Origin of the sequence: Brevundimonas sp. DC300-4 (genome assembly GCF_049897365.1) — a bacterium.
Lineage (GTDB): Bacteria > Pseudomonadota > Alphaproteobacteria > Caulobacterales > Caulobacteraceae > Brevundimonas.
In genome coordinates this window covers 54684-110950 of record NZ_JAFCWC010000002.1, presented here as the reverse complement: position 1 = coordinate 110950, position 56267 = coordinate 54684, and the positions used below count along the sequence as shown (strand labels likewise).

Genomic DNA, 56267 nt, shown 5'->3' with positions numbered 1-56267 from the left:
CCGGCACAGCCGCCCCTGCTCCGCCTCCAGGTGCAGATGGTCGTGGTGGACCGCGTTGTAGTCGGGGCTGAGGACCGTGCCGAAGACGCGGCAGCCCTCGTCGCGTATACGGTGCAGGAAGCGCGCCTCGGGCGTGCCGTCGGCCCAGTCGCCCGCCACGGTGATCCGCCGCCCGTCCCTCAGCCGTACGCCCGAAAAATCAAGCGCCGCGGCCCGCGAATGCGCGCTGGCCCGGGAGGTGCTGCCCGCGTCGGTGCGCACGCCCCGGCAGGCATAGACCCCCATGTGGTCGATCTCGACCACGTCCGAGCCGAGCAGTTCGCGCGCCGCCGGTTCCACTGACTGACGCCGCCAGACGCTGACCGCCGCCGCCAGGGCGCAGGTCATGGTGACATCGGACGGGGCCATCCGGGCTGTCGTCCCCATGTCCGGCCCCAGCACCCCCGCCGCCGTCAGGCCGCAGGTTTCGGAGTTCACCCGGTCCGGCGTCGGACTGAACGTCACCCGCGCCGCCTCCAGTTCCGCCTCGCACAGCACCAGGGTCCGCGTCGCCCGCTGAACGCGGCCGAGCGTCTCGCTGTCGATCGGCTGATCGATCACTCCGGCTCCAGGCGCGACATAGACCGACGGCCCGGGGTTCGGCGCCGGAGCGTAGGGCGTGTAGCCCGACGGCGGGATGGTGTCCGGGATCAGACGGCCACAGCCGGACAGGACGACGAGCAGAAGGGCGACCGCGAGGCGTGACGTTCCGAGCATGACCCGACCCTGACAGGATTCGCCGCCCGATTCTGCTGACAGCCTGCTGTCAGCATCCGCATCCGCCGCCCGTGCGTTGACTGGCGACATCTCTCCTCGCGCACTAAGTTCCGTTCATGAACCGTTCTTCGACCCCCAAGGGCTCGGCGCCCGTTATCAAGAAGCCCGTCCACATCCCGAACCAGGGCGTGGCGGAGGCGCCGTCGGCCTTCCTGCGCGACGACAAGACGCCTCTCCCGAAGGCGATGAAAAATATGCCGATGTTCGCGCCGGTCACCGGCCCGCGCCTGACGCCGGAGGAGGCGCCAACCTCGCCCGGCGACTGGGTCCCGCACCGTCCCGACCGCCCGTCCAAGTCGCCCAAGGGCCGCCAGAACAATCGCTTCCGGCTGGAGACCGGCTACACCCCCGCCGGCGACCAGCCCGCCGCCATCGCCGAACTGGTGTCCCAGGCGGCCCAGGGCGACCGCGACCAGGTGCTGCTGGGCGTCACCGGCTCGGGCAAGACCTTCACCATGGCCAAGGTCATCGAGGCGACCCAGCGCCCCGCGCTCATCCTCGCGCCGAACAAGACATTGGCGGCGCAACTCTACTCTGAGTTCAAGTCATTCTTTCCCGATAACGCGGTTGAATACTTTGTAAGCTACTACGATTACTACCAACCTGAAGCATACGTTCCAAGAACTGACACTTATATTGAAAAAGACTCAAGTATAAACGAGCAGATCGATCGGATGCGGCACTCGGCGACGCGGTCGATCCTCGAGCGCGACGACGTCATCGTGGTGGCGAGCGTCAGCTGCATCTACGGCATCGGGTCGGTGGAGACCTATACCGCCATGACCTTCGACCTGAAGGTCGGCGACCAGATCGACGAGTCCAAGCTGCGCGCCGACCTGATCGCGCTGCAGTACAAGCGCAACGACGTCGCCTTCGACCGCGGCATGTTCCGAAAGCGCGGCGACACGGTCGAGATCTTCCCTGTCCACCTCGACGACCGGGCCTGGCGCGTCAGCCTGTTCGGCGACGAGATCGAGTCGATCGCCGAGTTCGACCCCCTGACCGGCAAGAAGACCGCCGAGCTGAAGGAGGTCACCGTCTATGCCGCCAGCCACTACGTCACCCCGCGCCCGACGCTGAACCAGGCGCTCGGCGGCATCAAGGCCGAGCTGAAGGAGACGCTCGACTGGATGATCGAGAACGGCAAGCTGCTGGAGGCCCAGCGCCTCGAACAGCGGGTGCGCTTCGACCTGGAGATGATGGAGGCCACCGGCTCGTGCGCCGGCATCGAGAACTACAGCCGCTGGCTGACCGGCCGCAGCCCCGGCGAGCCGCCGCCCACCTTCTTCGAATACATCCCCGACAACGCCCTGCTGTTCGTGGACGAGAGCCACGTCACCATCGGCCAGATCAACGGCATGTTCCGCGGCGACTACCGCCGCAAATCGACCCTCGCCGAATACGGCTTCCGCCTGCCCTCCTGTATCGACAACCGCCCGCTCAAGTTCGACGAATGGGAGGCCATGCGGCCCCAGACGGTCCACGTCTCGGCCACCCCCGGCCCGTGGGAGATGGAACAGACCGGCGGCGTCTTCGTCGAACAGGTCATCCGCCCGACCGGCCTGATCGACCCCCCGGTCGAGATCCGCCCGGTCTCCGGCCAGACCCGCAACCAGGTCGACGACGTCATCGACGAGGTCAAGGCCGTGGCCCGCGCCGGCTACCGCTCCCTGGTCACCGTCCTGACCAAGAAGATGGCCGAGGACCTGACGGAATACATGCACGAACAGGGCGTGCGCGTCCGCTACATGCACTCCGACGTCGACACGATGGAGCGGATCGAGATCATCCGCGACCTGCGTCTGGGCAGCTTCGACGTCCTGATCGGCATCAACCTGCTGCGCGAGGGGCTCGACATCCCCGAGTGCGGCCTGGTCGCCATCCTCGACGCGGACAAGGAGGGCTTCCTGCGCTCCGAGACCTCCCTGATCCAGACCATCGGCCGCGCGGCCCGCAACGTCGACGGCCGCGTCATCCTCTATGCCGACCGCGTCACCGGCTCGATGGAGCGCGCCATGGCCGAGACCAACCGCCGCCGCGAACGCCAGGAGGCCTACAACCTCGAACACGGCATCACGCCCGAAAGCGTCAAGCGCGACATCAAGGAGATCCTGGCCAGCCCCTATGAGAAGGACCGCGTCCTGGTCCCCACGGGCGTGAAGGAGGAGAGCCGCCCGTTCGTCGGCAACAACTTCCAGGCCACGCTGCGCGACATGGAAGGCAAGATGCGCGAGGCCGCCAGCAACCTCGAGTTCGAAGAGGCCGGCCGTCTCCGAGACGAGATCAAGAAGCTGAAACTGCTGGACCTGGAGTTCGCCAACGAGATCCTGACCGGGGACGGGCAGGACGTGGATGCGTCAGCGCCGAAGCGGTGGCGCAAGGAGGCCCAGGCGGAGGCGCAGGAGCGGTTCAGGAAGGGAAGGTTGTAGGCCCCCTCTCCCGGCGGGAGAGGGCTTGAGGCTCGCAGAGCGTAGCGATGCGCCAGCCGAAAGGGTGAGGGGTTCGCCCTCACCGGTGGGCATCCGCCCCTCACCCTTTCGCGCAAGTCCGTTCGCCTTTGGCTCCCGGGCGCTCAAGCCCTCTCCCGCCGGGAGAGGGGGCCACATTCCGCCCCGCCCTCCACCGTGCTATCCTCCTCCCATGGCGAACGCAGCCCTCACCCTTCCCCCCGTCCTCGACGCCTTCGTCGAGGAACAGGTCGCCTCCGGCGCCTACCGCGACCGGGACGCGGTGATTGCGGACGCCGTCGACCTGCTGCGCGAACGCGCGGCCGACGACATGGACGATGAGACCAGGCTCGCTCGCCTGAACGCCAAACTCAAAAAGGCCATCGACGGCCTCGATCGTGGCGAGGGTATCGAGATCACCGATCTGGATGCCTATTTTGACGGCGTCATGAAGCGCGTTCGCGCGGGGTGAGACGGCTCGACGTCTCGCGTGAGGCCGATCTGGAAGCCGAAGAAATTCTCCGCCACAGCGAAGCCCAGTTCGGACCCGCCGCTGCGGATCGCTACCGCCTCCTGATCCAGAGCGCATATCGCGACATCGCCGAGAATCCGACCCGCCCCGGCGTCAGCACGCTTCGCGGCATCCCCGCCGATCTCCGCCTTTACCCCGTTCGCCACAGCCGCCAGCGCATCGCCCCCGCCGACCGGGTCGGCCAACCCCGCCACGTCGTGGCCTTCCGCTTCGACGATGCCAGGGTCGAGATCGTCCACCTCCTGCACGAAAGCATGGACCTGCCGCGTCGGCTGGGGTGAGACAAAGACTACTTTTGCTTGTATTACTGTGAGAGCTATGGATCCCTATCCGTGTTCACGGAGAGGTCCACACATGCCCATTTTCAAGATTCTCAGCCGCGTCGACGCCTACGTCGACTACACGACCGAGGTCGAGGCCGGCTCGGCAGAAGAGGCCGTCGATCTCGTCTATGAAGGCCATGTCCCGGTGGAATGGACCAGTCAGGGCGTCGTCGAGTTCGACGCCGTGCGTATGTCGGCCGTCAATGAGGACGGCGAAGATATCGACGGCTACACGCGCGGTAAGGGCTGACTAACCAACGTACGCCCATGCTGGCGCATGGCCGAAGACGACGCCCCCTGGCGTACTCTCGGCTTCGCCGAAGAGGCGGCGGTCTTCAAGGGGCCGACCCAGAACGCCCGCGTCCTGAGCGAGGGCTGGGTCGCCGCCAACGCCTTCTGCCCGAGCTGCGGCGCGACGCCCCTGACCGCCTTTGCGGCGAACTCGCCGGTGGCCGACTTCCATTGCGGAGTCTGCGCCGAGGAATACGAACTCAAGGCCACCAAGGGCCGCACTGACACCAGACTGGTCAACGGGGCCTAGGGCGCGATGAAGGCGCGGCTGGCGGCGGCGAACAATCCCAGTTTGATGGTCATGGGCTATGACAAGGCCCGCACCCGCGTCACCGACCTGATCGTCGTGCCCAGCCACTTCTTCACCGAAGCGATCATCGAGCCGCGCAAGCCGTTGTCGATGACGGCGCGTCGCGCGGGCTGGCAGGGGTGCAACATCCTGATCGGTCAGGTGCCGCTGGCCGGGCGCATTCCGTTGATCCGGGCCGGGGAGCACGTGGCGAAACAGGCCGTTCTGGACCAGTGGCGGGCGACGCTGTTCCTGCGGGATGCCGCCCCGACCGCGCGCGGCTGGCTGCTCGACGTGATGAAGTGCGTCGAGGACATCGGACAGCCGGAGTTCACCCTGGCCGAGGTCTATGGGTTCGAGGCGCGGCTGGCGGCGAGCTATCCGGGCAACCACAATGTCCGGCCGAAGATCAGGCAGCAACTTCAGGTGCTGCGGGACAGGGGGTGGCTGGAGTTCGGCGGGCGGGGCACGTACCGGCGGACTACCTGATCTTTCGTCATCCTCCGGCAAGCCGCGCCTTCGCGGCGCAGACCGGGGGACACAGCGGCGCGCGAAAGCGCGAACCTGTCGCGGCTGCGGGCGGTCGACATCGTGGCTGTACAGATCGCCTTCGGCGCCGCTGGGTCCCCCGGTCTCGCTGCGCTCGCCGGAGGATGACGAAAGAGAAGAAGGTCGGAGGGCGATCGTAGCGGCGGACGAAAGGGCCCATACCGATCAACGGATCGTCCGAATTCCCCAGTCGAAACAACACCCGGCTCTATTTAGAGCCCTTATACCCATCACCCCCTGAAACGGCCTCACACTGTTCCCTTTCATCGGGAGACGGACATGACCGAAGAACCGCAGGGTCGGAAATCGCCGCCGGACGAGGTCTGGGCGCGGGTGCGGCAGGAGTATCTGGCCGGGTGGTCGGCGCCCGAGTGCTGTCGCCGGCACGGGGTCGGGCTGACCTCGCTGCGCGAGCGGGCGGCGCGCGAGGGCTTGCGGCGCGCAGATCAGCCCTGGACCCCGCCCAACCGGCTGGATCCATGGGACGAGGGCGTCGAGCTGGATCTGAGGGTCAATGGCGACCTCGACAGGGTCGAGCTCGAGGAGCTGGGCTATATCGCCCACCGGCGGATGATGCGGGCGGTGATGCGCGGCGACGCGGTCGAGGCCCTGCGCTGGCGCCGCGTGCAACTGACCATGGCCGAGGTCGAGGCCGAGCTGGAACGCGAGGACGAACGCTTCGAGGCGATCCGCTGGCGGCTGGAGGATCAGCAGGCGCAGGATGCGCCGGACCCGGACGCTTCGGACGCTCCGAACGCTTCGGACGGTGTTTTGGCGTGCGGACCGCACGTCTCCTCCCTGTAGCGCAGCGATGGGGAGGTGGATCCGTAGCGCAGCGGAGGAGACGGAGGGGCTCTTCGTGCGGCAAGACCCCCTCCGTCAGCTCGCGAAGAGGCTCGCTGCCACCTCCCCACGCCTTCGGCGCAGGGAGGAGAAGATCAGGCCGCCGCCTGCTCCGCCGCGATCTTGCGCAGGGCGTCCTCGAACACGGCGGCGGGCTGGCCGCCGGAGATCAGGTATTTGCCCTCGACCACCACGGCGGGGACGGAGTTGATGCCGCGGCTTCGCCACAGGGCCTGTTCGGCGCGGACCTCGGCGGCGTAGCGGCCGGAGGCGAGCACCTCGGCCGCCCCGGCGCGGTCGAGACCGGCGGCCTCGGCGGCCCGGGTCAGGACGCCGGCGTCGGTCAGGTTATTGCCGTCGGTGAAATGGGTGCGGAACAGGGCCGCCTTGAGCGCCTTCTGCGGCTCCGGCCCCTGTTCGCCGGCCCAGGCCAGCAGGCGGTGGGCGTCGAAGGTGTTCCAGATACGGCTGTCGGCGCCCATCTTCATCTCGAATCCGGGCCAGGCCTCCGCCGTGCGGGCGGTGATCATGGCGCGGTTGGCGGCCGACTGTTCGGGGGTGGAGCCGTATTTGGCGGCGATATGTTCGGTGATGTTCTCGCCCTCAGCCGCCATGCCGGGGTTCAGCTCGAACGGCTGGAAGGCGATCTCGCCGGTGATGCCCTCGGCCTTGAGGGTGTCGAGGGCGGTCTCGAGCCCGCCGAGGCCGACGACGCACCAGGGGCAGACGACGTCGGAGACGAAGTCGATGTGAAGGGGCTTGGTCATGACGGACTCCGCAACGGTTCATGTTGCATATGGGGGCGCCGCGAGGGAGCGCCAGTCTTTCAGGCTCGATCAGGGACCGTCTGGGCGCCCCGGATCGGCGGGCGTAAGACGGGGTCATGGCCCACTATGCGCGTATCCTGGCGACCCTCGTACTGCTGGCCGCCGCCGCCGGCGGGGTGGTGTGGCGGTTGTGGAAGCCGAAGCCGGAGCCCCTCTATGAGGAGCGGGCGATGCTGGGGGACGAGATCCGGGCCCGGCTGCAGGCCCTGCGCGACGAGGACAAGTTCCACGCCGACGGGACCTATGCCGGGCCGAAGGGGCCGAAGAACCGGGCCACCCTGTCGGGGTGGGTCGACGGGGTCATCGACGACATCCTGGCCGAGGACAACGGGCCGCTGGAAGCCTCGGACGTGGCCGGGCGGCTGGGGATCGCCATCGGGGCGGCGTCAAAACGGCCGGCGGCGGACCAGACCCGGCTGCACGGCTATCTGATCGAGATCTGGTACATCCTCGGCTACCGCTCGGCGACGGGCTATTTCCCGGCCCCGGACGACGCACCCGAGGGATGGGCCGAGCCCCTGCCTCCCGGCTGGGCCGCGCCGGACCGGCCACGCTTGCTGACGCGGCGTTAACCGGTCTGGCGCAGGCTGGCCCCAGGGATACCGCCCGAGGAGGACCAGAGTGTCCAGTATGATGACGTCCAGCAGCCGCATCCGCCGTGATCATTTCGAGCCCAGCGACAGCGACCCGCAGGAGCAGCGCAGGCTGCGCGGGCATCTGGAACAGATCGATTACGCCGCCTTCGTCTCCAACCGGGAGGTGATCCCGCAGGTCCTGGGGCTGGGCGCCAACCATACCGAGCCGGCCGCCTTCCAGCGCCTGGCAGTGGCCGCCGCGACGGCGCGGGCGCGCTGGATCGCCGAGGCGCTGAGGCTGTCGGAGGCGGGCCAGGCCATCGGCCCGGCCGAGGCGGCGAAGCTGTCGGGCATGCGCGCCGCCTATGAGGAGCTGTCGGAGGCCTATGAAGGCCTGCGCCGCATGGTCGAACGGGGCTACCTGCCCTACCGCGCGGCGGAGCGCTGAGGCCTTGGTTCAGCGGCCCTGAGTCAAGGGCTGGGGCGCGGTCGAGACGGGTGCATCCGGATCCGCCGGCGCGGGCGCGGCCGGGGTCGGCGGCTCCACGACCAGGGGCGCGGTCTGGATATAGGGCCGGGGCGCGGTCTCGACCGGCACGGGCGGCGCCACCACGACGGGCGCGGCCTGGATCGGGAGGCGCGGCGGGGCCGTCACGGGCGTGGCAGCAGCCGGAGCAGGGGCGGACGTGGCGCGGACCGGCGCCGGCGACTCGATCGGGGGCGCAGGCTCCTCGACCACCGTCGTCCCTGCGGGAGGCGCGGCGTCGGCGACCAGAGGCGTCGGGCCCGGAGCGACGGGCTGCGGGGCAGGCAGGGTGGCCAGCCAGATGAAGCCGCCGATGACCACGAGGGCCGCGACACCCGCGGCGATCGGCCAGCGGTCGCCCTTGGCCACCTTGTGCATGGCCGCGCCCATGGTGGCGTAGATCGCCGGGGTCACGACCACTGAAGGCAGTTCGCGCGGTTTGGCGGCCGGCTTCGCCTCGGTCGAGAGCGGCGGCGGCACGGTGACGGCGGGCTCCGGCGCCTCCGGCTCGATGACGATCTCCTGCGGCGCGGGCCTCGGCTCGGGCGCGGCCTCGACCGGCTCGGGTTCGGGAGCGACGGCTTCGACGACAGGCTCAGGCGCGACCGGCTCTGGCTGCGGAGCGACGGCCTCGACGACAGGCTCGACCGGAACTTCTGGCACGATCTCGGCGGCGAGGGACGCTGCCCGGGCCGGGGGGATCATCGAGCCGGTCAGTATGCCTGCGCCCGACCGTCGGACGGGACGAGCCGCCGGGGCCGGGTCCACCCGCGGCAGGGGACCGACGCGGAACACGGGCCGGGGCGGGCGCGACCACACGATACGGCCGCGCACGAACGGCTCGGGCGGACGGTTTTCGGCAGGGCCTGGAGGGGTCTCGGACGACATGGGAGGCGTCTTAGCGGCGAACGACGGGGGCGTCCAATGTCAGGACTTTAACAGACCTTACCGTCAGCGAACCTCGACGCCCTTCCAGAAAGCCATTCGACCGGCGATCTCGACGGCGGCGGACTTTGGCTCGGGATAGTACCAGACGGCGTCCTTGTTCTCCTTCCCGTCCACGACCAGCGAGGAATAGGAGGCCGTCCCCTTCCACGGGCAGATCGATGTGGTCGTCGAGGCCTTCAACATGGCCGGATCCACGGCGTCACGCGGAAAATAGTGGTTGCCCTCGACCACCACGGTATCGTCCGAGCGGGCGATCATCACCCCGTTCCAGGTCGCAGTCGTCATTTGTCATCTCCATCAGGTTTTGAGCCGATAGCCGGTCTTGAAGATCCATCCAACGACCGCGAGGCAGGCGACGAGGAATCCGCATGTCGCCACGAGGCTCCAGACGATGGGCACGTCGCCGGTCCCGTAGAAGCTCCAGCGGAATCCGGAGATCAGATAGACCACCGGATTGAAGTGGGTGATCGTCCGCCACGGCTCCGGCAGCATGTGGATCGAATAGAAGGACCCGCCCAGGAAGGTCAGGGGCGTCACCACCAGCATCGGGATAAAGTTGAGCTGCTCGAAGCTCTGGGCCCAGATGCCGATGATGAAGCCGAACAGGCTGAAGGTCGTCGAGATCAGGATCAGGATGGCCAGCATCCAGACCGGATGCAGGATCTGCAGCGGCACGAAGAGCGACGCCGTGGCCAGGATGATAAGGCCCAGCACCGCCGACTTGGTCGCCGCCGCCCCGACATAGGCCAGGACGATCTCGAACGGCGACACGGGCGCGCTCAGCAGCTCGTAGATCGTGCCGGTGAACTTGGGGAAGTAGATACCGAACGAGGCGTTGAAGATCGACTGGGTGAACAGGCTCAGCATGATCAGGCCGGGCACGATGAAGGCGCCGTAGGGGACACCGTCGATCTCGGTCATCCGGCTGCCGATGGCCGAGCCGAAGACGACGAAATACAGGGCGGTCGTGATCACCGGGGTGACGATCGACTGCCACAGGGTGCGGAGCGCCCGCGCCATCTCGAATCTGTAGATGGCCCAGACGCCGTATCCGTTGAAGGTCATGCGGCGGCTCCGGTGCTGGCGGCGGCCGGGTCGCGGTGGACCAGGCTGACGAAGATGTCCTCCAGCGAGCTCTGGCGGGTGTTCAGGTCCTTGAAGGCGATGCCGAGGTCCGAGAGTTTGCGCAGCAGGGACGGCACGCCGGTCTGCTCAGCGTTGGAATCGAAGACAAACTCCAGCTCATTGCCCTCGTCGCGCAGGGTCAGGTCCCACTCCGCCAGTTCGGGCGGCAGGACCTCCAGCGGGTCCTGCAGGTTCAGCGTCAGGGTCTTCCTGCCCAGCTTCTTCATCAGCTCGGTCTTGTCCTGCACCAGGATCAGTTCGCCCTTCAGGATGACTCCCACACGGTCGGCCATCTCCTCGGCCTCCTCGATATAGTGGGTGGTCAGGATGATGGTGACGCCGCTCTCGCGCAGGCGACGCACCAGGTTCCACATGTCGCGGCGCAGCTCGACGTCGACGCCGGCGGTCGGTTCGTCCAGGAACAGGATGTCGGGCTCGTGGCTCAGGGCCTTGGCGATCATGACGCGGCGCTTCATGCCGCCGGACAGGGTCATGATCTTGGAGTCCTTCTTGTCCCACAGGCTAAGGTCCTTGAGGACCTGTTCGATATGGGCCGGGTTCGGCGCCCTGCCGAACAGACCCCGGCTCAGGGTCACCGTGGCCAGCACAGTCTCGAAGGCGTCGGTGGTCAGCTCCTGGGGCACCAGGCCGATCTTCATCCGCGCCTGGCGGTAGTCCTTCCTGATGTCGTGACCGTCGGCCGTGACCGTGCCGGTCGAGGGGGTGACGATGCCGCAGATGATCGAGATCATCGTCGTCTTGCCGGCCCCGTTCGGGCCGAGCAGGGCGAAGATCTCGCCCTTGCCGATCTGGAGGTCCGTGGGCTTCAGCGCCTGCAGCCCGGAGGCGTAGGTCTTGCTCAGGCCCTTGATGTCGATGACCGGCGGCATTCGGCGCGTCTCCCCAGCGGCCGAAGCGCCGTGGCCGCAATATGGCGACGTTCGGTCGCGGCTCAAGGCGTAAGGGTGGAGTAAGTCGTCAACTGCTGACTTTTGGAGGCCGCAAGCGGGCATGGCCGATGTCCGCTACGGGTGGGAACCGGACGTGCATGCTTGCTCCCTCGGCCAACCTCTGCAAGCTGTGACGGGTGTTCGACTTGGACTAGGTGACCTATGCGAGTTCTCCTTTTTATATTGGCGCTTCTGGTTCCAGCGTGGACGGCGCAGGCTCAGGAGGTCATGCCTCCAACGGCTGTGTTTGCCGACCCACCTGGCGACCCTACGCACCCTCCACAGCTTGTTCAGGTCCGCTACCGGACTGGCGGGGTCGACGTGCCGGCCAGATTTTTTGTCGCCGCCGGATCGGAAGCGCATCCCACAGTCCTGCTCCTGCACGGATTTCCGGGAACCGAGCTAAACCTCGACCTAGCTCGGGTGATGCAACGGGCGGGATGGAACGTCTTGGCTATCCATTACCGCGGCGTCTGGGGTGCCCCGGGTCAGTTCGCGCTCGGCAACACCATCGAGGACGCACGCGCCGCCCTGACCTGGCTGCGTGATCCAGATCGACAGGCACAGGTCGATACGTCCCGGATCGTCGTCCTCGGCCACAGCATGGGCGGTTTCGACACAGTCATGCTCGGCGATGACGCCGAGGTCGCGGGGTTTGTGACCATTTCGGCATGGGACGCAGGTGCAGAGTCTGCTCGGCTAAGTTCGCCCGAGGCCCGAACAGCGGCGGAGCCGGAGTTCGCCGAGGATGTGAGCTTCACGAACATGACTTTCGCCTCCATGGCCGACGAAATCGTCGCCAACGCCGAGGCTTGGGATTGGTCTCGTAATGCGTCAGAAATGGCGGGACGCCCGGTGCTCGTGATCGACTCCGAGGACGGTCTTGCGCCAAAGGGTGACGCCGTGGTGGCCGCAGTGATGGGTTCGGGTGGACCGGCCCCCACACGGCTGACGTTTAAAACTGACCACAGCTACAACGACCACCGCATCGCGTTGGCTTCCGCCGTCACGGCTTGGCTACAGACCACTTTTCACTAGGGCCGAAAGTCCGTTCAGGGTCGGAAGCGGTCGGTGGCCGACACGAAGAATGCGGATCTTCGCTTAAGCAGCATTTCCGCAAGTGGACTTAGTGAAGGTCCGCTACGGGTGGAAAGGGGACTGGGTCCGGTCCACACTGCTCCGATAACCTGAGGGGACAGCGATGTTGTCGATTGCTTTAGCGCTGCTCGCGCCGTCAGAACCTGCTCAGGTTGGACTACCAACCCCCTGCATAGAGGTCAGCAGGCCTGTCGACCGACCCACAGAATGGCGCAACTTCGCTAACATCCTGACCATCGGCATGGTCCACATCCGTTCGCTAGAGGGTCAAAGCAGTTGCAGTTTCGATCGTTCTCCGAATGTCACGGGCCGATGCACCTTGTCTGACCCGAAGTTGATCGTCGTTAACACCGGCCAAAACGACGTTTGGTATCAGGTGCCCACCGGGCAACCCGTCCATATCGCGATCAGCGACGCGAATTACACCTGCATGGTCGGACGGACCGTCAGAACAGACTAGACCAGCGCCTGCCGGTCGACGGTCGACGGTCGAGCTCTACACGACGAACGTCTGCAATGGGTCGAAAGTGGTCTTTGAGCTTTCGCCGATAAGGCGACGCCCATCTTCCTCATGCCTTTGGCGTCGCCAGCGGCTACAAGGCCGCCGATGTTGCGCCTGTCCGAACTCAAACTGCCCCTCGACCACGCGCCGGAAGCCCTGCCCGCCGCGATCGCCGCTCGCCTGGGCGTGTCGGCGCGTGACCTGATCTCATGGTCGGTGTGGAAGCTGGCGCACGACGCGCGCAGGAAGTCGGCGATCCTGAAAGTTTACATCCTTGATGTCGAGCTCAGGGATGAGGCGGCGGCGCTGGCCCGCTTCGCGAACGACGTGCACGTGCAGCCCACCCCGGACGTCGCCTATCGGCATGTCGCCGTCGCGCCCCAAGACGGGGGACAGGCCGAGCGCCTTAGACCGGTCGTAATCGGGGCCGGGCCGTGCGGCCTGTTCGTCGGGCTGATCCTGGCCGAGATGGGCTTCAGGCCGATCATCCTCGACCGCGGCAAGGTGGTGCGTGAGCGGACCAAGGACACCTGGGCGCTGTGGCGCCAAGGCAAGCTGCACCCGGAGTCCAACGTTCAGTACGGCGAGGGCGGCGCGGGCACCTTCTCCGACGGCAAGCTCTACAGCCAGATCAAGGATCCGCGCTTCCTGGCCCGCAAGGTGCTGACCGAGTTCGTCGCGGCCGGGGCGCCGGAGGAGATCCTGACTGACGCCCACCCCCACATCGGCACCTTCCGACTGGTGACGATGGTCGAGGCCATGCGCGAGAAGATCGAGGCCCTGGGCGGCGAATACCGCTTCGAGCACCGGGTCACCGACATCGATCTCGACAAGGGCGCCATCCGGGGCGTGCGCCTGCACACCGGCGAGACACTGGAGGCCGACCATGTGGTCTTCGCCATCGGCCATTCGTCGCGAGACACCTTCCAGACGCTTTATGAGCGGGGCGTCCATATCGAGGCCAAGCCGTTCTCGATCGGCTTCCGCATCGAGCATCCGCAGTCGTGGATCGACAGGGCGATGTTCGGCCCCTGCGCCGGGCACCCCGATCTGGGCGCGGCGGCCTACACGCTGTCTCACCACTGCAGCAACGGGCGCACCGTCTACAGCTTCTGCATGTGCCCGGGCGGCACGGTGGTGGCGGCGACCAGCGAGCCCGGCCGCGTCGTGACCAACGGCATGAGCCAGTATTCGCGCAACGAGCGGAACGCCAACTCCGGCTTCGTGGTCGGCATCTCGCCGGAGGACTATCCGAGCGATCACCCCCTGGCGGGCCTCGAACTGCAACGCGATCTGGAGAGCCGCGCCTACGTAGCCGGCGGCGGCGACTATTTCGCGCCCGCCCAACTGGTCGGCGACTTCCTGGCGGGCCGCCCCTCGACGGAGTTGGGAGAGGTGGTCCCCAGCTACAAGCCGGGCGTGCGCCCGACCGACCTGGCGCCGCTGATGCCCGACTATGTAATCGCCGCCATGCGCGAGGCCCTGCCCGTCTTCGGCCGCAAGATCGCCCGCTATGACGACGCCCAGGCGGTGCTGACGGGCGTGGAGACCCGGAGCTCGTCCCCGATCCGCATGACCCGCGGCGCCGACTTCCAGAGCCTGAACGTGCGCGGCCTGTTCCCGGCCGGCGAAGGCGCCGGCTATGCGGGCGGCATCCTCTCGGCCGCCGTCGACGGGATCAAGGTGGCCGAGGCCGTCGCCCGGTCGATGGTTGGCGCGGCGGCGGCGTAAGCGGACATTGGTGGATTGGCCAGGCTGAGCCCGGCGTCATTTCCAGATGCCCTTCGCAGGCCGTGTCCCGGCGGCGCTTTCGAAGTTGCGCCCGGGAGCGATCCGCAACCTCCGGCGTTGAACGGCTCCGCGTGTTCGAGACGATATGGCTCCCTCACCCCCCGACCTCGGCATCGGCCGCCTGCGTTCCGGCGTCAGTGGCCTGTTCGACCGTTTGCGCAAACGGCGGACATGGCGCGACCGGTTTCCGCGGCTGCATGACGCGCTGGAGGCGTCGTCGCGCTTCGGTTTCGCGGCCAATGGCTTCGTCTATGTCTCGGTCGGCATCCTGATGCTGGCCACGGCCATCGGCATGAGGGGCCAGGCCGTCGATCCGCACGGCGTCCTCTATGTCCTGGCGCAGCAGCCGTTCGGTCGGCTTTGGCTGATCCTGATCGGCGCCGGCCTTTGGGCCTTCGTCGGCTGGCGCGTGTTACAGGCCGTGTTAGACGTCGATCACGAGGGTTCGAACCTACAGGGCTGGGTCGTGCGGGCTACGCAGGGGTTCAGCGGCCTGGCCTATGCCGTGCTAGCCTCCGGCGTGTTCCAGCTGCTGGATGAGGTGGGACCGTCGATGGGCGCCGAACAGTTGGCGGAGAACCAGGAGAAGGCCTCCATCGTGCTGGACCTGCCGTTTGGGGGCGCGGCCCTGATGATCATCGGCCTGATCATCGCCGGTCTCGGCGTCGGTAATGTCGTCATGGGCGTCATCAACGATTTCGGCGCGACCCTGGTCTGTTCGAAGACGGTATGTCGCTGGGTGCTGCCGCTGGCGCGGATCGGCTATGTCGCGCGGGGTCTGGCCTATCTGCCCCTGGCCCTGTTCGTGACGCTGGCGGGATGGCGGGCCCAGTCGTCGAAGGTCGAAACCTTCGGCACCGCGCTGGAGGCGCTGGAGCGTCAGCCAGGCGGCGACCTGATGCTGGCACTAACAGCGATCGGCCTGATCGCTTTCGGCGCCTATGCCTTCGTCGAGGCCCGCTTCCGGCGCATCCGCGTGCCGAAAGATCTGGCCGCCGGATAGTCTGGCGCGTCCGCCGACGGAACTGGCCTCGTATCTATGCTTTTGCATGTCGCGCGAGGAATGCCGATGTCGATTCGAACCCTGGTCATGGCCGCCGTCGCGGTCGTCGGCGTCAGCGCCTGCGCCACCTCCATACCCGCCGATCAGGTCCGCGCGCCCCAGCCGGCGCGAGCGGTGGATCTGGAGCGGTTCTACTCCGGCCGCTGGCTTGAGATCGCCCGCCTGCCGATGAGCCTGACCGACGGCTGCGTGGCCGGCGCGACCAACTATGTCATCCGGTCGCCGACCCGGATCGGCGTGCGCGACACGTGCCAGCAGGACACGCCGGACGGTCGCGAGAAGGCCATCGGCGCCTCGGGCACGATCCTCGACCCCGGCTTCAACGCCAAGCTCCGCGCCCGCTATCTGGGGGGTCTGATCACCTGGGAGTACTGGGTGCTGGACCACGCCGAAGACTACAGCTGGTTCATCTCGGCCGATCCGAAGTTCGAGAAGCTCTGGATCTATACGCGGGAGGTTCCCAACGCCGCCGAACGTGCTGAACTGGTCGAGCGCGCCCGCGCCCTTGGCTATGATGTCAGCCGCCTCGAATTCCCTGCCTTCTAGGATCCGAACCATGCGCCATACGCCCCTCGTTCTCGCGGTCTGCGCGGCAGCCCTGACGCTCGCGGCCTGCGGAAGCGGGCCGGTCGCGCCCGAGGGCTCGACCTATGGCGCCCAGCCGACCCTGGTGGAGCCGCACAGGAACCTGTTGGCGCCGACGGTGAATATCGCCCCGGCGATCGGGTGGCCGGACGGCGTCGTGCCGACCGCGCCGCAGGGGTTCCGGGTCCAGGCCTTCGCGAGCGGTCTGGACCACCCGCGCTGGCTCTATCGCCTGCCCAACGGCGACATCCTGGTTGCCGAGACCAATGCGCCGCCCAAGCCGGAGGGCAAGTCGGGCGGCCTTCGCGGCTGGGTCATGGGTCTGGTGATGAAGCGGGCGGGCGCGGCCCCGCCAAGCCCCAACCGCATCATCCTGCTGCGCGACGCGGACGGCGACGGGGTGGCGGAGACCAGGTCGACCTTCCTTGAGAACCTGATGTCGCCCTTCGGCATGGCCCTGGTCGGGGACCGGTTGTTCGTGGCCAATGCCGACGCCGTCGTCGCCTTTCCCTATCAGGCGGGCCAGACGCAGATCGCCGCGTCGGCGACCAAGATCGCCGACCTGCCTGCAGGCCGGAACCACCACTGGACCAAGAGTGTGGTCGCCTCGGCGGACGGCACGAAGCTCTATGTCGGAGTCGGGTCCAACTCGAACATCGGCGAGAACGGGATGGACGAGGAGGAAGGCCGCGCGGCCATCCACGAGATCGACATCGCCACGGGCGCCCAGCGGGTCTTCGCCTCGGGCCTGCGCAATCCCGTCGGTCTGGCCTGGCAGCCGGACAGCCAGGCGCTTTGGGTCGCGGTGAATGAGCGGGACGAGCTCGGCAACGACCTGGTGCCCGATTATATGACCTCGGTGCGGGACGGCGGCTTCTACGGCTGGCCCTGGAGCTATTACGGCCAGACGGTCGATGCTCGGGTCCAACCCCAGGATGCGACCAAGGTCGCCGCAGCCCTCGCGCCCGACTATGCGCTGGGCGCCCACACAGCATCGCTCGGTCTGACCTTCTACGAGGGGACCGCCTTCCCGGCCGCTTACAGCCACGGCGCCTTCGTGGGTCAGCACGGATCGTGGAACCGGGAGCCGAAGGCCGGCTACAAGGTGATCTTCGTGCCCTTCGCCAACGGAAGGCCATCGGGCTCGCCGCAAGACTTCCTGACCGGCTTCCTCAACGCCGAGGGCGAGGCGATGGGCCGGCCGGTCGGGGTGCAGGTCGATCGACTGGGCACCCTGCTCGTCGCCGACGACGTGGGCAATGTCATCTGGCGGGTCGTTCCCGCGACCTGAGCGCAGGAACGCGGACAGCAAAAAGCCCCCGGCGCGAACCGGGGGCTTTCTTGTCTTCGCCGTCAATCAGGTCAGCGGGGTGGTCTGGATGGCCGGGACCAACGGCGTCACGGTCGGCGCTGGCGCGGTCGGGGCCGCGCCGGTCGAAGGTGAAGCGCTGTAAGAAACCGGGCCGGTGGGTTCGGTCACGGTTTCCGTTCGCGGCGCCACGGCGGGGGTCGCAGCGGCGCGACTTTCGACTGCGCCGACACGACGCTGAACCGCGGGAGGCGGGCTCGGGGCGGCTTCACGAACGACCGGAACCGAAGCGGCGGCGGGGCTCGTCAGGGCGGCCGGGGCAACCGAGCTTTCCAGCGGGGAAGGCGCGGCCTCGATGGGCCGGGCGATCGGCGCGACGAGTTGGGGCTCGACGAGGGGCTGGGTCTCGGTTCCGCCGCCCATCATCATGGCCGCACCGCCGCCGATCAGGACCAGGGCACCGATCGGCGCGAGGATCATCCAGGTCTGCACACCCTTGTTCGCGCGCTTGGCGCGGGCGTAGCGGGGCACGAAGTTATCGGCCTCGACCGAAGTGTTCCGAATGGCGTCATCCGTATAGGTCACAGTCATCTGCGTTACTCCAAGGTTATGCCGGAAAAACAACCGTCGGCGATCGAGGTTCCGAAACAACTCATGCGCCTTCAAGAAACACCGTCATCGACACAAACCGGTCTCGGTCTACAGCAATCACGGCCAAATCTTGACCTTGGTCGCGTTCAGGAGCAGGTAATCTTGAGTGGAGCCTTGTGGGAGACTCGATCCAAAAGAGCCCCTGCCTCGGGTTTACCCGGCGGCGCCGACGCAACGGCGCCACGCCCGGGCGGAAACGTCGCCGACCGACGTTACGGATTCCCCTGCCGGTTGACCCCGTCCCGCCGGTTGTTCATCACCGGTTTGACTTACGCCTGCATACGGAGCGACAGCGACCATGGGTTTGGCGGCCAACATCCGACGCGATCTCAAGTTCGCGGCCGGTCTGCGTCGGCTGCTCAAGCGCATCAAGCCGATCGCCCTGGATAGCGACGTTCTGGTCTGCGACGACTTCGAGGAAGCGGTCGATAAATTCTCTGACAATATCGCCCTCGAGGACGAGCACCGGTCGCTGACCTATCGCGACCTCGACGGCATGGCGAACCGCTATGCCCACTGGGCGCGCAGCCGGAACCTGCGGCGCACAGACGTCATCGCTCTGGTGATGACCAACAGAGCGGAATACATCGCCGCCTGGATGGGGTTCTCGAAGGCCGGTATCGCCACCGCCCTGATCAACACCAATCTGACCGGCCATGCCCTGGCCCACTGCCTCAACATCGCCGGCGTCGCCGTGGTCGTGGCCGACGAGGAGACCTGGCGGAAGTGCGAAGAGGCCCGGCCCTTCGTCAGCCGCACCATGATGCTGTGGGTCCTGGGCCTGAGGGACGCTGACGAGGTCTCCGAGCGGCGTGGACTGGACAACGCCGTGCGCAGCGGATCGTCAGTGCGCCCGAACCGCAACATCCGCGACGGCCTCACCAACCGCGATACCGCGCTCTACATCTACACCTCCGGGACGACCGGCATGCCGAAGGCGGCGCGCATCCACCATGCCCGGGCACGGACCTACATGCGCGCCTTCGCCGGCTGCACCCAATCGACGCCGACGGACCGGATCTTCAATGTCCTGCCGCTCTATCACTCGACCGGCGGCCTGGTCGGTGTCGGCCCCGCCCTGCTGAACGGCGGACGGCTGATCCTGCGGCGCAAATTCTCGACCTCCAGCTTCTGGCGGGACGTGAACACCTCTGGCGCGACGATGTTCGTCTATATCGGCGAACTGTGCCGCTACCTGGTGAACGGCCCGCCGCAGGAGGGCGAGCGCGGGCACAAGATTCGCCTGGCCTTCGGCAACGGCCTGCGCCCCGACGTCTGGCCGGACTTCCAGTCCCGCTTCGCCATTCCCGAGATTCTGGAGTTCTACGGCTCCACCGAAGGCAATGTCTCGCTGTTCAATTTCGACGGCAAGCAGGGCGCCATCGGGCGGGTCCCGAAATTCCTCAAGAAGCAGATCAACATCCGCCTGGTAGCCTTCGACGTCGATACCGAAGAGCCAGTGCGCCTGGCCAGTGGCCTGGTGCGTGAGGCCTCGGCCGGCGAGATCGGCGAGGCCATCGGCATGATCGGCGACAACATCCGACATGACTTCTCCGGCTATGCCGATAAGGCCGCCTCGGAGAAGAAGATCCTGACCGATGTGTTCCAGCGCGGGGATCGCTGGTTCCGCACCGGCGACCTGATGCGTCAGGATTCGGAGGGCTATTTCTACTTCATCGACCGTATCGGCGACACCTTCCGCTGGAAGGGCGAGAACGTCTCGACTGCCGAGGTCGAACAGCGGCTGGCCGACGCGCCCGGCGTCAAGGAGGTCATCGCCTATGGCGTCCCGGTCCCGGGGGCCGACGGCAAGGCCGGCATGGTCACCCTGGTGGTCGAGGGCCGGTTCTCCGCCAAGGATTTCGCCGCCTGGGCCGACGAACAGCTGCCGCCCTATGCGCGGCCCGTGTTCGTGCGCCTGGCCAAGGCGCTGGAGACGACCGGGACTTTCAAATACCGCAAGGTCGATCTGGTGGCCGAGGGCTTCGATCCGGCGAAGATCGACGGCCAGATCTACGTTCGGGGCGGCAAGTCCGGCTATACCAGGCTGACCGCCGAAGGTTTCGCCACGATCCAGAGCGGCCACAACCGGCTTTAGTCCTCCTCCTGCGCTTCGCTTTGGGGAGGACTAAGCGACCGTTAATCATTAATGGCGAAGGTCGGCGTCTCTGCTCCCGGGGACGTCGGACCGCCAAATGTTTCAGATCATCGGCATCGTCATGCTGTTCGGCATGGTGTTCGGCAGTTACGCCCTGGCCGGGGGCAAATTTGAAGTCATCATCCATGCCGCACCCCACGAGTTGATGGCCATTGGCGGTTCGGCCATCGCCGCCTTCCTGATCTCCAACTCGATCGGCGTCGTGAAGTCGGCCATGGGCGGGTTGGGCAAGGCCTTCGCCGGGCCGAAATGGAAGAAACAGGACTACAAGGACCTGCTCAGCCTCCTGTTCGCCCTGACCAAGACGATGAAGTCCAAGGGCGTCATCGCCCTAGAAAGCCATATCGAGAAGCCCGGCGAGTCCACGATCTTCCAGAAGTATCCGAAGGTCATGAAGGACCATTTCGCGATCGATTTCATCTGCGACACCCTGCGTATGATGACGATGAACCTCGAGGATCCTCACCAGATCGAGGACGCGATGGAAAAACAACTGGAGAAGCATCACCACGAGGCGGCAGGCGCGCCGCACGCGCTTCAGAACATGGCCGACGCCCTGCCCGCTCTGGGCATCGTCGCGGCCGTTCTGGGGGTCATCAAGACCATGGGATCGATCACCGAACCGCCAGAAATCCTCGGCGGGATGATCGGGGGCGCCCTGGTCGGCACCTTCATGGGCGTATTCCTGGCCTATGGCCTGGTCGGACCGCTGGCAGCGCGCCTGCAGGCGATCGTCGACGAGGAGGCGGCATTCTACAAGATCATCCAGTCGGTGCTGGTCGCCCACCTGCACGGCAACGCGGCGCAGATCTCGGTCGAGATCGGACGTGGCGACATCCCGTCGTCGGCCCAGCCGTCGTTCATGGAGATGGAAGAACACCTTGCGGCGAACCCGCCCGAGGCCGCCTGATCATTTCGTTCGAGGCAGCCGGAACACGGCGTTCTCACGCCGGCTCCCGACAGGTCACGATCCCGTCAGCCCGAGGACCGACGTCCAAGCCCCGTTGACCGAAGGTGGTGAACGGGTTGGCCCTCAGACGTAACCTTCCCGGAAGGCGGACGATCACGAAGCCGTGAGATTTCGCTTGCGAATCCGCTCACGATCCCGTTATCTCCCCAACGGAGAGGATTCATGACCTCTCTTGAACCCCCTTCTGAAGGATATACATCATGCGCATCGTCGCCCTGATCGCCGCCTCCGCCGCCGCCCTGACCCTGGCTGCTTGCCAACCCGCCGCCGAAGACAAGGCCGCTGACGCTTCGGCTGACGCCGCTGCCGCCGCCGACACCGCCACGGACGCTGCTGCGACCGCCGACGCTGCCGCCACGGACGCTGCTGCCGCTGCTGGTGAAGCCGCTGCCGCCGCTGCTCCGGCCGCCGACGGCGCTATGGCCCCGGCTGCCGACGCAGCAATGGCTCCGGCCGCTCCGGCCGCTCACTAAGTCCTCACGGACCTGGTATCCGGACGAAGTTCGCTTCGTCTGACGGAAAGGGATCGCCTCCGGGCGGTCCCTTTTTTCGTGCCCGCAATACGCCACGCCGCCTATAGACCCCGCGATGACCGATAAGGATGACCGCGACCCCAGGTTGGTCTGGACCGAGGCCGGAGAGCCCCGGTCGGGCCGGTATGGCGACCTCTATTTCTCGGCCGAAGACGGGCTGGCCGAAACCCGGGCGGTCTTCCTGACCGGATGCAGCCTGCCCGAGGCCTGGGCTGGTCGTCGGGATTTCACCGTCGCCGAGCTGGGCTTCGGCAGCGGGCTGAACATCGCCGCCCTGCTCGACCTGTGGCGGCGACATCGTCCCGAAGACGGGCGACTGCACATCTTCTCCATCGAGGGCCATCCGCTGGACGCCTACCAGGCGAGCCGCGCCCTGTCTGCCTGGCCCGAGATTCACGAGGTGACGGCTGCGCTCGTCGAGCGCTGGCCGGCCACGACCCCGGGCTTCCATCGCATCGACCTGCCGGAGTTTCACGCCGTGCTCGACCTCGCCGTGGGCGAGGCGGAATGGGCGCTGGATCAATGGACGGGCCGCGCCGACGCCTGGTTCCTTGACGGGTTCGCGCCCTCTGTGAACCCGGGCATGTGGTCCGAGACCGTCTTCGATCAGATCGCCGCGAAGTCGGCGCCCGACGCCCGTGTCGCAACCTTCACCGTCGCAGGCCTGGTCCGGCGCGGTCTGGCCGAGCGCGGCTTCGTCGTCGAGAAACGTCCAGGACACGGCCGCAAGCGCGAGCGGCTCGAGGCGCGCCGGCCCGGTGATCCCGCCGTCGCCCCGCCGCCCCGCTGCGTGATCGTCATCGGCGCAGGGATCGCCGGAGCCGCTGTGGCGCGCGCCTTGACGGCTGCGGGTCTCACACCTGTTGTGATCGAGGCCGACGGCCCCGGAGCGGGCGCGTCCGGCTTCCCGGCCGCCCTGGTGAAGCCGCGCTTCGACCTCGGCGACGAGCCGGTGGCCGCCCTGTTCGCCCAGGCGCTGGAGCGGGCCGGCGCCCTTTACAGCCTCTTGCCCGGTGCGGTCATTGCGCACGGCGTGCTGCAACTCGCAGGCACGGAACGCGATGCCCGACGCTTCGAGCGGATCGCAACCCAGCCGATCTGGGCCGACGGCGAGATCACACTGGCGAACGACAGCGAAGCGTCCCGCATCGCCGGCGAGCCAGTCGAGGGCCCAGGCCTGTGCATGGCCTCCGCCTTCGTCGTCGCTCCGCCCACGATCCTGAGGAACTGGCTCGGTCCCGACGCGGTACGTGCCGGAGACGCGGCGCGCGTCGAACCTTTTGCCGGAGGATGGCGGGTGGTTGATGCGACCGGCGGCGTGCTCGCGGAGGCGGAGACGGTTGTGCTGTGCGCAGGCGCGGGCTCCATCGAACTGGCGCCGGATCTGCGCCTGTCGCCAGTGCGGGGCCAGGCCGAATGGGTCGAAGGGGAAGGCGAACCCGCAGCCATGGCCTGGGGCGGCTATGTCGCGCCGACGGGGACCGGCTTCCTGTTCGGGTCCACCCACGACCGGGACGATACCGCCACGGACATCCGTCCGGCCGACACAGAGCGGAATCTCGCCGCGCTCGCGGCCCGCCTGCCGGGTCTCGCCGCAGGCATCGCGCCGGACGCCGTCCGCTCCCGAGTTGCGACCCGGGCGACCACGCGAGACCGCCTGCCGATCGCCGGCGCCGTCCCCGGCCATGCCGGCCTGTTCGTCCTTGGCGGCCTGGGATCGCGAGGCTTCTGCCTAGCGCCTCTGCTGGGAGAACATGTCGCCGCGCTGGTCTCGGGCCAGCCCTCGCCCCTGCCCCGCAATGTCGTCGAGCGGATCACGCCGTCGCGAGCGGCCCTTGCGCCCGGCGCAAGGCCGGAGGACGGTCGATCCGTCTAGTTGGAAAGAGGAGACGCCGCTGTGCGCCGACCGATCGCCCTTGTCTTCATCCTGTCCAGCATCGCCGCATGCGCGCCCACCGAAGGCGCCACGCCCGGCTCCGGCATCGGCACGCCCGACGGCGGCGCGCGCCAGTGCTTCCAGCCCGCCCGGATCACCAACTTCACGCGAGGCGGGACCGAGCAGATCTACGTCAAGGTCCTCGGCGGCGGCGTGTTCGCGATCCAGGCGGGTGGCTGCCCCGATATCGGAAACGCCAACGCCCTGGTCATCACGCCGGCGACGGGGATCGGCAGTCAGGTCTGCGTCGGCGACAGTGCACGGATCGCCTTGCCGAACGTCCGCTTCGGCCCCGACCAGTGCTTCGCGCGCATCGAACGCTCCCTGACCGAGGCCGAGGTCGAGGCCTTGCCGGGGCGGCAGCGCCCCTGAGTCAGGCCTTCTGGGCGTAACCCAGCTTGCGATTCAGCTTCTCGATCAGGTCGATGGCCGTGTCGGCGATGACGGATCCAGGCGGGTAGACGGCGGCCACGCCCATATCCAGCAGGGTCTGGACGTCGGCGGGCGGGATCACACCGCCGACCGTCACCATGATGTCGGAGCGGCCCAGCTTCTTCAGTTCGGCGATCAGCGCGGGCGCCAGCGTCAGGTGCCCGGCCGCCAGCGACGAGGCCCCGACGACGTGGACATTGTTGTTCACCGCATCGCGCGCCGCCTCTTCCGGTGTCTGGAACAGGGGACCGGCGACGGCGTCGAGGCCCAGATCGCCATAGGCGGTGGCGACGACCTTCTGGCCGCGGTCGTGACCGTCCTGGCCCAGTTTGGCGATCAGGATCCGCGGCGGTCCGCCGTCGTTCTCGACGAAGGCGGCGACCATGTCGCGCGCGCGTGAGATCCTGGGATTGGCCCCGGCCTCCCTGGCATAGACCCCCGAGACGGTCTTCACCGTCGCGACGTGGCGGCCGAAGGCGGCTTCCAGCGCATCGGACATCTCGCCGACGGTGGCGTGGGCGCGACCGGCGCGGACGCAGAGTTCGAGCAGGTTCTCCGTGCCTTTGGCGCCCTCGGTCAAAGCGTCGAGCGCGGCCTGGCATTTCGCCTCGTCGCGTTCGGCGCGGAGGCGTTTCAGCTTCTCGATCTGGGCCGACAGGACGGCGGCGTTGTCGACCTTCATCACCGGAATGTCGTCCGCGACGTCGTTCAGGTACCGGTTCACGCCCACGACCGTCTGCTGGCCGGTGTCGATGCGGGCCTGGGTCTTCGCGGCGGCCTCCTCGATGCGCAGCTTGGGCAGGCCGGCCTCAATGGCCTTGGCCATGCCGCCGAGTTCACGGACCTCGGCCATGTGGGCGCGGGCCCGCTCGGCCAGTTCATGGGTCAGGCGTTCGACGAAGAAGCTGCCGCCCCAGGGGTCGATGACCCGGGTCAGTCCGGTCTCGAGCTGCAGCAACAGCTGAGTGTTGCGCGCGATCCGGGCCGAGAAGTCGGTCGGCAGGGCGAGAGCCTCATCGAGCGAATTGGTATGCAGGGACTGGGTCTGGCCGCCTGCCGCGGCCATGGCCTCGACCATGGTCCGGGGCACATTGTTGAACACGTCCTGGGCCGCCAGCGACCAGCCCGAGGTCTGGCAGTGGGCGCGCAGCGACAGGCTGCGCGGGTCCTTCGGCGCGAACTCTTCCTGCACCGCCTCGGCCCACAGCAGGCGGCCGGCGCGGAGTTTGGCCACCTCCATGAAATAGTCCATGCCGATGGCCCAGAAGAAGCTCAGGCGTGGCGCGAACCGGTCCACGTCCATGCCCGCCGCGACACCGGCGCGGATGTATTCCAGCCCGTCCGACAGGGTGTAGGCCAGCTCCAGGTCGGCGGAGGCTCCCGCCTCCTGCATGTGGTAGCCGCTGATCGAGATGGAGTTGAACTTGGGCGTCTCCTGCGTCGTCCAGGCGAAGATGTCGGCGATGATCCGCATCGAGGGCCCGGGCGGATAGATGTAGGTGTTGCGGACCATGAACTCCTTGAGGATGTCGTTCTGGATGGTCCCGGTCAGGGCCTTGTGTTCGACGCCCTGCTCTTCCGCCGCGACGACGTAGAGGGCCAGGATCGGCAGGACGGCGCCGTTCATGGTCATCGACACCGACATCTGGTCCAGCGGGATGCCGTCGAACAGGGTCCGCATGTCGAGGATGGAATCGATGGCCACGCCGGCCATGCCGACATCGCCGGCGACGCGCGGGTGATCAGAGTCGTAGCCCCGGTGGGTGGCCAGGTCGAAAGCGATGCTGAGCCCCTTCTGACCGGCCGCGAGGTTGCGGCGATAGAAGGCGTTGGAGGCCTCGGCGGTGGAGAAGCCGGCGTACTGGCGGACCGTCCAGGGGTTGGACGCGTACATGGTCGGATAGGGGCCGCGCACGAACGGCGCGAAACCCGGCAGGCCGTCGGTGAAGTCGAGGTCGGCGATGGCCGCCGCGTCGTAGACGGAGGCGATGTCGATGCCTTCGGGCGTGCGGACCGGGGCGCGGTCGAGGGCGCCGTCCAGCGGCGACAGGTCGAGGGTGGTTCTGGTGAAATCGGGGGTGGTCATGCCGCCGTCTCCTGCTCGAAGGCTGCGGCCCAGCGCAGGGGCGGCAGAGGCGGACAGCGGTCGCCGCCGGAGCCCGGGGTTTGGGCGGTCGAGGGCTCGACGGACACGGAACGGACGTCGGCGTCGACGAACTTCGTAACCCCGACCATCTGGCCGCCGCCTTCGGACAGGGCGGCCTTGCCGGAATCGCGCGAGGCGGCAATGCGCTGCTGGAGGGCGCCGCCGCGCAGGGAGGCGACGATGCCGCCCTCGCGCTCGATGCGCTGGAACTCGGCCCAGCCGGCTTCGGCGAGATCGCGGGTGCGGTGATCGAGATACCAGGAACCTGCCGCAGGATCAGCGACGCGGCCGATGTGGGCCTCTTCCATCAGGATCAGCTGGGTATTGCGGGCCTGACGACGGGCGGAGGCGTCGGGACGGCCGAGCACGCGGCTGAACCCGTCGAGCACCACCGCATCCGCCCCGCCCACAGCGCCGGCGAAGCCGGCGGCGGTGAGGCGCAGCAGGTTGGGCCAGGGGTCCTTGGCCGCCAGCATTCGGCGCGAAGAGCGGGCCTCGATCCGGGCGGGGGCCTCTTGGCCGAAGGCCCTGGAGATCGAACGCCAGATCAGGCGCAGGGCCCGGACCTTGGCCAGGCTATCGAAATACTCGGCGTCGACGCTGACGCCCAGGACCGTCCCGGTCAGGGCGCGCTCGATGGGCAGGCCCGCATCCACGGCGGCATTCAGACTGGCCGCGGCGGCGGCGGCGGCGAAGCCCAGTTCCTGGCCGGCGGAGCCTCCGGCCTCGTGCGCGACCCGGCCGGTGGCGAGGAAGAAACTGGCTTCCGGATAGGCCCCGGCGTGGCGGGCCGCGGTGTTGGCGGCGAGGCTGATATGCTCCTCGATCGCACGGGGCGAGCCGCCCGTCGCGGCGAAGGCGCTCAGCGGGTCCATGTGGAACATCAGCTTCGCGCGGGGGGAACCCTTGGCGACCACGGCCAGGGCGTTGGCGGCGTCCGGCCCGGCGAGACCGGCATCGAGGGCGACAGGGGCCAGCTCCAGCGCCACGCCGTTGAGGGCGCGTCCGAGCGGTTCGCTATCGGTCAGAACCTCGCCTGAGAGGATGACCGAGGCGGCGCCGCCTTCGAGATCGGCGAGGACCGCCGCATTGGCGGCCTCGGGGTCATCGCCCTCGACCTGGGTGCGCAGGTCCCAGGGGCGACCGTCGGCGTCCGAGGCGCGGGGCGCGAAGACCGCCGCGGTCGCATTGGCCCGGCCGTACAAGGGACGCGTCGTCAGGTGGTCGGCGTCGAGATGGACGAGGCCCTCGACCGGCCTGCCCTTCAGCGCCTTCTCGGCCTCGGCGCGCCATTCGGCGGGCGACGGGATCGGGAAAGGCTGGGACATGCAGGCTCCGGCGAGGTTCACGCGCCGTATTGCTACTCTGGCCGCCGGGCGTCCAGCCGGATCGACTGACCGCGCGACTCCAAAAGCGACTCGACAGAGTCGACAGAGTCGCGCCCGCCCGCAGCCGCTCCGTCCCCGATCCGGCCCATGCCGATCCCTCCACCAGAAGAACGGCAGTATAACCCCGCATCAGGGCGTGATGGACAAAAGGCCTCTCAATACGGCCACGCATTGATCCGATTAAGGAAATCGGCGCGTCCGTTGATGGGTATAGGCCTGAACCCCTCTCCCGTTCAGCGGAGGGGTTCAGGGGATCAGACCCTGGCCGGCTCGTACCGCGGCGACAGGATGTGGATGACCAGCAGGGCGATCAGATAGGCCGAGGCGGCGACGACGAAGATCGGGGTGTAGCTGCCGATCTTGTCCAGGACGTAGCCGGCGTATTTGGCCATGGCCATGCCGCCGAAGCCGCCGATCATGCCGCCGATGCCGACCACCGACCCCACAGCGGAGCGCGGGAAGACGTCGCCGGGCATGGCGTAGAGGTTGGCCGAGAAGCCCTGGTGGGCGGCCGTGGCGACGCCGATGACCAGCACCGCCAGCCACATGTTGTCGATATTGCCGGCGAAGGCGACGGGCGTGACCGCAAGGGCGCAGATCAGCATGGTCAGCTTGCGTGCGGCCCCCAGGCTCATGCCGCGCTTCAGGAACTGTCCCGACAGCCAGCCGCCGCCGATCGAACCGACGTCCGAGAGCAGATAGATGGCGATCAGCGGCGGGCCGAAGGTCAGCAGGTTCAGGTCGTATTGTTTGCCCAGGAAACCCGGCAGCCAGAACAGGAAGAACCACCAGATGGGGTCGATCAGGAACTTGCCCAGGGCATAGGCCCAGGTCTCCTTGACCGTCAGCAGCTTGAGCCAACCGATCTTGTGAGCCGGGTCGGGGGCGTCCTGCGAAATCCAGTTCAGCTCGGCCGGGGTGACCTTCTTGTGCTCGCCCGGGCGCTTGTAGATCATGAACCAGACGGGAACCCACAGGAACCCGAGCGCACCGACGATGATGAGGGCCATCCGCCAGTTGGGCTCTTCGGCCGTGCCCAGCCAGACCGAAGCGATCAGCGGGATGATCAGCGGCGTGATGATGGCGCCGATGTTGGTGCCGGCATTAAACAGGCCGACGGCGAAGGCGCGCTCCTTCTTTGGGAACCATTCGGTGACGGCCTTGATGCCGGCCGGGAAGCCGCCGCCCTCGCCGATGCCCAAGGCAACGCGAGCGATAATGGCGGTGTTCAGGCTGCGGATGCCTGCGTGGGCGATGAAGGCGATCTGCCAGATGATGAAGGCAATGCCGAAGCCCCATCGGGCCCCGATCTTGTCGACCAGCCGTCCCCACAACAGGTAGGATACGGCGTAGGCGGCCTGGAACCAGAAGATGATGTCGGCGAAGTTGGTTTCGGTCCAGCCGAACTCGGCCATCAGCGTCGGCTTCAGGACGCCCAGCGCCTGACGGTCGACATAGTTGATGACCATGGCCGCGAACAGCAGCCAGACCACGACCCAGCGGTATTTGCCCGACGGCGGCTGGATCTGGATTGGTTCGACCCTGGTCGAAGCAGCGTCTGTCATGGACCCCGTCCTTACTGTTTCCGCGTCCTGACCCGCCTTGTCACCGCGAGCGGCGCGACGGGTTCCGGGATGGTTGAACTACGTCTCGGCCGAAACGACCGTGCAATGGATTTCACCGACGCCCGAGAAGACGCAGACGGATTGGGCGCCGATCTCGACGCGGTGGACGCCGGTGACGGCGCCGGTCGAGATCAGGGTTCCCTCCTTCACCGGCCGTCCGCGACGGGCCAGGTGTTCGATCAGGAAGCGGACCGATTCCAGAACGCCCATCGGGATCGCGGCCGCCGTGGCTGTGCCAATGGTCACGCCGTCGACGAGGGTTTGAACCTCGATGCCATCCAGGCTCGCGGCCCAGTCCTCGATCTCGACGCCCAGCACCAGGCCGCCGTTGTTGCCAAAGTCGGAGGCGACCACGGCCGAGCCCAGGTCGTTGATCGTCGAAAGCGGGCTGCCCGCCAGTTCGACGCCGATATGCATGGCGGCGACGGCGGCGGTCGCCTCTTCCAGGGTCCAGTCGAGCCTGGACGGATCGACCTTGCCGATGCGGGCGACGAACTCGGCCTCGATCGCGGCGAACCCGCCGGGGATGGCCGGCAGCGGGGTCGGTTCGGACGAGGTCGACCAGAAATTGCGGCGGAAGATCGGGCCGGCAAGGCGATGCGTCTGGAGGGTCGGCTGCTGGCCCGGGGGCACCATGCCGACCTTCCAGCCGACAATCTCGTCCGGGAACAGGCCGATGGCCGCGTCCTGGGTCGCATAGGCCGTGGCCATGTCGAGCGGGCGCGGGCCCGGATAGTCCGACAGGGCGGTATGCGACAGGCGCGCACCGACGAAGCGCGTGGCGATGTCCGACACACTGTCGTTCAGGCCCGGGGCGTTCGCCGCGCTCATGCCGCGACCGCCGAATGGTGATGAATGCCCGTCACGCGCCGTCCCGATATCATTTGCCAGAAGCCGATCTTCTCGTCGGTTCGGGGATGATTGAAGGGGAAGGAAACCGGTGTCAACGCCCTTGCTGAGATCGGCGCCGGCGGCAAGCGTGGGCATGGCGTCACAGCCGGACCGGTTGTAAGGCTGCATGGCCCACAGCATGAGGTCGAGCTTGACCGACGACGACAATACATCCGCCCGCGCGGTGATGAGGCCCGGAAAACGGCCCACGATCAACGACGTGGCGCGTATCGCCTCGGTCTCGAAGAAGACGGTTTCGCGGGTCATCAACCAGTCGCCCTTCGTGCGCGAAGAAACGCGCGGGCGGGTCAATGCGGTCATTGAGGAACTGGGCTTCACCCCGGACCTGCAGGCGCGCGGCCTCGCCTTCCGCCGATCCTTCCTGGTGGGCCTGATCTACGACAACCCCAGCCCGAACTATGTCGTGAACATGCAACAGGGCGTGCTGGACGCGCTGCGCGGTTCGGGGCTGGAGCTTGTGGTCCACCCGTGCGTGCGGACCGGCGACACCGTGGTGAACGACATCCGCACCTTCGTGGAGCGCCAGAAGCTGTTCGGCGTCATCCTGCCGCCATCGATGTCCGAGGACGAGCGGGTCATCCAGGTTCTGCGCGACCTCGACTGTCCCTATGTCCGCATCGCCTCGGTGTCGCTGGACGAGCCTGGCTCCATGCTCGTCACCAATGACCATGTCGGCGCGGCCGAAGCCGGCCGGCACCTGGCCGACCTGGGCCACAGCCGCATCGGCTTCATCTCCGGTCCCGAACTGTTCCGCTCCAGCGCGGTGCGCGGCGGCGGCTTCCGCGAGGCCCTCGCCGAAAAGGGGCTGACGCTGGACGACCGCTATGTCGCCGTGGGCGCCTATACGTTCGAGTCGGGGGTGGAGGCGGCGAAGACCCTGCTCGCCCTCGACCCGCCGCCGACCGCCATCTTCACCGGCAACGACGAGATGGCGCTGGGCGTGTTCAAGGTCGCTCGCGACATGGGTCTGGAGATTCCGCGCGACCTGTCGGTGGTCGGCTATGACGACCTGCCGATGGCGTCGCGGGTGTGGCCGAACCTGACCTCGGTGCGCCTGCCGATCCGCGACATGGGCCGGATGGCGGCGGAGAAGCTGCTGGCGCCGATGCGTGGGCTGGATCCGGCCAAGCTCAACCAGCCGGAGGTGAGGCCGTCGCTGGTGGTCAGGGATTCGGCGCGGGCGTTGTGAACGCCTTTCCTTCTCCCGTTGGGAGAAGGTGGCCGCGAAGCGGACGGATGAGGGTCGGATCTCACCGGAGACGCACGACCCTCACCCTTTCGCGTTTCCAGTCGCTGCGCTCCTGGACGCTCAAGCCCTCTCCCACCGGGAGAGGGTTTCGCTACCTCAGGCCGTCTCGAGCACCTTCGCGCCGACGAGGCCCTTGATGTAGTCGCGGATGCTCTCGTCCGTGGCGTTGGCGAAGAAGTAGTCCTGGAACTTCTCGCCGGCAACGGCGGCCTTGAGCAGGTCCTGGTCGACGGTCTTCAGCACGGTCAGCATGTCGTGGCAGGTCACGGCCTTCAGCGACTTCAGGATGCCGCGGTTTTTGGCCATGATCTCGGCACGTTCCCTAGGATAGCCCAGGCCGCGCTCGCCCTCGAAGAGCTTGCGATAGACGTCCTGCAGGTTCAGCTCGGCCGCCCAGCCGAAGCCCTTGGCGTAGGGCATCGAGATGGCGTTGCCGTCGTTGATCTGGCCGAACAGGAAGGCGTCGGTCGGGTCGATCAACAGGCCGCAGAAGACGCCCGGCATGGCGTTGCAGGCCAGCATCGAGCCCATGCCCGTGCCGCAGCCGGTGACGACGAAGTCGGCGGCGCCCGAGTTCAGCAGGACGCCGGTCAGCAGGCCGTTCATGACGTAGGTCAGCGACGCCTTATCCTCGGCCGTGTACATGCCGTAGTTGAAGACCTGATGCCCCAGGGGCTCGGCCACCGCCGTAAGGGCGTCGTGGATGATCGCGTTCTTCGCGGCCTGGCTGTTCTCGGTGATCAGGGCGATTTTCATGGGTGTCCTCTCGGCAAGTCTTTGGGGCTGGCGAGGGCTTTACCCCTTCGCGGGATCATTTGCATCTGGTTTTGACACCGGTTACCACGCTCCGCAAACGCCGGTGGGAGGATCGCCGCATGGATTGCAGGATTTACCAAGCCACCCGTCCGGATTCGATGGTCGGCGCGGGCCGTGACGATCTGCGCGACCGCGATCTGATCACGGACTACACCTTCGTCCGGGCGATGGGCGGCGAGACCATCGACCATACCGACACGACGTCCTCGACGTCAGCCAACTGAAGTAGGGCAAAAATGACCAATCCATTCAGCCTGCAGGGCAAGGTCGCCGTCGTTACGGGCGGGAACACCGGTATCGGTCAGGGCATCGCCCTGGCTCTCGCTGACGCAGGCGCGTCAATCGCCTCGGTCGCGCGCCGCGCCTCTGACGATACCGTCGGCCAGTGCCTGGCCAAGGGGGTGAAGGCCATCTCGATCCAGGCCGACCTCGGCTCCATGGAGCCGATCGAGCGCATCGTGGCCGAGACGACCAGGGGCCTCGGCCCCATCGACATCCTGGTCAACAACGCCGGCATCATCCGCCGCGCCGACGCCGTCGACTTCACCGAGGAGGACTGGGACGCGGTCCTGAACGTCAATCTGAAGTCGGTCTTCTTCCTGTCCCAGGCTGTGGTTCGCGACATGATCGCCGGCGGTCGCAAGGGCAAGATCATCAACACCGCCTCGATGCTGTCCTATCAGGGCGGGATCCGGGTGCCGTCCTATACGGCGTCCAAGTCGGGCGTCGCGGGCCTGACCAAGCTGATGGCCAACGAGTGGGCCAAGCACGGCGTCAACGCCAATGCCATGGCGCCCGGCTATTTCGCCACTGACAACACCCAGGCGCTGCAGGACGACCCGGTCCGGTCCAAGGAAATCCTCGGCCGCATTCCCTCGGGTCGCTGGGGCCAGCCGTCTGACATCGGCGGGGCGGCGGTCTTCCTGTCCTCGGCAGCTTCTGACTACGTCCAGGGCATCACGCTTCCGGTCGACGGCGGCTGGCTCGCACGCTGATCAGCGACTAGCGTAGCGCCATGACGATCCTTTGCTTCGGCGAGATGCTGCTGCGTCTCACGCCCAACGACGGCGAACTGCTGATGCAGTCGCCTGGCCTGACCGTCCGCCCCGGCGGGGCCGAGGCCAATGTCGCCGTGTCCCTGGCCCGTTACGGCGCGCCAGCCGCCATGGCGACGGTCCTGCCCGACAATCCGCTGGGTCACGCCGCTCGCGACGAGGTGCGCAAGCATGGCGTCGACACACGCCGCATCGTCTTCAAGCCCGGCCGGATGGGGCTGTATTTCCTGACGCCGGGCGCCGTGCGTCGTCCGTCGGAAGTCCTCTACGACCGCGCCGTCTCGGCCTTCGTCCAGCATGTCGACGGGGCGCTGGACTGGGCCAGGCTGCTCGAAGGGGTGGAGTGGCTGCACCTGTCGGGCGTGACGCCCGCGACCGGGCCGACCGGTTCGGCTGCTGCGCTGGCCGCCATCGCCGCTGCGACCAGGGCGGGCGTCAAGGTCAGTTTCGACGGAAACTTCCGCGGCAAGCTGTGGGCCGAATGGGCCGGTGATCCGCCGCGCATCCTGGGCCAGATGCTGGCGGGGTCCAACCTCGCCTTCGCCGACGACCGCGACTTCGCCCTCGTACTGGGCCGGTCGTTCGATGACGCTGATCCGGCCGAGCGCCGTCGCGCTGCCGCCACGGCCGCGTTCGAGACCTGGCCCTCGCTGGAGCGGATCTGCTGCACCCTGCGCATCAACGACAGCGTCCAGGACCAGACCCTGTCGGCGGTGATGATCACCCGCGACGGCGAGCATCACGCGGCCCCCATCGCACTGACCGGGGTCGTGGACCGGGTCGGCGGCGGCGACGCCTTTGCGTCCGGCGTGCTGTTTGGCATCTACAGAGGCTGGTCGAACGACGAGGCCCTGGCCTTCGGGCTGGCGGCGGCAGGTTTGAAACATTCGGTGCCCGGGGACTTCAACCTGTTCGACGAGGCCCAGGTGCGGGCCGCCATGGCCGCCGAAGGCTTCGATATCCGGCGGTAGGCGCGCTCTCCTCTCCTCTCCGTCATCCTTGGACGCAGCGCAGCGGAGATCCGAGGACCCAGCCGCGCGGACCTGAACGCGCACCCGGGTCGACAGCGGTGCAGCTGGGTCCCCGGGTTCGCCGCGCGCCCCGAGGATGAAGGAGAAGTGGGCTCAGAAGGCTCTAGGAAACCGGTGTCATTGATGTATCGTGATTTCAAACGAGCGTCAGACTCGTGATCGTCTGTCCCCAGGAAACGACCCGGAGTTCCCCATGTCGCCAACCCCGTCGCGTCGCGCCCTGCTCGCTGGAGGCGCCGCGCTGACCGCCCTGGCCGCAACGCCCGTCGCCGCGTTCGCGCAAACGGCCCCCGACCGCCCGGCCATCCTGGCCACGATGAAGCGCGCCACGGCCTTCATGACCGACGAGGTCGCCGTCGGCGGCGGATACGTGTGGAACGTCCTGCCCGACTTCTCGCGCCGCTGGGGGGAGCTGGAAGCCTCACTGACCATGATCTGGGTCCAGCCTCCGGGCACGGCGACCGTGGGTCACGCCTATCTCGACGCCTATCACGCCACCGGCGACGAGCAGTTCTACGACGCCGCCAGGGCCGCCGCCGACGCCCTCATCGCCGGGCAGCATTCGCGCGGCGGCTGGAACTACGTCATCGATACGGCGGGCGAGGACAGCCTGAAGGACTGGTACGCCCGGATCGGCGGCAACGCCTGGCGGCTCGAGGAATTCCAGCACTACTACGGCAACGCCACCTTCGACGACGCCGGCACGGCCGAGGCCTCGCAGCTGCTGCTGCGGGTCTATCTGGAGAAGCGCGAGCGCAAATACCGGGCGCCGCTCGACAAGGCGATCCAGTTCGTCCTCGACGCCCAGTATCCGAACGGCGGATGGCCCCAGCGCTTCCCGTTCGTGGAGGGCGCCGGCGGCCTGCACGGCAACCCGGACTACACCCCCTACATCACCTTCAACGACGACGTGGCGGGCGAGAACATCGAGTTCCTGCTCTACTGCCACCAGGCCCTCGGCTCGAACGACCGGCGGCTGGTCGATGCGATCCAGCGCGGCATGGACATCTTCGTCGCCACCCAGCAGCCCCTGCCCCAGCCCGCCTGGGGGCTGCAGCACTATCCCGACACTCTGATGCCGGCGCCGGCCCGCACCATCGAGCCGCGCGCCTTCGCCACCCACACGACGGCGACCAACATCCGGTCGATGATCGGCTTCTACAAGCTGACCGGCGACCGCAAATATCTGACCCGGCTGCCCGAGGCGCTGGACTGGCTGGACCAGGTCAGGACGCCCCAGACCCTGATCGCGCCCGGCCGGACCCATCCGACCTTCATCCTCGAGGGCTCGAATACGCCGGTCTATATCCACCGCCGGGGGTCGAACATCAGGAACGGCCGCTATTACGCCGACGAGAACCCGAACAATCTGGTCATCCACTACGGCTCGTTCCGGAACCTGGACACTGCCGCCCTGCGCGGAGAGCTGGAAGCCGCGGCCGCGCTGGATCCGGCGGCCCTGATCGCCGCCTCGCCGCTGAAGGCGCGTCCGGGCGCGCTGGAACTGCCGAAGTATTTCACCCTGCGCGACGTCAGCATCTGGGACATGTCGACCGACGGGCGACGTCCGCGTCCGGTGGCGGCCGGACGGGCGGCCGAGCTGGCGGCGAGCCTCAACACGCGCGGCTACTGGCCGACGCCGATGACCACGACGTCGAACCCCTACATCGGCCCGTCGCCCGAGGCAGTCACCGGGGGCGAGTACCAGACCACCCGCGTCGGCGATCTGTGGGACACCTCGCCCTACAACACCGACTTCCCGGTGGAATGCATCTCGACCGAGGCCTTCGTGCGCAACCTCGGCGACCTCATCGAGGCCCTCAGCCCGCCGGCCGCCTGATGCGGCTGGACCGCCGCACGCTACTGACAGGACTGGCGGCGACGCCGCTGGCCGGATGCATGTCGATGCCTCGGACAGGGATGCCGTCGATGCCGTTCATGCGGACACCGCCGGTCGATCAGAAGGACTGGCGGACGCTGGCGGACGGCCAGACGGTGACGATGTTCACCCTCACCAATGACCGGGGGTCCCAGGCGAGAGTCATGACCTGGGGCGGCATCCTGCAGTCGCTGACACTGCCGGATCGCGAGGGGCGGATGGCGGAGGTCGTCCTCGGCCTCGATAGCCTGGCCGACTATGTCGAGCGGTCGCGCAACTTCGGCGCCACCGTCGGTCGCTACGCCGGACGGATCGCCAACGGGCGGCTCGAACTGGACGGCCGCGAGGTCCAGCTCGACGTCGGCTCGGGCCCGCACTCCAGTCACGGCGGCCCCGTCGGTTTCGCCAAACGCAACTGGACGGGCCGTCCCGACGTGACCGACGACGGACCGGGCGTAGTCCTGACCCTGGTCAGCGCCGACGGCGACCAGGGCTTCCCCGGGCGGCTGACGATCTCGGTCACATATCGGCTGACGCACGACGACCGGTTGACGATCGACTATCTGGCCCTGACGGATCGGGCGACGGTGCTGAACCCGACCAACCACTCCTACTTCAACCTGTCGGGCGACCCGGAGCGGTTGATCCTTGACCACGAGCTGCAGATCGAGGCCGACGCCTTCGCCGCCTATGCGCCGGACAAGATCGTCACCGGAGACCTGGCGCCGGTGGCGGGCACGCCGTTCGACTTCCGCACGCCCAAACCGATCGGCCGGGACCTGTTCGAGGTGAACGATCAGCTGCGCATCGGCGGCGGCTACGACCACAGTTTCGCGGTTCGGGGCCAGGGCCTGCGCCGCGCCGGGCGGCTATCGGAGGCTTTTAGCGGTCGGGCGCTCGAGGTCTGGACGACCGAGCCGGCGCTGCATGTCTATACGGCGAACACGGTCGAACTGGTCGGGCGCGGCGGGGCCGCCTATCGCCCGCACTGCGGCGTGGCGCTGGAGACCCAGCACTATCAGAACAGCCCCAACCGGCCGGGCTTCCCCTCGACCGTGCTGAGGCCGGGCGAGACCTTCCGGTCGCGGACCGAGTACCGGTTCAGCGTGAGTTAGCACCCTCTCCCCTTGCGGGAGAGGGAGATCGCGCACGACGGCGCAGCCGTCGTTCTGGCGCGGTCGGGTGAGGGGTTTCACCGGCGGTCGGCGTGAGCGAACCGAGCCAGCACCAACCTCTGACGTCAGCGTGACCCCTCATCCGTCAGCCTTCGGCTGCCACCTTCTCCCGCAAGGGGAGAAGGACAGAGAAAAAGGCCCCGGCGTTTCCGCCGAGGCCCTTACTCAGGTCATTCGCGCTCAAGTAGCCCGAAGGGCGGTAGCACAAAAAGAAAGGCCTACGCCTCGTCGGCAGGCTTGTCGGCGGTGCCGGTGACCGGGACCACGGCGCCCTTGGCGGGGCGGACGGTCTGGCGTTCGGCGATACGGGCCGACTTACCGCGACGGTCGCGCAGGTAGTACAGCTTGGCGCGCCGGACGACGCCGCGACGCTTGACCTCGATCGACTCGATGTTCGGCGACAGGATCGGGAAGACGCGCTCGACGCCCTCGCCGAAGGAGATTTTGCGGACGGTGAAGTTCTCGTTCACGCCGCCGCCGGCGCGGGCGATGCAGACGCCTTCGAAGGCCTGAACGCGCTCGCGCTCGCCTTCCTTGATCTTGACGTTGACGCGAAGTGTGTCGCCGGGCTGGAAGACCGGGATCGCGCGCACGGCGATCAAACGGGCTTTTTCTTCCGCTTCGAGCGTCTGAAGGATGTTGGCCATGGTTCTATTCTCCTCGGGCTTTGGCGCCCTTTAGCTTTGATTTGGCGGAGGGTTCCGCAGGTCTATTCGCAAGATGAGCGTCCCAGAGATCCGGTCTGCGGTCCTGCGTCGTCTTTTCCCTTTGCTCCTGACGCCAGGCCGCCATCTTGCGATGGTCGCCGGACAACAGGATCTCCGGGATGTCGATCCCCTCGAACGTCCGCGGTCGCGTGTACTGCGGATGCTCCAGAAGACCGTCCTCGAAGCTTTCGGAACTCAGGCTTTCGGCCTGGCCCAGAACGCCGGGGATCAGTCGTACGCACGCCTCGATCACCACCATCGCCGCCGCCTCGCCACCGGCGAGAACCGCGTCTCCGACGGAGACCTCCTCGAACCCCCGGGCGTCGAGCACCCGCTGGTCCACCCCCTCGAACCGGCCGCAGAGAACGACAATGCCGTCCGCCTTGGCCCACTCTTTCACTCGCGCCTGCGTCAGGGGTCGACCGCGTGCGCTCATGTACAAAAGCGGCCGGGGCGACCCTGTCAGGCTGTCTAGAGCCCGGGCCACCACGTCCGCTTTAAGCACCTGTCCGGGGCCGCCACCCGCGGGGGTGTCGTCCAGGAAGCCGCGCTTATCTTCGGAAAAGTCGCGAATGTCCACCGTTTCCAGCGACCACAGCCCCTTCTCGCGCCAGGCGGTGCCGATCAACGACACGCCGAGTGCGCCCGGAAAGGCCTCGGGGAACATGGTCAGGACGGTGGCGGTAAAGGGCATTCTCGCGATCTAGCGCGCTCTGGCCCGCTCGTCTCCTCCCTGTCGCGCAGCGGCGGGGAGGCGGCTCGGAGGCGAAGCCGGAGAGACGGAGGGGTTCTGGCCGCACGAAGACCCCCTCCGTCAGCTTGCCAAGCGCTCGCCGACACCTCCCCATCCCTCCGGGACGGGGAGGAGACGATCACTGCGTCGGTCGCCCGCCTCCGGCCGCGATCCAGGCGTCCACCCGCTCCTCCAGGATGTCCAGCGGAACGCCGCCGCCGCCCAGGACCACCGCGTGGAAGTCGCGCACGTCGAAGCGGTCGCCCAGCGCGGTCTCAGCCCTCGCCCGCAGCTCCAGGATCTTCAGTTGACCAATCTTGTAGCTGGTCGCCTGGCCCGGATTGGTGATGTAGCGCTCGACCTCCTTGACGATGTCGCGCTCCGACACGAGCGTGTTCTGCTGGAAATATTCGATCGCCTGCTCGCGGGTCCAGCGCTTGGAATGCAGGCCGGTGTCCGTCACCAGACGCGCGGCGCGCCAGATCTCGAGCGAGAGCCGGCCGAAGTCCGAATAGGGGTCCTGATAGAAGCCCATCTCCTTGCCGAGCCGCTCGGTGTAGAGGCCCCAGCCTTCCGAATAGGCGCCGTAACCGCCGAAGCGACGGAAGCGCGGCAGGCCCTCGATCTCCTGGGCGAAGGCGATCTGGAAATGGTGGCCCGGCGCGCCCTCGTGGTAGCTGATGCCCTCGACCTGGGGCTTCAGCACCTGGGTCATGTCAGCCAGGTTGACGTAGTATATGCCCGGGCGCGACCCGTCCGGCGCCGGGCGGTTGTAGAAGGCGACCGAGGCCGTCTCCTGACGCCAGGCCTCGACCGCGCGGACCTCCAGCGGAGCCCGGGGCAGGGTGTGGAAGAAGCGCGGCGCCGCCTCCATCGCATCCGCCACCGCCGCCCGCGCATCGACCAGATAGGCTTCGCGGCCCGCCTCGGTGTTCGGATACTGGAAGCGCGGATCCGTCTTGATGTAGGCGAAGAACGCCTGAAGCGTGCCGTCGAAGCCGACCGCCGTCTTGATCGCCTCCATCTCGGTCTGGATGCGCGCGACCTCGGACAGGCCGATGTCGTGGATCTGGTCGGGCGTCAGGTCTGTGGTGGTCGAGTTCCGGACCCGCTCGGCATAGTAGGCGTCGCCGTCGGGCAGGCGCCAGACGCCTTCGTTGGACGTCGCCAGAGGCTGAACTTCCGCCAGGGTCGTCAGGATCTGCTCATAGCCGCGACGGAACGGACCGGTCAGGGCCTCGCGAGCCGCGGCCAGCAGGGTCGCCTTTTCCTCGGGCGAGGCGTCGAGCGCATCCACCTTCTTCTGGAAATCGGCCCAGACCGGGTTGTCGGCCGCGTCGTCGAACGGCGCGCCGGAGATCACGTTGCGGGTATCGGCGATGGTGATCGGGAAGACGAAGGTGGGCGAGACGAAGCCGGCCTGGGCACGGCGCGTCACGTCGGCGGAGATCTCGCCCATGACCCGCTCGACCTCCACCAGCCGGGCGACGTAGGCGCGGGCGTCCTCGGCGGTGTCGATCCGGTGGTTGTTGATCATGAAGACCGGGATGCCGGTCGCCGGATTGCCGTTGGCGGCGAAGATGTAGTCGTGGTCGCTGAACCGCGCGCCCGAGACCTGGCGCTCCACTCCGTTCTCGAACATCCGCCACGACAGCTGGCTCTGCGGGCTCAGGGCGTCGAAGTCGTGTTCGGCCTTCATCCGCGCCAACTGGGCTTCGGCCAGGGCGACGGAGCGGACCTCGGCGTCGGGGGTGTACTCGTCCAGCCGGTCGTAGGCTGTTTTCATGCCCAGAGAGGTCATCTGCTGGGGGCTCAGAGCGATGCGTTCGCCGTAGGCGGCCTCGAAGAAGGCGGCCAGCGAAGCGTCTGCTTCAGCCGTCGCAGCCGCCTGGGTCGTCACGCCGGCCGGCACCGGAGCGAGGGCCGCCGTTCCCAACCCCGCCGCGACAATCAGGCTGAAACTGGCGCAAGAAACGAGAAGACGACGCATAGGGAACTCCGTGAACTGTTCGTTCAGCGACCGTCCCCGATGCGTTGCCGGTATGCAAGGGCGACCAGCGTCGCGCCTCGATCAGGCCTTCGCCGCGATGCCCGTCTCGGCGAGCCATTCCAGGATCTTGCCCTTGGGCATGGCGCCGACCTTGAGCGAGGTCATCTGGCCGTCCTTGAACAGCATCAGGGTCGGGATGCCCTTCACGCCCAGTTTGGACGGTGTCAGCGGGCTGTCGTCGATATTGATCTTGGCGATGGTGACCTGGCCGCCGAGCTCGTCGGAGATCTGTTCCAGGGCCGGGCCGATCTGCTTGCAGGGGCCGCACCACTCCGCCCAGAAGTCCACCAGCACGGGGGTGGACGATTTCAGGACGTCGGTGTCGAAGCTCTCGTCGGTGACCTTGACCGTGGCCATATCAAATCTCTCTTCCTTGGGGGCTACCGGCCGTTCGGCCTACTTGAGCCCATGATGTTGGTCGAGATGTGGGGCGATTCTGGGGGAAATCAACGGAGGCCCACGCGGTCTGATCTACTCGGCGTAAATCATCTTGCGGGTCATGCCACCGTCTACCGTCAGGACCTGGCCGGTAACGAAGCCGGCCCCCGCCAGATAAAGGACGGCGCCCGCGATGTCGTCGGGGCGGCCAACGCGGCCGACCGGGTGCTGCGCGTGGTCGATGGGCCGGAGGTCCTGTTCGTCGGAAATCCAGCCCGGCGCGATGGCGTTGACCCGCACTTTCGGCCCGAGGGTGATCGCCATGGCATGGGTCAGGGCAACCATGGCGCCCTTGGAGGCGGCATAGGCCTCGGTGTTCGGCTCGGACATGAAGGCGCGCGTCGAGACCATGTGGATGATGGCGCCGTCGTCGCCCAGCAGGGGAATGGCCGCGCGGCTCATGAGGAAGGCGCCGGTCAGGTGGCTGTCGGTGACCTTGCGCCAGTCGGCCAGCGACAGCTCGGCCATCGGGCCGCGATCCGGCCCGGCGATGCCCGCATTGTTGATCAGAAGGTTCAGGGCGTCCCACCCCAGCTCGGCGAAAGCGGCCTGTACCGAAGCCTCGTCGCCGACGTCGCAGATCACGGACCGGGTGTTCTCCGGACCCGGCTTCAGATCGAAGGCGGCCACGGTCCAGCCGTCGGCGATCAGGGCCTGGCAGATTCCCCGCCCGATCAGGCCCGCGGCTCCGGTGACGATGGCTGTCTTCATGCGGACCTCAAGGGATGAGCGGTCGATCCGGTTCCGGCGACCCTCAGGCAAGGAAACGCTTCCAGACCCACAGCCCGAACATGATGACCGGAATGATCATCAGGATCTGATTGATGCGGATATCCCAACGCACGGTCGGCAGTTCGTGAGGAGGATAGCGAAGCGGCCATCGCTTGCTCTCGATGGCCTCGGCGAGCATGTCAGGCGTGATTGGGACTCGTACCACGCGCCTGTAGGGCGGCTTGAAGAACAGCCCGCCGAAGTTCGAGCCCTCTTCGCCGTGATGGAAATACCAGCGGTAGCCGTCGTCATCGACGCCAAAACGCGCGCCGAACGCGTCCATGAAATCCGAGGCGTCATCGCCAGCGATGCCGCAAACTTCGAATAGGTCCGCATTGCCGTTGGCGGGCAGTGGTCCGTGCCAGAAGTCCTCGAACCACTTTGCGAGTTGAAGACGCGCGTCGGTCACAGCAAGCCCGCCAGCGCCTCATCCATCAGCCCCTGCGGCACCGGCATCAGCTTCGGCCCATCGGTCCACACAAGCGCCGCCTCCACCGGGCGATCCGGATAAAGCCGGGCCAGCACCGCGACATAGGTCGCCATCTGGGCGACGTAGGCGGGGTCGGCGGCCTCGATGCGGTCGGGGGCGGGGCGGTTGGTCTTGTAGTCGACGACGAGGACCCGGTCGGGCGTCACCACCAGCCGGTCGATGCGGCCGTTGATGACGACGCCGGGGTGCAGCGTCTCGGCGCCGCCGGTCAGGGCGATCTCGGCGCGGGAGCCGGGACCGAAGACGGCGTTGAAGCGGGCGTCGTCGAGCACGCGGAAGGCGGCATCGATCATCTCGGCGCGCTGGGCGTCGGACAGGTCGCGCTCCTTCGCCAGCAGTCGGGCGGCGGCCCCGGTGCGGTCGGCGGCGCCGATCTCGGGCAGGCGTTCGAGCAGCAGGTGGATCAGGTCGCCGCGCCGGAAGCGGCCCAATGCGGCCCCCTCCCCGGTCGATGTGACGGCCAGAGGCGACGGGGCGGCGATGCGTTTGGCGCCCTCCATCTGCGACGGGGAGACGTAGCGCGCCGACGGATCGACCGGCGGCATCGTCCGCGCCCAGGCGGGAACAACGGCGCCCGGGAAGGGCACGACCCGCGAGGTCGCCATCGCGACCGGATCGACGCCATAGCGGCGGCGACTATGGCCGATGTCGCGGACCTGTCCGCCGAGGCGTTCGAAGGTCTCGGTCAGGACGGCCCACCAACTGCCGTCCTCATAGCCCTGTTTCGACCGACCCGAGCCGCGCCCCAGGATGACGATCCGGTCGCGGGCGCGCGTCAGGGCGACGTAGAGAAGCCGCAAGGTCTCGTCGTCGACGCGCTGCTGGCGGACGGCGCGGGCGTCGGCCGAGGCCTCGCAATCCTCCTTCTCCGAGCCCGGGCACATCAGCCAGGCCTCGGGGCCATCGGCCAGTTCGACCGGCATCAGGGTCGGTCCCTGGGCCTTCGCCCGCGCCGTGGTGTCGGGCAGGATCACCACCGGCGCCTCCAGCCCCTTGGCGCCGTGGACGGTCATGACGCGGACCTCCCCGCGCGCGCCCTCCAGCTCGCGCTTCACCTCGACGTCGGCGGCCTCCAGCATCGACAGGGCGGTCTCCAGATCGAGGCCGCCGCGCTGTTCGGCCGCCAGCACCTGGTTCAGCGTCTCGTCGATGGCCTCCTCCGCCTCGCGACCGAGGCGGGACAGGATGCGGGCGCGACCCGAGCGGCCGGTCTCGTCGACCCGGTTGAGCAGGGCGGCGAAGAAGGCGAAAGGATCGCGGCCGCGCTGGGAGAGGACGAAGGCCAGCAGGTCTCGGGCGCGGACCCATTCCGGCCGTTCCGGAGCGCGCCGTTGCAGGACAGGCCACAGCCGCCCCCTGCGGTGCTCGGCGCCCGCGAGGTCGAACAGACTGTCCTCGTCCAGGTCGCAGAAGGGGCTGCGCAGGATGCCGGCGAGGCTGAGGTCGTCGTCGGGAAAGAGGGCGAACCGGGCCACGGCGATCAGGTCGTCGAAGGCGATGTGCGATGACAGCTTCAGCCGGTCGGCGCCGGCCACGGGCACGCCCGCCGCCTTCAGGGCGCGGATGATCTCCTCGAAGGTCGCGTCGCGGCGGCGGACGAGAATCAGGAAGTCTCCGTAGCCGGAGGGACGCAGGGCGCGGGTCTTGCGGTCCTGAACGGCCACGCCGGTCTCGACCTGGCGTCTGATTTCGCGGGCGAGGTCGGCGGCCATCCGTTTGCGGGCGCCCTGGACCGGCTCCTGATCGACGGGGTCGTCCCAGGCGTCGCGCTCGGGCGGCTTCTCGTCCTCATATATGGGCCAGAGGTCGATACAGCCCTGGTCGTCGGCGCGCATGGCCTTGTGGGCGGGGATGGCGCCGACCTGTTCGCCGACGAGGGCGCGGGTGCGTTCGGGGCCTTCGAACACGGCGTCGACGAAGCCCAGCACCTCCGGCGTCGAGCGGAAGGAGGTCGCGAGTTCGACGCCCGTGTAGGCGAAGCCGGCGCCGCGAACGAGCGTCTCATACGACTGGGCCTCGCGATTCAGCCGCTCCGGCCGGGCGCCCTGGAAGGAGTAGATCGACTGTTTCTCGTCGCCGACGGCGAAGACGGTGCGCTCGACCTTGCCGGCCCCGAAACGACGCGATCCGGCGCCGGAGAAGAAGCCCTCGGTCAGGGCGCGGATGATGTCCCACTGTTCCGGGGCGGTGTCCTGGGCCTCGTCGATCAGGACGTGTTCGACCCCGCCGTCGAGCTTGTAGAGGACCCAGGCGGCATTGGCGCGGACGGTCAGCAGCTCGACCGTGCGGGCGACGAGGTCGCCGAAATCGAGGGCGCCGCGACGGGCCTTGGCCTGGTCATAGAGGGCGCCGTGGGCCTGGGCCAGGGTCAGGACGTGGACGGTGTCCTCGGCGACGCGGGCCTTGCGGACCTGGCCGAGCGTGGCGACCACCTTGTCCTGCAGGGCCGTCAACCAGTCGCGGGCGCGGGCGGGCGCCGATTTGGTCGCCATCGACTTTCGCGGCGCGCCCGAGGTCAGGAAGACCGAGGCCACCTCGGGGAAGGTCCAGTCGGCGGCGTACATGCGGTCGGCGCAGCCCTGGTCCGTGACCGAGCCGGTGGACATCAGTTCGGCGATCTCCAGCCAGTCACCCCGGTCGAGGAAGCGCATGAAGTCGGACTGGATCAACGCCACGTCGCTGTCGGGATCAGCGCCGACGAGGGCGTAGGGGCTGATCGTGGGGTCGGCGGCGATGCGGGCGACATAGTCGATCAGCCGGGCGCGGTCCTGTTCAATGCGGGCCAGCAGGCTCTCGAAACTGGCCCAGTCGAGCTCGACGGCGAAATGGGCATAGGCGCGGCCGATGCGGCCGTCGGCGTCGGAAAGCGCGGCGCGGGCCAGGTCCTCTCGGGCGCCGTGGGACAGGGCGATGGCGGCCTGATCCTCCAGCACGGTGAAGCCGGGGGTGACCCCGGCTTCGAGCGGGAAACGGCGCAGCAGCTTTTCGCAGAAGGCGTGCAGGGTCTGGATCTTCAGCCCGCCGGGGGTGTCGAGCGCCTTGGCGAAGAGGTTGCGCGCCTTGGAAAGTTCGTCGGGTGACAGCGTGGCCCTGATCTGACCGCCAAGGTCGGCGAGCGAGTCTTCCAGCTCTTCATCACCCATGACCGCCCAGTCGCCGAGGCGCTGGAACAGCCGCGCCTGCATCTCGGCGGCGGCGGCCTTGGTGTAGGTGACGCACAGGATCTCGCCGGGCTGGACCTCCTCCAGCAGCAGCCGGGCCACGCGGTCGACAAGGGTCGAGGTCTTGCCCGAGCCGGCGTTGGCGGTGACGAAGACCGACTGGCGCGGGTTCGCCGCCGCGATCTGGGCGGGGTCGGGCAGGATGCGGATGGAGCTGTCAGGGCCGCTCATTCAGCGTCTCCGTCAGCGCCGGCGACCGCCCATTCCCAGACGCGGGCGAGGTGATCGTAGTTGCCGCCGAAATTGCCCATGAACTGGGGCGCGACCCAGCTGAGATAGGGGGTGGTCTGGTCGTCAAAGCGGGCGACGCGGGCCTTCAGTCCGGCCAGAGCCGCCATCGACAGGTCGGAGGCCTCGGCGCCCTGGGCGCGCACCGCCGCTTCTCCGGGGACCTTCCTGCCGACGACGCGGACATAGGTCAGCTCCTCGGGCCCGACGGGGCCGGAGGTCTTGAGGCCGGCCTCGGCCAGGATGGCGCCGGTCAGGGTCAGCTGGGGGGCGAAGCCGGACTTGACCTGTTTGGCCGAGGGTGCGGCCCCGGTCTTGAAGTCGAGGATGGCCGCGCCGGTCGAGGACAGTTCGATCCGGTCCGCCTTGGCCGTCAGGGTAAACGGACCGGCGGGGGCGTCGAAGGTCATCTGCACCTCCTCCTCGACGCGGATCTCGATGCCGCGCGCGCGGCGGCGCATCTCGAACCCGGCCAGCCAGCGGGCGCAGTTGCGGGCCAGAGGACCCTCGCGCGCCATGGCGGCGTCCTCGAAGCCGTGGTGGGTCAGCTCCTCGTGCAGCAGGGTTGCGATCTCGGCCTCGCAGTCGTCTGGCAGTACGGCGGGCCAGCTGAGCGTCAGCCGCTCGACCGCCTTGTGGACGGCCTGGCCGCGCGCCAGGGCCTCGGCGGACTGACCCGGCCGGTCGAGCTGACGCAGGTTCAGGACGTAGCGGGCATAGACGGCGTAGGGATCCCGCACCCAGCGTTCAACGCCGGTGACGGGGAGCTGACGCGGGCGGCGGTCGACGGGGGGTTTGGGCGCGGGGCGTTTCGCCAGCCCGCCCTGACCGGCCACCGGCGCGTCGAGGGCGCGGGCGGCGGAGAGGGCTTCGGAGGGGCGGTCGATCTCCACCCCGGCGCCGCGTGTGAGCATGTCCAGCCGCCACAGCCAGCGGGAGCGGACGGCGGGCTGGCCGCCGCGGCGTTCGGAATGGACGAGGATGGCCTCCGGGGCGCAGGCGGCCTGGACGAAATCCTGGGCCGTCTGGCCGACGCGACGCTCGGGCGGGGGCAGGCCGAGGGTCTTCCTCATCGGCCGCGACAGGAAGGGATCGATCGGCGCGCCCTGGGGCCAGACACCCTCCTCCAGCCCGGCCAGGATCATCCGGTCGGCCCTGACCAGACGCGCCTCGATGGCGCCGAGGATGCGAAGGGAAGGATGGGTCGCGCCGCCGGTGCGGACCGTGACGTCGTGCAGCAAGGAGGCGACCAGTTCGGCGAAGTCGTTGGCGCTGACGGCGCCGAGCGACGCGCCGCCCTCGATCAGTTGCGACAGCAGGGAGGCCGCCGCCTCTCCGTCCGGCCCGGCCCAGACGTCGACGCCGGCGAGGGCCTCGACGAGGGCGGTGAGGTTGCGGGCGGCCTGGTCGAGCGAAGCCGCACGACCGAGGGCGGCGGCAGCGGCGAGGGCCTGAAGCCGGCCGGCGAGCGCGGTCGCCTCCGCGACGCGGACGAGAGTCGTTTCGGAGGGCGGCTGACCGTCGCGGCGGGGTTCGGCGGCCTGGGTCAGGCGGGTCTCGATCCGGGTCCAGTCGCGGGTGCGGGGGCCGCGGAAGGCGACCTTCTCCAGCTCGGCGGCGGCGTGGGGCGTTGCCTCGGGCAGGATCGTCAGGGCGTGCTTGATCAGGGCCAGCACGGTCTGGGGCTTCAGCGGATCGGCCATGAAGCGGGCGGCCAGATCGACGAGAACGCCGACGGGCATCTGGTCCAGCGTCGCGCCGGAGGAACTGTCGGCGACGACGCCCCAGCGCTCCAGCCGGGCGGCGACGCGACGGCCCAGGGCGAGATCCGGAGTGACGAGGGCGCAGGTCCGGGCCTTCCCGTCGGGATCGGGGGTCTCGAGCGTCTCGCGCATGATCAGGGCGATGGTCGCGGCGGCGTCCTCCTCGGTGCGGGTCGCGACGACGGACAGGCCTTCGAGGCCGAGGGCGATGGGGTCGGCGGCCTGCCCGGCATCGGCAGCGTCGGCGCGCAGCCGGGCGATCTCGGCGCGCCAGTCGGCGGTGGCCTCGGCGGGACGCAGGGCCTCGTTGATCAGTCGCTGGCGGGCGAGGCCTCGCGCCTCGACGGCGGGCACGACCGGGCGGAGGAACCAGGGACGGACGTCGGCGCGGTCGGCGCCGGCGCGTTCGAGGAACCGTTTCAGCGCGCTCTGCGGATGCTGTTCCTCAATGGCGTCCCAGGCGGCTTCGCTGAGGTCACGGTCGAGGCCGGGGAGGACGACGCAGCCCTGCGGTGCCCTGGCGACGGCGATCAGGACGTCGGCGGCGGCCTTGACCGTGCCGGTCGAACCGGCGGCGATCACCGGTCCTTGCGGCGGATGGCTGTCCCAGCGCTCGGCCAGGAGGCGCAGCAGTTTCGTCCGCCGCCACGAGGCGTCGACGCGGCCGAGTTCGGCCAGGCGCTGCGGCCAGGCCTCGACGGCGAGACCGAGGAACTGCGCGGACTGACGCCAGTGCTCGGCGAAGTCCTCCTCGACGAGGGTGGCGATGCGCTCGGGCGCCTCGACCTCCTCGATGTGGCAGGAATCGAGGAAGGCGCCGAGGCTGTCAGCCAGTTCCAGCGCGCGCATCGGCGACAGCGCAGCATCGTGATGCTCGACCATCAGCCGCGCCATCTCGAACCGGCGCGTCAGGGGGGCGATGGCGGGCGGCAGGTCGAGACCCAGTTCGCCGGGGGTGAACGGCGGCTCGTCCTCCTCCAGGTCGCCGAGCGGGCGGACCTGAGGCAGGAGGACGGGGCGGTCGCCGCTCAGGGTCGAAAGGGCGCTGGTGAAGGCCCGCGCCGCCCGGCGATTGGGCAGGAGGATGGTGGCGTCGGACAGGGTCTCCGGCGCCTGGTTGCCCAGCCAGTCGAGCACGCCCGCCGCCAGGTCTTCGAGAAAGGGTCGGTGGGCGGGGATGGCGAACCAGCGCGGGTCCGCCTTGCCGCCGTCTCCCGGGAAGGGATCAAAGGCTGCCGTCACTCCGCGAGCCTGGCCTCGGCCTCGTCGCGCGCCTGAGGGTCGCCGACGTGCATCCAGTCGCCGTCGAGGACGCAGCCGTAGAGCCGGCCGGCTGCCGCCGAGGCGCGCCACAGGGGGCTCAGCGAGAACGGTCCGTCCGGTCCGCCGTCGGCATAGTCCGGTCGGGTGATGTGGACGCCCATATAGGCGAAAGGCGCGGTTGCCGCCTCGCCCCGGAAGGTCAGGCGGCCGTCGTCAGCGAGGAAGAAATCGCCGTCGCCCTCGAAGCCGATCGCGCCCTCGCGGGTGGCAAGCAGGAGACAGGCGTCCATCTTTACCGGGTCCCACAGACGGACCAGTGCGTCGACCCAGGGGGCGGCGCCGCGATCGGTCCAGACGCTGTCTATGTTGGCCACGAAGACGGGATCGTCACCGAGCAGGGGATGGGCCTTCTTCAGACCGCCGCCGGTCTCGAGCAGCTCGGTGCGCTCGTCGGAAATGACGATCCCGGGGCCGCGTCCGCGCGCGGCCAGATGCGCCTCCAGCCGGTCGGCAAACCAGTGGACATTGACCACCGCCGTTTCGACGCCCGCGTCGGCCAGCCGGTCCAGGACGTGGTCTATCAGGGCCCGGCCGCCGACCTCGACGAGGGCCTTGGGCCGGTCATCGGTCAGGGGCCGCATGCGCGTGCCGAGGCCGGCGGCGAGGACCATGGCTGTCTTCGGAGTCGTCATGCGCGCAGCTCCGCAGGGACGTATCTGTCGAACCACCTGGCGACGCCTTCGAGGCCAGGCTGGGTCAGGTTGGCGTTCAGGTGGGCCCACATGCGCGGCATGAAGGCCGCGTAGCGCGGCTTGCCGTCGCGCACGATCAGCCGTGCGAAGATGCCGAGGATGCGGGCCTCGTTCAGGGCCGCAAGCCCGGCGTAGGCGCGCAGGAAGCCGGGGCGGTCGGCGACCTCGGCCATCTCGAAATACCGCTCCAGAGCCTCGGCCTCGAGGGACGGCGACACATCGCGGCGGGCGTCCTGCAACAGGGAATGCAGGTCCCACGACGGGTGGGCCCGCACCGCGTCCTGGAAGTCGATCATGCCGACGCGGGCCGGGCCTTCGCGCTCGGGCAACCAGATCAGGTTCTCGGCGTGATAGTCGCGGTGGGCCAGCACCGAGGCCCCGGCCTCCCCCTCGGCGACGATGGGCGCCCAGGCGGCGTGCCAGTCCGCGATGGCGGCGTCGTCGAAGCGTAGTTCTGTCTTCAGCTTGGGCGCCCATTCGACGAACAGATCGGCCCCGCCCTGCAGCGCGGTCTGGTCGTAGACCTGCAGCGGCCATGCACCCGCCGCGCCGGTCAGGATCGGCGGCGTCGGCGCAGCATGCAGTTCGGCCAGGGCGTCGACGGCGGCGAGGTAGAGGGGCGTCTCGTCCTGACCGGCCTCGATCACGCGGGCGAACAGGTCGTCGCCGAAATCCTCGAGTACGGCGAGACCCGCAGCGGCGTCGAGCGCGACGATGGCCGGGGCCGACAGCCCGACCGAACGCAGGTGGGAGGCGACCGCGGCGAAGGCCTCGATCCGGCCGGCGGACAGGCGGGCGATGGCGTTCCAGCCCTCGGCCTTGCGACGCTCGGGCGACCAGGAGGGATCGGCCGGCGGGCTCTCTGCCGCCGCGACCTGATCCATCAGCATCAGGCCAGGTCCGTTAGCGGGGGTCAGCCGCTCATAACGGCGCGTCGAGGCGTCGCCGGGCAGGGGCGCCCGGCGCGCGTCGGCGAGGCCGACCCCGGTCAGGAAGGCGACCCGCTGGGTTTCTCTATCGGTCAGGTCAGACATTCAGGTTCTTTGACAGGCTTTCGACGACGTCATTGATCTTCTCTGCCCACGCCCCTGCGCCTGAAACGGTCGCATGCCGTCCCTCGCCGCGTTCTTCCAGGGTGATGGCCAGGCGGTCGGGCCCCAGGGCGCGAGCAGGATTGTCGCCCAGTCGTTCGGGCCATTCGATCAGGGCAGCGCCGACGTCGAGCGCCTCGTCGAGGCCGATCTCGAACGCCTCTTCGGGGCGGGTCAGGCGGTAGAGGTCGAAATGGGCGACGGGCGGGTCGGTCTCGTAGAACTGGACCAGGGTGAAGGTCGGCGAAGGCACGTCCTCGTCCTCGCCGGCCAGCGCCCGGATCAGGCCCCGGGCCAGGGTCGATTTGCCCATGCCGAGCGGGCCGTAGAGCAGGACGGCCTCGCCGGGCTCGAGACGCGGTGCCACAGCGCGCCCGAGCGCCGTGGTCGCCTCCGCATCGGCCAGATCGATCCCGACCATCAGGCGAAGTCCGCGTCGGGCTGGCCGGGCAGAACCCGCTCAACGAAGGCCTTCAGCGCATAGGTCGCACGGGGCGCGTCGATATCGAGACGGGTCGGCGGGATCGGCTTGCCGACGCTGAGGCGGAAGGGCTTCTTCCGCTTGTTCAGCAGCTCGTGGAACAGGGTGATGTCCCGCAGCTCCGGCGACACCCGATTGAACAGGTGGAACAGGGTCGAATAGGGGCCGCTGACATGGATCGGAATGATCGGTGCGTTGTATTTCCGCGCCAGTGACGTCGCGGTCGATGCCCACTCCGGGTCGGTCAGCTGTCCTTCTTTTCCCACGCGGGAAATCCGTCCTGCAGGGAACATGACCACGCAGCGTTCCGCCTCGAAGGCGGCCTTGGCGGCGTCCAGGGTGACGCGGGTCTTCGCCCGCGTGCGTTTGTCGACCACCCATTCGACCGGGATAAGGACCTCGTCCAGCCGGGGCGAGACGCGGACGGCGTCTGCGTTCGCGAAGTAGATCGCGTCGGATCGGCGGCGTTTGATGGCATCGTAGACGGCGATTCCGTCGGCGATCCCGGTCGGATGGTTGCAGACAACGATGCAGCGGCCGGTGGCCGGCAGCCGATCGAGGTTCAAGCACGACACCTTCAGGTCCAGCAGGTTCGACACATGGTCCAGCGCCGCCTGTCCCGACAGGGGCGTGATGGCGTCGGCCATGTCCCGCGCCTGGCCGTAGCCGAGGATCGAGTAAAACACCGGGCGAACCACTGGCCAGAAGATCGACCCCGTCAGCTGCGGCGCCCGCTCGGCGATCAGGACGTCGACGACGTGATCCGACCGTTGCGCGGGGACGGCGGCAGGCTCGGTCATGGCGGGCGGCGAAGCGATCATCCGCGCCCCTTGTCGCCTCTGGCAGGAACACAGGCAAGCGTGTCCGCCCTTCCCGTGCACCCCGGCCAAGGCCTGGGTCCAGATCGAGGACACGAGGGATTGGGCTTGCGAGGGCGACTTGACCAGAGTCCTGCCTTTTCCATCTGGACCCCGGCCTTCGCCGGGGTGCACGGTGGGGAAATACCGAGGGGCTCCCATGAAGTTCAGCATTTCCACCGCCGTGCTAGCGGTCGCATTGTCGACCGCGCCGATGACAGCCTCGGCCCAGCAGGCGTCGCCTCCCGGCGCCGCCGTGGCTGCCTTGCCCGGCGGTCTGTCGATGCGGGCCCTGGCCATGATGGACCGGGTCTCGGACCCGCGCCTGTCTCCGGACGGGCGACGCGTGCTCTATTCCGTCCGTTCGACCGACTGGGACGGCAACAGGGGCGTCAGCGCCCTGTGGGTCGCGGACGTCAGCGGCGGGGAGCCGCGCAAGCTGGCCGTCTCGACCGGCGGCGCCTCGACCGGGCGGTGGGCAGTCGATGGTCAGGCGATCTATTTCCTGTCGGCGCGCGGCGGATCGAACCAGGTCTGGCGCGCGGACGTCGAGGGCAATGCGGCGGTGCAGGTCACGACCTATCCGGTCGATATCATCGCCTTCAAGGTCTCGCCGGATGGACGGAATCTGATCCTGTCACTGCCGATCTTCATCGATTGCGACACCCTCCAGTGCACGAAGGACCGGATCGACGCGGACAATCGCTCGCCCTCGACCGTCACCGGCTATGACCGGATGCCGCTGCGTCAGTTCGATCACTGGAACGATGGACGACGCCAACATCTGTTCGTCCAGCCCCTGAACGGCTCGGGCCTCGCCGAAGGGACGCCGCGCGACCTGATGGCCGGGATCGACGCCGACACCCCGTCACAGCCTCAGGGCGACGAAGGCGAGTTCGCCATTTCGCCGGACGGCCGCAACGTCGTCTATTCGACCCAATCGACCCCATCGGTCGAAGCCTTCACCAACGACACCAACCTGTACAGTGTCTCCGTCGCGGGCGGCGCCACCGAAATCCTGAGCGGCGTCAACGAGGCGCCGGATTTCGCCCCCGCCTTCTCTCCCGACGGCCGCCGTCTGGCGTGGCTGGCCGGTCGGCGCGAGAATGTCGGCGGAGACCAGGCCCGAGTGATGCTGGCGGAGGCCGACGGCTCGAACCCGAGGGTTCTGGTCGAGGACTGGGACAGGGGTCCCGGCTCCCTGTCCTGGAGTTCGGACGGCCGCAGCCTGCTGACCACCGCGTCCGATGACGGCCAGAACCGGCTGTTCCGCATCGACGCCCGCTCGGGCGAGATCACGCCTCTGACCGGACGGGGCGCGATCTCCGGCGTGGAGAGCCGCGCCGGCGTCCTCGTCTACGCCCGCGACGGCTTCGACGCCCCGACCCAGATCATGACCGGCGTCGGCGACGACGCCCGCACCCTGACCACCCATAACGTCGAGGCGATGGCCGCCCTGGACCTGCCGGAGGGCGAGGCCTTCACCTTCGCCGGCTGGAACGGCGAGGACGTGAGCGGCTGGGTGTTCAAACCCGTCGGCTATGTCGAGGGCCGGACCTATCCGGCCGTCTATCTCATCCACGGCGGGCCCAAGTCACCCTGGACCGAGAGCTGGTCGTATCGCTGGAACCCGCAGATCTACACCTCGGCCGGATATGCCGTGGTCATGGTCAATTTCCACGGTTCGCCCGGCTACGGCCAGGCGTTCACCGACGCCATCAACGACCACTGGGGCGATCGGCCGCTGGAGGATCTGCAGAAAGGTTGGGCCGCCGCGCTGTCCGCCAACAGCTTCATCGACGGCGACCGGGCCTGCGCGCTCGGCGCCTCCTACGGCGGCTATATGGTCAATCTGATCGCCGGGAAGTGGAACGGGCCGTGGCGCTGCCTGGTCAACCATGCGGGCGTCTTCGATGTGCCCCAGCTGATGAACGCCATGGATCTGGGCAACTTCATCTGGGAGTTCGGCGGACCGTCGTGGGAGCGGATGGACCTGTACCGCGAGTTCTCGCCGGGTGATTTCGCGGGCGACTGGACCAAGCCCATGCTGGTTCTGCACGGCTCGCGCGATTTCCGGGTGCCGATCGACCAGGGCCTGGCGACCTTCTCGGCCCTGCAGCGTCAGGGCATCCCAAGCCGGTTCGTCCAGATTCCCGACGAGAACCACTGGGTGCTGAAGCCGCGCAACTACGTCGATTGGCAGAGGGAAATTCTCGACTGGACCGCGCGCTGGACGGCGCCGACGCCGTAATCTGAGGACCGCTTCCTCCCGACTTCCCCCGGTGCTACGCCAGCGCCAACGAAGTCCCAGGAGCCGTCCGATGCGTCACCGTTCCCTGCTTTCCGCCTGCGCCGCACTGGCGATGCTGACCGCCCTGCCCGCCCTCGCCGAGGCGCCCGCCGCGCCGACGGCTCAGGCGGCCGAGCGCGCCTTCACCTATACCGACATGCTGAACGCCAACCGGCTGTCGGACCCGCGTGTGTCGCCTGACGGCCGGCACGTCGTCTACAATGTGCGCGCCACGGACATGGAGGCCTACCGCGGCGTCTCCAGCCTGATGATCCAGAACCTCGACGGCGAGAGCGAGCCGCGTCGCCTGGCCATCTCCGACGACGGCGCCAACACCGCCCGCTGGGGTTCGGACGGCGGCCTGTACTTCCTCTCGGGCCGTTCGGGGTCCAGCCAGGTCTGGAAGACGGACTCGACCGGCGCTACGGCGACCCAGGTCACCGACCTGCCGCTGGACGTCAACGCCTATCGCCTCAGCCCCGACGCCTCGAAGGTCGTGGTGTCCCTGGCCGTCTATCCGACCTGCGACGACCTCGCCTGCTCGGTCGCGCGCGGCACGGAAGCCGCCGCCCGCAAGTCGACGGGTCAGGTCTATGACCGGATGTTCGTGCGCCACTGGGACACCTGGGCCGACGGCACCCAGAACCACCTGTTCGTGGTCAACGCCGACGGCTCAGGCGATCCGGTCTGGGTCACCCACGGCTTCGACGGCGACACCCCTTCCAAGCCCTTCGGTGACGAAGGGGAGTTCACCTTCACGCCCCAGGGCGACGCCGTCGTCTTCTCGGCCCGCGTCGCCGGCCAGACCGAGCCGTGGAGCACCAATTTCGACCTGTTCAGGACCAACGGCCTGACGGGCGAAGGCTTCACCAACCTGACCGACGGCAACGACGCCTGGGACACCGGCCCGGTCTTCTCGCCGGACGGCCGCACCCTGGCCTATCGCGCCATGGCCCGCCCCGGCTTCGAGGCCGACCGCTGGCAGGTCACCCTGATGGACGTGGCCACGGGAGCCAAACGCCAGGTCGCCGCCAACTGGGACCGTTCGGCAGACAGCCTGCAATGGTCCGCCGACGGCCGCACCCTTTATGTCGTCGCCGGTGATGTCGGCCAGACCCGGCTGTTCTCCATCGATGTCGCCAATGGCGCCGTCGTCCCGATCACGGGCCCCGGCCACGTCTCGGCGGTCGAGTTGACCCCGTCCGGCTTCGTCTTCGCCCAGGACAGCCTGACCTCGCCGTCGGAGCTCTACGTGAAGACCTTCCGCGGCCGCGAGATGCCGCGCCAGATCACCGACGTGAACCCGGAACTCGACAACCGCCTGTTCGGAGAGGCCGAGCAGTTCTCGTTCGAGGGCTGGAACGACGAGACGGTCCACGGTTACGTCATCAAGCCCGCCGGCTATGTCGAGGGTCGCAAATACCCCGTCGCCTTCCTGATTCATGGCGGGCCGCAAGGCTCATTCGGCAACTCCTGGTCATACCGCTGGAACCCGGAAAGCTACGCCGGCGCCGGCTATGCGGTAGTGATGATCGATTTCCACGGCTCCACCGGCTACGGCCAGGGCTTCACCGACTCGATCTCCGAGCATTGGGGCGACCGTCCGCTGGAAGACCTGCAGAAGGGCTGGGCGGCGGCGCAGGAGCGCTACTCGTTCCTGGACGGCGACAACGCCTGCGCGCTCGGCGCCTCCTATGGCGGCTATATGATCAACTGGATTGCCGGGCGCTGGTCGGACGATTTCAAATGCCTGGTCAATCACGACGGTGTCTTCGACGTGCGCGGCA

The 56267-nt window shown here is 68.1% G+C and carries 50 protein-coding genes and 1 pseudogene (2 of these 51 cut by a window edge); 27 read left to right on the top strand and 24 right to left on the bottom strand.

The genetic code is table 11. The features are described from left to right. Nucleotides 1-756: the 5' portion of an extensin family protein gene (locus tag ACP7AZ_RS03990; protein ID WP_426036289.1), read on the bottom strand. Its footprint begins 3 nt before the window's first position; 756 of the gene's 759 nt are visible here — the first part of the coding sequence; its start codon is at nt 754-756; its stop codon lies beyond the left edge, outside the window. Nucleotides 757-872: 116 nt separating this feature from the next. Here ACP7AZ_RS03990 and uvrB point away from each other — a divergent pair, with 116 nt between their 5' ends. The 7 genes and pseudogenes from uvrB (at nt 873) to ACP7AZ_RS03955 (ending at nt 6051) form a co-directional block, all read left to right on the top strand. Beyond that, complete coding sequence (gene uvrB, locus ACP7AZ_RS03985) at nt 873-3245, top strand: excinuclease ABC subunit UvrB (RefSeq protein ID WP_426036287.1); 2373 nt, start codon at nt 873-875, stop codon at nt 3243-3245. Between the two features lie 211 nt (nt 3246-3456). Next, nucleotides 3457-3735: a ribbon-helix-helix domain-containing protein gene (locus ACP7AZ_RS03980; protein ID WP_426036285.1), complete on the top strand. Its 279-nt coding sequence runs from the start codon at nt 3457-3459 to the stop codon at nt 3733-3735. Further along, on the top strand, nt 3732-4076 hold the full coding sequence (locus tag ACP7AZ_RS03975) for a type II toxin-antitoxin system RelE/ParE family toxin (RefSeq protein WP_426036283.1): 345 nt from the start codon (nt 3732-3734) through the stop codon (nt 4074-4076). The genes ACP7AZ_RS03980 and ACP7AZ_RS03975 overlap by 4 nt, the downstream gene beginning before the upstream one ends. 73 nt (nt 4077-4149) lie before the next feature. After that, entirely contained in the window at nt 4150-4368 is a 219-nt protein-coding gene (locus tag ACP7AZ_RS03970) for a hypothetical protein (protein ID WP_426036281.1), read from the top strand. Between the two features lie 27 nt (nt 4369-4395). After that, nucleotides 4396-4947: pseudogene (locus ACP7AZ_RS03965) on the top strand (DpnI domain-containing protein); the annotation flags it as partial. Continuing rightward, complete coding sequence (locus ACP7AZ_RS03960) at nt 4924-5187, top strand: hypothetical protein (protein ID WP_426036900.1); 264 nt, start codon at nt 4924-4926, stop codon at nt 5185-5187. The pseudogene ACP7AZ_RS03965 and the gene ACP7AZ_RS03960, both read left to right, overlap by 24 nt. A gap of 339 nt (nt 5188-5526) precedes the next feature. Beyond that, nucleotides 5527-6051: a hypothetical protein gene (locus ACP7AZ_RS03955; protein WP_426036279.1), complete on the top strand. Its 525-nt coding sequence runs from the start codon at nt 5527-5529 to the stop codon at nt 6049-6051. 134 nt (nt 6052-6185) lie between these two features. On the opposite strand, the gene ACP7AZ_RS03950 is transcribed toward ACP7AZ_RS03955, so the two are convergent. Next, nucleotides 6186-6857, bottom strand: a complete 672-nt coding sequence (locus ACP7AZ_RS03950; RefSeq protein WP_426036277.1) for a DsbA family oxidoreductase — start codon at nt 6855-6857, stop codon at nt 6186-6188. Between the two features lie 116 nt (nt 6858-6973). Between ACP7AZ_RS03950 and ACP7AZ_RS03945 the strand changes: the two genes are divergently transcribed. Together ACP7AZ_RS03945 and ACP7AZ_RS03940 are read left to right on the top strand one after the other, a co-directional pair. Further along, nucleotides 6974-7489, top strand: a complete 516-nt coding sequence (locus ACP7AZ_RS03945; protein WP_426036275.1) for a hypothetical protein — start codon at nt 6974-6976, stop codon at nt 7487-7489. 49 nt (nt 7490-7538) lie between these two features. Beyond that, nucleotides 7539-7940 (top strand): hypothetical protein, encoded by a 402-nt coding sequence (locus ACP7AZ_RS03940; protein ID WP_426036273.1) that lies wholly within the window; start codon nt 7539-7541, stop codon nt 7938-7940. Nucleotides 7941-7949: 9 nt separating this feature from the next. Here ACP7AZ_RS03940 and ACP7AZ_RS03935 read toward each other — a convergent pair whose 3' ends face one another. From ACP7AZ_RS03935 to ACP7AZ_RS03920, 4 genes are all read right to left on the bottom strand, one after another. Then, nucleotides 7950-8906 carry a hypothetical protein gene (locus tag ACP7AZ_RS03935; protein WP_426036271.1) on the bottom strand — a complete coding sequence of 319 codons (957 nt, stop codon included), beginning with the start codon at nt 8904-8906 and terminating at the stop codon, nt 7950-7952. Nucleotides 8907-8969: 63 nt separating this feature from the next. Then, nucleotides 8970-9251, bottom strand: coding sequence for a DUF427 domain-containing protein (locus ACP7AZ_RS03930; RefSeq protein WP_426036269.1), 282 nt, complete (start codon nt 9249-9251; stop codon nt 8970-8972). Nucleotides 9252-9263: 12 nt separating this feature from the next. Continuing rightward, complete coding sequence (locus tag ACP7AZ_RS03925; RefSeq protein ID WP_426036267.1) at nt 9264-10031, bottom strand: ABC transporter permease; 768 nt, start codon at nt 10029-10031, stop codon at nt 9264-9266. After that, nucleotides 10028-10981: an ABC transporter ATP-binding protein gene (locus ACP7AZ_RS03920; protein WP_426036265.1), complete on the bottom strand. Its 954-nt coding sequence runs from the start codon at nt 10979-10981 to the stop codon at nt 10028-10030. Before ACP7AZ_RS03920 ends, ACP7AZ_RS03925 begins: the two co-directional genes overlap by 4 nt. A gap of 381 nt (nt 10982-11362) precedes the next feature. On the opposite strand from ACP7AZ_RS03920, the gene ACP7AZ_RS03915 reads away from it, so the two are divergent. The 5 genes from ACP7AZ_RS03915 to ACP7AZ_RS03895 all read left to right on the top strand — a co-directional run bounded on the left by ACP7AZ_RS03915 (nt 11363) and on the right by ACP7AZ_RS03895 (nt 17371). Continuing rightward, on the top strand, nt 11363-12079 hold the full coding sequence (locus ACP7AZ_RS03915; RefSeq protein ID WP_426036263.1) for an alpha/beta hydrolase family protein: 717 nt from the start codon (nt 11363-11365) through the stop codon (nt 12077-12079). A 667-nt stretch (nt 12080-12746) separates the two neighbouring features. Next, nucleotides 12747-14372 (top strand): NAD(P)/FAD-dependent oxidoreductase, encoded by a 1626-nt coding sequence (locus ACP7AZ_RS03910; protein ID WP_426036261.1) that lies wholly within the window; start codon nt 12747-12749, stop codon nt 14370-14372. Between the two features lie 145 nt (nt 14373-14517). Then, nucleotides 14518-15435, top strand: a complete 918-nt coding sequence (locus ACP7AZ_RS03905; RefSeq protein ID WP_426036259.1) for a DUF1206 domain-containing protein — start codon at nt 14518-14520, stop codon at nt 15433-15435. 66 nt (nt 15436-15501) lie between these two features. Beyond that, nucleotides 15502-16041: a lipocalin family protein gene (locus ACP7AZ_RS03900; RefSeq protein ID WP_426036257.1), complete on the top strand. Its 540-nt coding sequence runs from the start codon at nt 15502-15504 to the stop codon at nt 16039-16041. A gap of 10 nt (nt 16042-16051) precedes the next feature. Continuing rightward, entirely contained in the window at nt 16052-17371 is a 1320-nt protein-coding gene (locus ACP7AZ_RS03895; RefSeq protein WP_426036255.1) for a PQQ-dependent sugar dehydrogenase, read from the top strand. A gap of 66 nt (nt 17372-17437) precedes the next feature. Here the strand turns inward: ACP7AZ_RS03895 and ACP7AZ_RS03890 are convergent, their stop codons facing one another. After that, nucleotides 17438-17980 (bottom strand): hypothetical protein, encoded by a 543-nt coding sequence (locus ACP7AZ_RS03890; protein ID WP_426036253.1) that lies wholly within the window; start codon nt 17978-17980, stop codon nt 17438-17440. A gap of 358 nt (nt 17981-18338) precedes the next feature. On the opposite strand from ACP7AZ_RS03890, the gene ACP7AZ_RS03885 reads away from it, so the two are divergent. From ACP7AZ_RS03885 to ACP7AZ_RS03865, 5 genes are all read left to right on the top strand, one after another. Beyond that, a complete protein-coding gene (locus ACP7AZ_RS03885) occupies nt 18339-20138 on the top strand; it encodes a long-chain-acyl-CoA synthetase (RefSeq protein WP_426036251.1) in 1800 nt (599 codons plus the stop codon). Between the two features lie 97 nt (nt 20139-20235). Next, nucleotides 20236-21108, top strand: coding sequence for a flagellar motor stator protein MotA (gene motA / locus ACP7AZ_RS03880; RefSeq protein WP_426036249.1), 873 nt, complete (start codon nt 20236-20238; stop codon nt 21106-21108). A gap of 260 nt (nt 21109-21368) precedes the next feature. After that, a complete protein-coding gene (locus ACP7AZ_RS03875) occupies nt 21369-21641 on the top strand; it encodes a hypothetical protein (protein ID WP_426036247.1) in 273 nt (90 codons plus the stop codon). Between the two features lie 115 nt (nt 21642-21756). Next, entirely contained in the window at nt 21757-23577 is a 1821-nt protein-coding gene (mnmC, locus tag ACP7AZ_RS03870) for an FAD-dependent 5-carboxymethylaminomethyl-2-thiouridine(34) oxidoreductase MnmC (RefSeq protein WP_426036245.1), read from the top strand. A gap of 21 nt (nt 23578-23598) precedes the next feature. Beyond that, nucleotides 23599-24009, top strand: a complete 411-nt coding sequence (locus ACP7AZ_RS03865; RefSeq protein ID WP_426036243.1) for a hypothetical protein — start codon at nt 23599-23601, stop codon at nt 24007-24009. A 1-nt stretch (nt 24010) separates the two neighbouring features. On the opposite strand, the gene scpA is transcribed toward ACP7AZ_RS03865, so the two are convergent. The 4 genes from scpA to ACP7AZ_RS03845 all read right to left on the bottom strand — a co-directional run bounded on the left by scpA (nt 24011) and on the right by ACP7AZ_RS03845 (nt 30386). Then, nucleotides 24011-26155 (bottom strand): methylmalonyl-CoA mutase, encoded by a 2145-nt coding sequence (gene scpA / locus ACP7AZ_RS03860; RefSeq protein ID WP_426036241.1) that lies wholly within the window; start codon nt 26153-26155, stop codon nt 24011-24013. Continuing rightward, nucleotides 26152-27543: a methylmalonyl-CoA mutase family protein gene (locus ACP7AZ_RS03855; protein WP_426036239.1), complete on the bottom strand. Its 1392-nt coding sequence runs from the start codon at nt 27541-27543 to the stop codon at nt 26152-26154. Before ACP7AZ_RS03855 ends, scpA begins: the two co-directional genes overlap by 4 nt. Before the next feature lie 314 nt (nt 27544-27857). Further along, the gene (locus ACP7AZ_RS03850; RefSeq protein WP_426036237.1) at nt 27858-29168 is read right to left on the bottom strand and encodes an MFS transporter; all 1311 of its coding nucleotides are present in this window, start codon (nt 29166-29168) and stop codon (nt 27858-27860) included. Nucleotides 29169-29246: 78 nt separating this feature from the next. After that, nucleotides 29247-30386: a 2-keto-4-pentenoate hydratase gene (locus ACP7AZ_RS03845; RefSeq protein ID WP_426036235.1), complete on the bottom strand. Its 1140-nt coding sequence runs from the start codon at nt 30384-30386 to the stop codon at nt 29247-29249. On the opposite strand from ACP7AZ_RS03845, the gene ACP7AZ_RS03840 reads away from it, so the two are divergent. Continuing rightward, entirely contained in the window at nt 30340-31329 is a 990-nt protein-coding gene (locus ACP7AZ_RS03840) for a LacI family DNA-binding transcriptional regulator (RefSeq protein ID WP_426036233.1), read from the top strand. The genes ACP7AZ_RS03845 and ACP7AZ_RS03840 overlap by 47 nt on opposite strands. 156 nt (nt 31330-31485) lie before the next feature. Here the strand turns inward: ACP7AZ_RS03840 and ACP7AZ_RS03835 are convergent, their stop codons facing one another. Continuing rightward, nucleotides 31486-32145, bottom strand: a complete 660-nt coding sequence (locus tag ACP7AZ_RS03835) for an RpiB/LacA/LacB family sugar-phosphate isomerase (RefSeq protein WP_426036231.1) — start codon at nt 32143-32145, stop codon at nt 31486-31488. 119 nt (nt 32146-32264) lie between these two features. Here ACP7AZ_RS03835 and ACP7AZ_RS03830 point away from each other — a divergent pair, with 119 nt between their 5' ends. The 5 genes from ACP7AZ_RS03830 to ACP7AZ_RS03810 all read left to right on the top strand — a co-directional run bounded on the left by ACP7AZ_RS03830 (nt 32265) and on the right by ACP7AZ_RS03810 (nt 37285). Further along, nucleotides 32265-32429, top strand: coding sequence for a hypothetical protein (locus tag ACP7AZ_RS03830; protein WP_426036229.1), 165 nt, complete (start codon nt 32265-32267; stop codon nt 32427-32429). 12 nt (nt 32430-32441) lie between these two features. Then, nucleotides 32442-33200, top strand: a complete 759-nt coding sequence (gene kduD / locus ACP7AZ_RS03825) for a 2-dehydro-3-deoxy-D-gluconate 5-dehydrogenase KduD (protein WP_426036227.1) — start codon at nt 32442-32444, stop codon at nt 33198-33200. Nucleotides 33201-33220: 20 nt separating this feature from the next. After that, the gene (locus ACP7AZ_RS03820; RefSeq protein WP_426036225.1) at nt 33221-34231 is read left to right on the top strand and encodes a sugar kinase; all 1011 of its coding nucleotides are present in this window, start codon (nt 33221-33223) and stop codon (nt 34229-34231) included. Between the two features lie 253 nt (nt 34232-34484). Then, nucleotides 34485-36131, top strand: coding sequence for a pectate lyase (locus tag ACP7AZ_RS03815; RefSeq protein WP_426036223.1), 1647 nt, complete (start codon nt 34485-34487; stop codon nt 36129-36131). 65 nt (nt 36132-36196) lie between these two features. Continuing rightward, entirely contained in the window at nt 36197-37285 is a 1089-nt protein-coding gene (locus ACP7AZ_RS03810; RefSeq protein WP_426036221.1) for an aldose epimerase family protein, read from the top strand. Between the two features lie 278 nt (nt 37286-37563). Here ACP7AZ_RS03810 and rplS read toward each other — a convergent pair whose 3' ends face one another. The 12 genes from rplS to ACP7AZ_RS03750 all read right to left on the bottom strand — a co-directional run bounded on the left by rplS (nt 37564) and on the right by ACP7AZ_RS03750 (nt 52154). Then, a complete protein-coding gene (rplS, locus tag ACP7AZ_RS03805) occupies nt 37564-37992 on the bottom strand; it encodes a 50S ribosomal protein L19 (protein WP_303696550.1) in 429 nt (142 codons plus the stop codon). Between the two features lie 4 nt (nt 37993-37996). After that, nucleotides 37997-38746, bottom strand: coding sequence for a tRNA (guanosine(37)-N1)-methyltransferase TrmD (gene trmD / locus ACP7AZ_RS03800; protein ID WP_426036219.1), 750 nt, complete (start codon nt 38744-38746; stop codon nt 37997-37999). 178 nt (nt 38747-38924) lie between these two features. Further along, a complete protein-coding gene (locus ACP7AZ_RS03795) occupies nt 38925-40775 on the bottom strand; it encodes a DUF885 domain-containing protein (protein WP_426036217.1) in 1851 nt (616 codons plus the stop codon). An 81-nt stretch (nt 40776-40856) separates the two neighbouring features. Continuing rightward, complete coding sequence (trxA, locus tag ACP7AZ_RS03790; protein ID WP_426036215.1) at nt 40857-41192, bottom strand: thioredoxin; 336 nt, start codon at nt 41190-41192, stop codon at nt 40857-40859. A gap of 114 nt (nt 41193-41306) precedes the next feature. Further along, entirely contained in the window at nt 41307-41984 is a 678-nt protein-coding gene (locus ACP7AZ_RS03785; RefSeq protein WP_426036213.1) for an SDR family oxidoreductase, read from the bottom strand. A 43-nt stretch (nt 41985-42027) separates the two neighbouring features. Beyond that, entirely contained in the window at nt 42028-42453 is a 426-nt protein-coding gene (locus ACP7AZ_RS03780; RefSeq protein ID WP_426036211.1) for a hypothetical protein, read from the bottom strand. Next, the gene (gene addA / locus ACP7AZ_RS03775; RefSeq protein WP_426036209.1) at nt 42450-45926 is read right to left on the bottom strand and encodes a double-strand break repair helicase AddA; all 3477 of its coding nucleotides are present in this window, start codon (nt 45924-45926) and stop codon (nt 42450-42452) included. The genes ACP7AZ_RS03780 and addA overlap by 4 nt, the downstream gene beginning before the upstream one ends. After that, a complete protein-coding gene (gene addB, locus ACP7AZ_RS03770; RefSeq protein WP_426036207.1) occupies nt 45923-48988 on the bottom strand; it encodes a double-strand break repair protein AddB in 3066 nt (1021 codons plus the stop codon). The genes addA and addB overlap by 4 nt, the downstream gene beginning before the upstream one ends. Further along, the gene (murU, locus tag ACP7AZ_RS03765; protein ID WP_426036205.1) at nt 48985-49701 is read right to left on the bottom strand and encodes an N-acetylmuramate alpha-1-phosphate uridylyltransferase MurU; all 717 of its coding nucleotides are present in this window, start codon (nt 49699-49701) and stop codon (nt 48985-48987) included. The genes addB and murU overlap by 4 nt, the downstream gene beginning before the upstream one ends. Next, on the bottom strand, nt 49698-50795 hold the full coding sequence (gene amgK, locus ACP7AZ_RS03760; protein WP_426036203.1) for an N-acetylmuramate/N-acetylglucosamine kinase AmgK: 1098 nt from the start codon (nt 50793-50795) through the stop codon (nt 49698-49700). Before amgK ends, murU begins: the two co-directional genes overlap by 4 nt. Next, nucleotides 50788-51273, bottom strand: coding sequence for a tRNA (adenosine(37)-N6)-threonylcarbamoyltransferase complex ATPase subunit type 1 TsaE (tsaE, locus tag ACP7AZ_RS03755; RefSeq protein ID WP_426036201.1), 486 nt, complete (start codon nt 51271-51273; stop codon nt 50788-50790). The genes amgK and tsaE overlap by 8 nt, the downstream gene beginning before the upstream one ends. Then, a complete protein-coding gene (locus ACP7AZ_RS03750) occupies nt 51273-52154 on the bottom strand; it encodes a GNAT family N-acetyltransferase (protein ID WP_426036199.1) in 882 nt (293 codons plus the stop codon). The genes tsaE and ACP7AZ_RS03750 overlap by 1 nt, the downstream gene beginning before the upstream one ends. A 196-nt stretch (nt 52155-52350) precedes the next feature. Between ACP7AZ_RS03750 and ACP7AZ_RS03745 the strand changes: the two genes are divergently transcribed. Both ACP7AZ_RS03745 and ACP7AZ_RS03740 read left to right on the top strand, forming a co-directional pair. After that, on the top strand, nt 52351-54441 hold the full coding sequence (locus ACP7AZ_RS03745) for a prolyl oligopeptidase family serine peptidase (protein WP_426036197.1): 2091 nt from the start codon (nt 52351-52353) through the stop codon (nt 54439-54441). 70 nt (nt 54442-54511) lie between these two features. Further along, nucleotides 54512-56267, top strand: the 5' portion of a protein-coding gene (locus ACP7AZ_RS03740; protein ID WP_426036195.1) for a prolyl oligopeptidase family serine peptidase. The gene runs 329 nt beyond the window's last position; 1756 of the gene's 2085 nt are visible here — the first part of the coding sequence; the start codon lies at nt 54512-54514; its stop codon lies off the right edge, out of view.

What these genes read in the sequence shown, in the direction of transcription:
- uvrB (WP_426036287.1), top strand. Translation starts at nt 873, where the DNA reads ATGAACCGTTCTTCGACCCCCAAGGGCTCGGCGCCCGTTATCAAGAAG.
- ACP7AZ_RS03980 (WP_426036285.1), top strand. Translation starts at nt 3,457, where the DNA reads ATGGCGAACGCAGCCCTCACCCTTCCCCCCGTCCTCGACGCCTTCGTC.
- ACP7AZ_RS03970 (WP_426036281.1), top strand. Translation starts at nt 4,150, where the DNA reads ATGCCCATTTTCAAGATTCTCAGCCGCGTCGACGCCTACGTCGACTAC.
- ACP7AZ_RS03955 (WP_426036279.1), top strand. Translation starts at nt 5,527, where the DNA reads ATGACCGAAGAACCGCAGGGTCGGAAATCGCCGCCGGACGAGGTCTGG.
- ACP7AZ_RS03950 (WP_426036277.1), bottom strand. Translation starts at nt 6,857, where the DNA reads ATGACCAAGCCCCTTCACATCGACTTCGTCTCCGACGTCGTCTGCCCC.
- ACP7AZ_RS03945 (WP_426036275.1), top strand. Translation starts at nt 6,974, where the DNA reads ATGGCCCACTATGCGCGTATCCTGGCGACCCTCGTACTGCTGGCCGCC.
- ACP7AZ_RS03935 (WP_426036271.1), bottom strand. Translation starts at nt 8,906, where the DNA reads ATGTCGTCCGAGACCCCTCCAGGCCCTGCCGAAAACCGTCCGCCCGAG.
- ACP7AZ_RS03930 (WP_426036269.1), bottom strand. Translation starts at nt 9,251, where the DNA reads ATGACGACTGCGACCTGGAACGGGGTGATGATCGCCCGCTCGGACGAT.
- ACP7AZ_RS03925 (WP_426036267.1), bottom strand. Translation starts at nt 10,031, where the DNA reads ATGACCTTCAACGGATACGGCGTCTGGGCCATCTACAGATTCGAGATG.
- ACP7AZ_RS03920 (WP_426036265.1), bottom strand. Translation starts at nt 10,981, where the DNA reads ATGCCGCCGGTCATCGACATCAAGGGCCTGAGCAAGACCTACGCCTCC.
- ACP7AZ_RS03910 (WP_426036261.1), top strand. Translation starts at nt 12,747, where the DNA reads ATGTTGCGCCTGTCCGAACTCAAACTGCCCCTCGACCACGCGCCGGAA.
- ACP7AZ_RS03905 (WP_426036259.1), top strand. Translation starts at nt 14,518, where the DNA reads ATGGCTCCCTCACCCCCCGACCTCGGCATCGGCCGCCTGCGTTCCGGC.
- ACP7AZ_RS03900 (WP_426036257.1), top strand. Translation starts at nt 15,502, where the DNA reads ATGTCGATTCGAACCCTGGTCATGGCCGCCGTCGCGGTCGTCGGCGTC.
- ACP7AZ_RS03895 (WP_426036255.1), top strand. Translation starts at nt 16,052, where the DNA reads ATGCGCCATACGCCCCTCGTTCTCGCGGTCTGCGCGGCAGCCCTGACG.
- ACP7AZ_RS03890 (WP_426036253.1), bottom strand. Translation starts at nt 17,980, where the DNA reads ATGACTGTGACCTATACGGATGACGCCATTCGGAACACTTCGGTCGAG.
- ACP7AZ_RS03885 (WP_426036251.1), top strand. Translation starts at nt 18,339, where the DNA reads ATGGGTTTGGCGGCCAACATCCGACGCGATCTCAAGTTCGCGGCCGGT.
- motA (WP_426036249.1), top strand. Translation starts at nt 20,236, where the DNA reads ATGTTTCAGATCATCGGCATCGTCATGCTGTTCGGCATGGTGTTCGGC.
- ACP7AZ_RS03875 (WP_426036247.1), top strand. Translation starts at nt 21,369, where the DNA reads ATGCGCATCGTCGCCCTGATCGCCGCCTCCGCCGCCGCCCTGACCCTG.
- mnmC (WP_426036245.1), top strand. Translation starts at nt 21,757, where the DNA reads ATGACCGATAAGGATGACCGCGACCCCAGGTTGGTCTGGACCGAGGCC.
- scpA (WP_426036241.1), bottom strand. Translation starts at nt 26,155, where the DNA reads ATGACCACCCCCGATTTCACCAGAACCACCCTCGACCTGTCGCCGCTG.
- ACP7AZ_RS03855 (WP_426036239.1), bottom strand. Translation starts at nt 27,543, where the DNA reads ATGTCCCAGCCTTTCCCGATCCCGTCGCCCGCCGAATGGCGCGCCGAG.
- ACP7AZ_RS03850 (WP_426036237.1), bottom strand. Translation starts at nt 29,168, where the DNA reads ATGACAGACGCTGCTTCGACCAGGGTCGAACCAATCCAGATCCAGCCG.
- ACP7AZ_RS03845 (WP_426036235.1), bottom strand. Translation starts at nt 30,386, where the DNA reads ATGACCCGCGAAACCGTCTTCTTCGAGACCGAGGCGATACGCGCCACG.
- ACP7AZ_RS03835 (WP_426036231.1), bottom strand. Translation starts at nt 32,145, where the DNA reads ATGAAAATCGCCCTGATCACCGAGAACAGCCAGGCCGCGAAGAACGCG.
- ACP7AZ_RS03830 (WP_426036229.1), top strand. Translation starts at nt 32,265, where the DNA reads ATGGATTGCAGGATTTACCAAGCCACCCGTCCGGATTCGATGGTCGGC.
- kduD (WP_426036227.1), top strand. Translation starts at nt 32,442, where the DNA reads ATGACCAATCCATTCAGCCTGCAGGGCAAGGTCGCCGTCGTTACGGGC.
- ACP7AZ_RS03820 (WP_426036225.1), top strand. Translation starts at nt 33,221, where the DNA reads ATGACGATCCTTTGCTTCGGCGAGATGCTGCTGCGTCTCACGCCCAAC.
- ACP7AZ_RS03815 (WP_426036223.1), top strand. Translation starts at nt 34,485, where the DNA reads ATGTCGCCAACCCCGTCGCGTCGCGCCCTGCTCGCTGGAGGCGCCGCG.
- ACP7AZ_RS03810 (WP_426036221.1), top strand. Translation starts at nt 36,197, where the DNA reads ATGCCTCGGACAGGGATGCCGTCGATGCCGTTCATGCGGACACCGCCG.
- rplS (WP_303696550.1), bottom strand. Translation starts at nt 37,992, where the DNA reads ATGGCCAACATCCTTCAGACGCTCGAAGCGGAAGAAAAAGCCCGTTTG.
- trmD (WP_426036219.1), bottom strand. Translation starts at nt 38,746, where the DNA reads ATGCCCTTTACCGCCACCGTCCTGACCATGTTCCCCGAGGCCTTTCCG.
- ACP7AZ_RS03795 (WP_426036217.1), bottom strand. Translation starts at nt 40,775, where the DNA reads ATGCGTCGTCTTCTCGTTTCTTGCGCCAGTTTCAGCCTGATTGTCGCG.
- trxA (WP_426036215.1), bottom strand. Translation starts at nt 41,192, where the DNA reads ATGGCCACGGTCAAGGTCACCGACGAGAGCTTCGACACCGACGTCCTG.
- ACP7AZ_RS03785 (WP_426036213.1), bottom strand. Translation starts at nt 41,984, where the DNA reads ATGAAGACAGCCATCGTCACCGGAGCCGCGGGCCTGATCGGGCGGGGA.
- addA (WP_426036209.1), bottom strand. Translation starts at nt 45,926, where the DNA reads ATGAGCGGCCCTGACAGCTCCATCCGCATCCTGCCCGACCCCGCCCAG.
- murU (WP_426036205.1), bottom strand. Translation starts at nt 49,701, where the DNA reads ATGACGACTCCGAAGACAGCCATGGTCCTCGCCGCCGGCCTCGGCACG.
- amgK (WP_426036203.1), bottom strand. Translation starts at nt 50,795, where the DNA reads ATGTCTGACCTGACCGATAGAGAAACCCAGCGGGTCGCCTTCCTGACC.
- tsaE (WP_426036201.1), bottom strand. Translation starts at nt 51,273, where the DNA reads ATGGTCGGGATCGATCTGGCCGATGCGGAGGCGACCACGGCGCTCGGG.
- ACP7AZ_RS03750 (WP_426036199.1), bottom strand. Translation starts at nt 52,154, where the DNA reads ATGATCGCTTCGCCGCCCGCCATGACCGAGCCTGCCGCCGTCCCCGCG.
- ACP7AZ_RS03745 (WP_426036197.1), top strand. Translation starts at nt 52,351, where the DNA reads ATGAAGTTCAGCATTTCCACCGCCGTGCTAGCGGTCGCATTGTCGACC.